We start from the raw sequence: 57671 nt of genomic DNA, 5'->3' as shown, positions 1-57671 counted from the left end.
ACAGTCGGTACGGTTCTTTCCTTACAACATCCCCTTCATTTTCTCAATAATCAGGAATGATGGGATGCGTTTATTAAAGATGTGATAAATGATCGTTTCATAGCCGCAAGAGTGGATTCACCAAATCTTTGAAGCAATTATTCCTAGCAATTTTCATCCGTGTCCCATCCTTCCAAAAAAGATGGTATGCCGTTTTCTAATAATCGTGCTGGAATAGCCATATCATGAAAAACGATCCAAATGGTTAAAAAATGAAGTATTTGGTCAATAAGAAATAAAAATGCTTGGCTTCCTGTTCCTTTCAACCTATCGTTCCATTTGATTTTGCCGTAGTCAATGAGATAATGACAAATAGAAATAAGCAAAATGACTTGTCCAAGCAATAGAAAAATAGAGAGATGAAATGAATAGTTGATATTCGTTCAAGATACTTAGTAAACGGCCCTTTTCCATCTGTCTGGACTTTTTGACATCCGCAGCAAAACAGATAGCTGGTGTTGGTTTCATAACATCCCTCTTTTTGTTGATGTATATGTATCAATATTACCATTGTTGTTAAAAAAACATCAACATATCTTTCTGAAACGAGTTCTCTATAATTAGCGATACATAAACTTTTTCGTCTTTGAAACAAGGCAAGAACAAGGATGACTAACGCTATCACTTCTATCGTTATAACGATTTTCCATTATCACCTCTTTTGTCTCTGAAAAGTTCAGATCCTCTTTGAATAATACTATTACCGAATTTTTGTTGCAGCCGCTCAATCGTATTCCATAACGATTCTTTTTTGGCCTCTTCTTCAAAGTGAAACAAGTCTAATTGTTTCACCGCCTCTTTTTTATCAAATACGTCTACGGCGGTAATTCCTAACAGTCTTACCGGATTGCCATTCCAATGGCGTTTTAATAAGTAGACGGCGCGCTGAAAAATTTCTTCCGCCTCCTGGAACGGATTTTCCCATGTTTTACTGCGGGTGATCGTTTGAAAATTGCTGTAGCGGATCATAATTTGAACCGTGGAAGAGACGACGCCTTTTTGTTTCATGCGATTGCTGACGGATTGCGCCAAATCGCGCAGCACTTCAAGAAGAATCCGTTCTTCTGTCACATTGCGGGGAAGCGTTGTGGAGCTTCCGATGGATTTCCACTTTTCTCCCGATTCTGGATCAACAGGACGGGGATCAATCCCATTAGCCCACTCTTTTAATCGAACCCCGGTGATGCCAAGTAAATTTTGCAATGTCACTTTTTCCGCCTTCGCCAATTCGCCAATCGTAAAAATGCCGATACTATTTAATTTTTTTGCCGTTTTGTCACCGATGCCGTGCATCTCCTGAACAGGGAGAGGCCAAAGTACTTTCGGCACATCGCGTTTGCGTAACACCGTGATGCCTAATGGTTTTTTCATGTTGCTTGCCATTTTGGCTAAAAACTTATTCGGTGCAATGCCAATGCTTACAGGAATATGTAGCGTCTGTAACAACTCTTTTTGAATTTGCTCCGCGATATCCAACGGTGAACCAAGCGAATAACAATCGGTGATATCCAAGTATCCTTCGTCTATCGAAGCGCGCTCTAAAACGGGTGTAAACGTTGCTAAAAATTGAAATACTTTCTCACTTATCTCGCGGTATAAATGAAAATCGGGTTTTAGAACAACAAGTTGCGGGCACCTTTTCTTCGCTTCCCATAATGGCATTGTCGTATAAATACCAAAACGCTGTTTCGCGATATAGTTCGCCGCTAACACAACTCCTTTTCGTTCTTTCGGATCTCCCGCTACAACAACCGCTTTTCCTTTTAATGAGGGGTCTCGAGCGATTTCGCAGCTGGCGAAAAACGAATTACAGTCGACATGGAAAATTACGCGACTTCGCTTTTGGTACGTTGCCTCCATGTTATTTTTCCCCTTTTTTAAACTGCTCCCACTTTCACTTTGTTTAGATAATCCCTTCTAACGAAGAGAAGTTGACCAAGCTCTATGTACCGTTTCAGCACTGAATGCGAGTTCCTTGTACGTTGGACTCAAATGCTGGCATATGCGAAAGCTTAGCTTTTCGATCAGCGTGAATGTATGATGGTGGAAAGTTTTACGTAACAGCCCCTTTCCTCCACCTCTTTCATTTTCACAGAGCAATCTGTATAAGATAATCTAATCATAGCACATATGTTCGTTATTTTCTACGATATAGCAATTCCTCTTCCCACTTCTATTGGTTTACACCCCGCCCCAATTAGAAGTGGGAGTTATCTCGTATGAAAAATCATTTCTTCCATTCATTTACTTTGTTGATTATTTTCTTTTTTTGTTTGATTGATTATTTAGAACATAGTTTAAATAAATTAATTTTATCCTATAAAACAGCCTCTTACAGTTTAAACATGAATGATAAGAGGCTTCCTTTGCCGCTCTAAATTCTGTTAAACCGCTATAATATTAAAGACTGCTTAAATGCTCATGAATTAATTTCCATTCTCCTTTTTCGTTCTTAATGAACACATTAGTGGCTCTACCACTACCCGTAACAAATTTTCCGTTGTGATAACCTTCATAATGATATGTATAAGTACAAGTTGCAGAATTTTGGTCAACGGCTAACCAATGTACATTGTTTGCAGTATAAACTTCTTCTTTAATGATATCCCAAGCATTTTCAAAATAATTTTGGATTTCTTGTATTTTTTCTCTCCTCAGTTGTACTTTCTTTCTTGTCTATATGTATGTCCTACATATAAAGAACTTGTCTTTTTCGCAAAAAATAAACGGCAGCCATTTATTGCTGCCGTCTTTCGTTATTTTATTTTAGCTGCTATTCTATTGCCGCTTCTTGTACAATAAGAGAAGGAGCCTTCACGCGTTTTGTGATTTCAACTAATTGGACGTGATGCCCTTCCATTTTTAATACCTTAAATTCATAATCGCCATAGGAAATAATGCCGCCTTGTTGAATATCAAATTTTTCTGTTAAAATCCAACCACCAATCGTATCAACATCCGTATCATCGATATCCGTTCCAAGTAAGTCATTTACATCTTCAATCAATACTTTTCCATCAACAATGGTGGTGTGTTCGTTCACTTTGCGAATCATCGGAACTTCGTCAATATCAAACTCATCTTGAATCTCACCGACAATTTCCTCTAATATATCCTCAACCGTCACAAGCCCTGCTGTTCCGCCGTATTCATCAACTAAGATCGCCATATGAACTCGTTCACGTTGCATTTTTACGAGCAAGTCATGAATAGGGATGGATTCGATTACTTGTATGATTGGGCGGATATAATCACCTAACTTCTTTTCAGTGGCCTTTGGATTTTGAATACAATCCGTTAATATTTCTTTTATGTTTACCATCCCAACGATATGGTCTTTATCTCCGTCTATAACAGGATAGCGCGTATATTTTTCTTGCTTTATCGTTTCAAAATATTCCGCAATGGAACGGTTTTTATCCAGTGCGACAATTTCTGTACGCGGTACCATGACTTCTTTGGCAATCCGATCGTCAAACTCAAAAATATTGTTTACGTATTTATATTCCGACTGATTAATTTCTCCTCTCTTATAACTTTCAGATAAAATGAGTCGTAATTCTTCCTCTGAATGGGCCACTTCATGTTCGGATGCTGGTTTTAATCCAAATAATCCGGTAATGACACGAGCAGAGCCGTTTAATGCCCAAATAAACGGATACATCATTTTGTAGAAAAAGATTAAAGGTCTTGAAGATAACAACGTAATGGTTTCTGCTTTTTGAATCGCCAATGTTTTCGGAGCTAATTCACCAACAACCACATGCAAAAAGGTAATCGTTGCAAATGCAATCGCAAAAGAAAGGAAAGACGCTACGGACTCACTTAAATTCATTCGTTCAAATACAGGGTGAAGCAAATGCTCCACCGTTGGTTCACCAAGCCAACCAAGCCCCAATGCGGTAATAGTAATACCAAGCTGGCAAGCTGATAAATATTCATCCAAATTGGAGATGACTCTTTTGGCAGCCCTAGCGTTTCGATTTCCTTCAGCTATCAGTTGATCAATACGTGTACTGCGTACTTTAACAATGGCAAATTCGGATGCAACAAAGAATGCCGTTAAAGCAATTAAAACACCAACCATCAGTAAATTAACTATCTCCAATTAAGCTCTCTAGCTGTATGCAAACAGCTAGAGAATCCACCTCCTGTTAATTTGGCTATACATTTAATTTATTACATTACTCTTCTTCATTATTCCCTTGGAAGAAAATCATAACAAACTTGATTAGCTCTAACACAGAAATTAATGCCGCAGCTACATAGGTTAATGCAGCAGCATTTAAAACTTTATTCACTCCCCGTACTTCATCATTGAGAATAAATCCTTCAGCAAGAAGAAGCTTTTTGGCGCGAGAACTCGCATTAAATTCTACCGGTAACGTAATTACTTGGAATGCCACGGCTGCTGAAAAGAGAATAATGCCAAGCCCAATGAGTGAAGCTTGATGCAACAAAAACCCGCCTAACAATAGAAATGGAGCAATTCCAGAAGAGAAATTCACTACTGGAAACATACGATGCCGCAAAACTAAAGCACCGTAGGATTGTTGATGCTGAATTGCATGGCCAACCTCATGGGCAGCTACCGATACAGCAGCGATAGAACGTCCATAATAAACAGGCTCAGATAATCGAACGGTGCGTGACAATGGATCGTAATGGTCTGTTAATGTACCAGGCACCAGTTCAACGGGAACATGATATAAACCGTTGGAATCTAAAATTTTTCGTGCTACCTCAGCCCCAGTGAGAGACGAATTAGCATAGACTTCCGCCCATTTATTAAATGTACCTTTTACTTTAAATTGTGCCCAAAGTGACAGTCCAAATGCTAAAAAGATGAGAATATCCATTGGATGAAATAACATTACATTCCCCCCTTACACTACTATTGGTATTAAAATTCTTCATCTTCTCCACCAAAGAAATTGTCAAAAAATCCTTCTTCAGCTTCCCCATCAAAGCCTAGTGCTTCCTCGATGGCATCACCTACGAGTTCTTCTGCTAACATTCCTGCAAACATTCCTGCAGCAAAACCGCCAATCGCTCCCATCATGCCATGTCCGTGTCCATGCAAATGAGGAGTATGGGAATAATGAGTCATGTAAGATGATGCTGTATATTGATACGGCTGCTCGATCATTTCTTGAATTATTTCGCGAAGTTTGTCAGCTAGTATGCTTACATCGGTTAATTCTGTATATGAGAAAAAGATTTCCCGTTTTAACTCTTTCTCCTGTAAACCAAAGGCTCCTGCATGTACATCTACTTCAAGAAGCAGACGAACTCCCTCTTCTTCTAGAAATGCAAAAAACTCCACTTCTTGAACAATCTCTCTAAATTGTTCAGTTGGGAACAGTTCAAATTCTTGGCCGTACGGCTTTAGTGATCCTGAAGTTGCCTTTTCCCGGAAGCCTAATTTTTCAAAAGCAGCAAAGATTTTCTCTAATGGTAGTGGTGGAAGAATTTGCAACGCATCCTCATCTAAATGATCGATACCGCCAGCAATATCAAGGCGAGTAACAAAGGTATAGCGAATGCCATGTCTTGACATTGGAAGAGTTTTTGGTAGTTCATATGTAAATGGCAGCACTTTTCTCTCACCAGCTTGAATGACAAAAGCAGAAGCTACCGGGATCGTTGCCACTGTTTTTGTCTGCACTTGCCCGTTTTGGTTTAATGTTAACCGGAGTTCTACATCAATTTTGTTGATATCCTGTTCTACTGTCCCGCCCTCAATGAAAAATTCACCACTAATGGTCTCTCCTAACCGTACTTGAGAATGATGCAGCACAAGATTGATATTCGCAGAACCAATCCCCAGCTTCGATAAAAATTTTCTAAACATCCTTTTTATCTCTCTCCTTAAACATTTATTTTTTTAATTAATAAAAGGATCTCCTCCAAGCAATATCGCTAATGTGTGTAACAAAGCATAACCTTGTTGGGCCAATGGTTTTGTCATCAGCTTGATCTGTTGCTCATTTAATTGTTTGAGTAACGGTTTTAATTCCAACAGTTCTTCTTGAATATGTTTCATTTCTTCTTGAAGGTGCTCAATTTTATCTACAATTTCATCCGCAGCATCTGGTTGATTTTGGATAATCTGCAATCGCTCTTTGATTTCCTCCAGAGTTAAATGCTGTTTTTTTAATGCATCGATTAACCGTAAACGTTCGATACTTTCTTCGGGATAATAGCGATAATTTGTTTCGGAGCGGACAGGTTCTAGCAACCCTAATTGTGTATAATAATCAATGGTTCGTTTCGAAACGCCAGCTAATTCCGCAAGTTCACCAATTTTAAACAACTTCCCAATGAACTCACTCCCTAATATTTTTCATAATGCTAATTAGATTATATTCTTAAAAAACTGTACAGTCAAACGTTATACTGTTGATTTTTGTTTCAAATTCGTTTCAATTACTACATACGAATATATTCTGATTTTGGATTCATACAATGAAAAAAAACTAAAGAAAACCTTTAGGTCTAAAAACTAGCTCAACATTTTGATATGGAGATGAAGAGTCGATGTTTACAGTTCAGTAAAATTACCGTTCGACGATATTTTATTACTTCACTAATGGGGTTCGATTTACCTCCAAGAGACATAAGACGAATAGTTAATATTGTCTCATCTTTTACAACTCCATTTATTTTTTTTATATACCTCGTGACATCTGTCCGTTTCAAAAAGCTCCACTAGTGCATTTAATGTTTATAGATATTTATAGGAGGTGATTTTCCATGTTTTGTCCTAGACCAGTTATATGTCCACCTAGATGTGTGGTGCGCGACTGTTTCATTCCTCGTGTAGTTCCTTATATCCATCCAGTTGTACATGTTAATCGTTACAATATCGTCAATGTTCCTAGACATATTTATAGACCTATCACAAGAAACGTAGTTGTTGACCCTGGATACCCTACTCATTGCTGCTAATCAACACGAATGCCCCACTTTTATCAAGTGGGGCGTTTTGTGTAGTAACTAAGAAGAAAAAAATGATTTACACATTAATATGTGTCACACAATGCTTTTGGTGTTTGATGGAGAAGTTCTGTCAAATATGGTGGAGAAAGTAAACTTATCTCCAATAAATCCGCATGCACTTCGTCATACCCATGCGGTTATGCTGCTTGAAAGTGGAGTAGATGTCAAAACAGTTGGTGATCGGCTTGGGCATACAAAAATAAATATGACCGCCGATGTTTATTTACATGTTTCGGGGAAACAAGAGGAGGGAAATTGGAGAGATATTTAGATTAGGTGGGGAAAAGGATATATAAAGCCCCTTACAGTTCAAAAATGAACGGCAAGAGGCTGTATTGGGCGCTTTGTTAATAATAAATTTTGTTAAACCGCATTTGCCAGCCCATCTGGATTAACTATCGGCACAAACCAAATAGATGTGTTATCCAATGTTTTTCTAATACTAAAGATGCCGAGGAAGATTGAAATAATAAAATGGAGATGACAGCTCAACTCCCATCCCCATTTTTTATCTTTGGTGTTCTCTTATTTCAGTTTTATTGGTGCAATCTTGCCGTTTTCTATGGCCGCGACGCTTTGTTTCGATTCAAGCCCGCCGTCAGTTTGGTAGTCTGCTCCCCATACAAATTGGGCGAACGCTTCCAAAAATAAGAGGATGCCGATTGCTGCGATTTTATCATGAAGGGGTGGAGCGTCACGGAGTGGATAAAAGACAAGCCGTTCCATCAGTACGCCGAGCAATCCGATTGCAATCATTGAAATGATAATGGACAGCCAATACGGAAGCCCCGCCTGATTCATCACCGTTAACGTCACATAGCCGCCCATCATATAAAGCGCTCCATGGGCGAAATTCGGAATGTGCAAAATTCCGTAAACAAGCGTTAATCCTAAGGCGACCAAGCTGTAAACGCTCCCAACAGTCAGCCCATTTAACAATTGTTGGATCAATAATTCCATCCATTTCCCCCTTGGCTTAGCTTGTTTATTGAAATTTATTTGTAATTTCACGAGAACATCCGCTGGAAGCCCACTGCTTTAACTGTGGGAGGAAGGCGGGGTTTATATTTTCAGTATATATTGAATTTTTTGTTCAATATAAGTACACTGGATTTAGAAAGGTAGGTGAATCAAGAATGCTCTGCACTCTCAAGATTAAATTAATGCCAACTCTTGAACAGTTTCATGCGCTGCTGGAAACAATGAAACGGTTTAACCAAGCATGCAACTATATTAGCGAGATTGCTTTTCGCTCCAGAACCTTTTCCAAAACGAAAATCCAGCGGCTTTGCTACTATGACGTCAGGGAAAAATTTGGCCTCTCTGCCCAAATGACCGTTCGTGCCATCGGCAAAGTGTCGGAAAGCTATCGTTTGGATAAAAAAACCTTGCATAACTTTAAAGAAACCGGTGCCATCGTGTATGATGAAAGAATCCTGTCCTTTAAAGGGTTAGAGTATGCTTCCATCCTTACCTTGCAAGGAAGAATGGAAATCCCTATGGTCATTAGCCGCTACCATCAAGGTTTGCTGTGCGGCAACCGTGTTCGGGGTCAAGCCGATTTAGTCCTTCAAAACGGTATTTTTTATTTACTGCTCGTGGTGGACGTTCCCGAAGGCCAGCCCAATTCCGAAAACGGATTTATCGGTGTGGACCTTGGCATCATTAATATCGCCGTCGATAGCACCGGTGAGGTATTTTCCGGCTCGAAGGTCAACGGGCTGCGCCGCCGCCATGCGAAACTTCGCGCCAAACTCCAAAAGAAAGGCACCAAGTCAGCGAAACGCCTGCTTAAAAAGCGTTCCAAGAAGGAAAAACTATTTGCCCGTGATGTGAACCACTGCATTAGCAAGAAGATTGTTGAAAAGGCAAAGGCACTCGGATGCGGCATTGCCCTTGAAGATTTAAAGGGCATCCGCCAACGCACCGAGAAAACGGTTAAAAAGCAACAGCGTCGTCAACACTCTTCTTGGTCTTTTTATCAGTTGAGAAAGTTTATTGAGTATAAAGCGGCGATCGCTGGCGTGCCGGTGGTATTGGTTCATCCCAAAAATACTTCCCGCACCTGTCCGGTTTGCGGACATGTGGCCAAAGAAAACAGACCGTCAAGGGATCAGTTTTGTTGTCGAGCTTGTGGGTACGCTGCCCCTGCCGACAACGTGGCTGCGGAAAACATCCGCAGGGCTGCTGTCAACCAGCCGAACGCGGCAGCCAATTAGGCTAGTTGCAAGCCCACGGCTTTAGCCGTTGGGTAGTTGACATGTTTATACATGAACTGAACCATTTTTTTATCGATGCATCACTTTCAAGGAGATTGATAGACGGAAAGAGAATGGGCGGATTCTCTTTCCTCTATTTTTCCTTCAATGATTCGCGATTTTGATTCCGTTTAAAATCAAATCGACATAAATGTCTGTCAACGCTTCTTCCGATATTTCGCCATCCGGCTGAAACCAGTAATAGCTCCAGTTTGTAATGCCCAAAATGCCAAATGTAATCATATCCGGAGTCAGCATCGGCTTAAATTCCCCGCGGGCGATTCCCGCTTCGATCAACTGCTGGTAATGTTGTCGGAACGCCCGCCGCTTTGCTTTAATTTCTTGCAAATGATCTTCGTGCAAATGCCGCATTTCACGGAAGAAAATGCGTGCACTTTTCCGCCTTGCTTTAATATTGCGAATGAGCATATAGACGATTTCGTACAGTTTTTTCGTGCAGCTTTTCTCCGAATCTTGCAAAATGCGTTGTTGCTGCTCTAAAAGATCTTCTATATAGGAGATGCATATATCTTTTAGCAGCTCTTCTTTGCTTTTGAAGTAATAATAGAATGCACCTTTTGTCACTCCTATTGCTTCGACAATTTCTTGCACCGATGTTTCTTTAAACCCTTTGCGGTCGAATAGTTCAATGCTTGTTTCAATGATTTTTTCTTTCATATTGCCGATTCCTTTCATTATTTATTCTCGTTCGATAATGGTGGCGATTCCTTGCCCGCCGCCGCTTAGCACATTGCCCATAATGACATCATCAACCATTTCCGGACCGATGTTTGCCCGTCTCATCGCTTCTTTTATCACTTCCGCACCAAAAATATGCGCTGGCACGGTCGCTAATGCTCCGCCTTGTCTGGCGATCGCCGTGCGGACGGCGGAAACAATGACCGCATCTCGTTTCATGTATGCCACTCCCATTCGTTTTTATAAAAATCCCGGTAACAAAAGGGTTTTATTGTTACCGGGATGGATGTTGCAACCAATTAATAGATAGAAAACACGACTTCTCCCTTTACGACTTCTTTTCCGTCTTGATTGATAGCCGCCACATCAAAGCGCAAAGCGTGATCCTCTTTTTCTTTCACCATCGCTTTTAACGTGACGACATCATTTAAAAACACCATGGATTTAAAGCGAACGGAATAGTCTTGCACAAATCCTTCTTCATAATAAGGGGTAAACAGTTTGGCAAGATTGCCCATCGTCCACATTCCATGGGCGATAATGCCCGGCAGCCCCGCTTTTTTCGCCTCTTCGTCAATCGTATGAATCGGGTTGTAGTCGCCGGAAGCACCGGCATATTTAATGAGATCGAGGCGGGAAACAGGCGAAAGCTTCACCTCCGGCAACGACTCTCCTACTTTCAATTCACTGATTTTCGTCATACAACCATCGCCTTTCTTACTGCTTCTGTAATAATAATTGTCGATGTGGACGTGAAAATAACGTTTCCGGAAGGGTCTTCCCCGTAATTCGTGATGACTAAAAATCCAAGCTCACCCATGCTGCTTTTCTTTTCATAGTAATCTTCCACTTTTGAATAGCAATACAATTCCTCGCCAACATAAAGCGGCCTTTCATAATGAAACCGTTGCTCGCCGTGAATAAGCCCTTTGCTTGGAAGCTTCAATCCTTCAATCACGCCATAGTCAAACACTCTTGGAAATGTCGGTGGAGCGATATTTGTTTTATATCGCGATTTTTTTCCCGTTTCCTCGTCCCAGTAAATCGGATGCGGATCGCCGATCGCTTCGGCAAACTTTTTCACCGCTCCCCGCTCGACGACGTTTTTTACTTTATTGGAGCATTTTCCGATATGTTCGGCAAACATGCATCGTTTCCTCCTTATTCCGTTAACATTTTGGACCTCCGGCTACATATAGCACTTGGCCGTTAATAAAGGAAGATTTCTCATCGGCGAAGAACGCCACCGCCTGCGCGACATCTTCCGGCTTGCCGCTTCGTCCGACCGGAATGGCTGCAACGCTAGCCTGAATTAATTGTTCAAACGAAATGCCTAATCTTTCCGCCGTTGCTTTTGTCATATCGGTTTCAATAAATCCAGGAGCGACAGCGTTTGTTGTAATGCCGAATTTACCCAATTCAATCGCCAATGTTTTTGTAAATCCTTGAATTCCAGCTTTCGCCGCCGCATAGTTCGCCTGTCCGCGGTTGCCAAGCGCGGAAGTGGAAGAAACATTAATAATGCGGCCGTACTGTTTTTCAACCATGTATTTTTGGACGGCGCGCGCGCAGTAAAACGCCCCTTTTAAATGGACATCCATGACCGTGTCCCAGTCCTCATCCGTCATTTTAAACAACAAGTTATCGCGAATGACTCCGGCATTATTAACGAGAATATCAATCGAGCCAAATTGGCCAACGATTTCTTTTACCGTCGCCTCGACTTGTTCGCGATCGGTGACGCTTGCGACTTTTGCATATACTTCATAGCCTTTTTCGCGCAATTCGCTTGCAGTGGCCTGCAATGCTTCTTCATTTAAGTCAATGAACGCCACTTTCGCTCCTTCCTCGGCAAAACGCGTAACGATCGCCTTGCCGATTCCGCGGCTTCCTCCTGTAACGAATGCGACTCTTCCTGTAAATCTTTGACTCATGATTGCTTCCCCCTTTTATTCGATAACGCTTTCAACTTTTATAGAAATTGTCCCAATTTGACATGCCCTTTAAGCAGGTTTCTGGCAATAATCATGCGCTGAATTTCATCGGTGCCATCATAAATGCGCCAAAGTCTAGCCTCGCGGTACCAGAGCTCGATCGGCATTTCTTTCGTATAGCCCATGCCGCCGTGAATTTGCAGGACGCGGTCGACGACGCGGTTGCCCATGTTGGCGCCAAACAATTTGGCCATCGATGCTAAATGGCGGTTGTCTTCTCCTTGGTCGAGCGTAAACGCTGCGTTTAGCACAAGCCATTTCGCCGCTTCAATTTCGACGGCCGAATCGGCGATCATCCATTGAATCGCTTGTCTTTCCGCAATCGGCTTGCCAAACGTCACGCGTTCTTTCGCATAGTCAATCGCCATTTGCAATAGCCGTTCCGCTGCTCCAATCGCTCTCGCACCGACCATCCAGCGGGCATATCCGATCCACTCGAGCCCGAGTTTATAGCCCCCGTGCAGCTCCCCTAAAATGTTTTCTTCCGGAACGCGCACATTTTCAAAAATTAAACTGGCTGGTGTCGATGGTCCCATCGTATGTATTGGTTCAGAGCGCCAGCCCATTTCGCGGTCAACGATAAAGCAAGTAACTCCTTCTCGGCCGTTTGTCGCTTGATGGCGTTCTTTATCCGTAATGGCGATCACCATCACAAAATCCGCTTCGTTCCCGCCGGTGATAAATATTTTTTCTCCGTTTAGCAGCCATTCATTTCCGTCTTTTACCGCCGTCATTTTAATGTTTCTTGTATCCGATCCCGCACCCGGTTCCGTCATGGCAAAGCATGATTTTTTCTCGCCATTAATGGTTGGAATTAAATATTTTTTCTTTTGTTCTTCATTGGCATAATAGAGGATATTATCCGCTGCCCCCCCGAATCGGAATGGAACAAACGTTTTCGACACTTCCATCGTCACAATCGCCTGCATCACATGCCCAAGATTGGCGCCTCCGTATTCCTCTGGTGTATTGATCCCCCAAAAACCCGCTTCTTTTGCTTTTAACTGCAATTCTTTCAATTTCTCCTCAGAAAGCCCCGGCTTTCCTTCCCGTTCATTTCGCAACACTTCATTTTCTAACGGCATTAATTCTTTTTCGACAAATTTGCGAATGGCCTTTTGCACCATCCGTTGTTCATCACTAAGGCGCAAATGCATCTTGTCCCCTCCATTTTTATCTGAATTTCCATATTCATGCATATACGTATTGCCGGAAATTATACTAACCAGTTGGTATGTTAATGTTATTATATTCTAAAATTTTAAAAAATACAATATATTTTGGATTTAAAAAATAATTTCTTACCAAGAAGGTGATAAAATAAGCAGATGCAGTTGAACCAATGTTCAACGAGCATCCGCGATATATTGCTGCACTTTGGCAACTGTCTCTCCGATTCCTGCATGAATAACAATGTCAAATAAATAATCCATTCTCGTCGGTGTTTTGTTAATGATAACTTTATGAGCACGAGGAGATTCTGTGGATACATAAAACGGGATTTGGTTGACAGGTGTTACTTCAAGGCTTGTTCCCATCGCAATCAACAAATCACTATCATATGCAGCTTCGAGCGCCTCTTCGAACCGATGAACCATTCCTCCAAACAAAACAACATCCGGTTTTAAAATTTCATTGCATGTTTCCTGCTCACACCGCGGTACATCATGGCTATTAACGAACGCTAAATCATACTTTGTTTGGCATTTCGGGCATGTTGCTGTTTGCAGCGTGCCGTGTAATTCAATGACGCGCGAACTGCCTGCTTTTTTGTGCAGTCCGTCAATATTTTGCGTCAAAATCGTCACCTTTTTCCCCATGTCTTCTAATTGTTTCAAAAAGAGATGGCCTTGATTTGGCGCAAAATTTCCCATTAACTTTAATGAAAAAATGCGTTTAAATTTATGCCAGAAATCGACAGGATGTGTTTCAAAATAATATTCAGAAATATAATGCTCGACGTTTCCCTCTTGAGCATAAATACCGTTTTCGCTTCGAAAATCTGGAATTCCCGATTCGGTGCTCATTCCCGCTCCGGTTAAAACAGTAATCTTGTCAGCACTATTGATCATTTGTGCGAACTCTTTGATAGCGTCCATGCTCTCTCTCCTTTCCTGAATCAAACTCTCCCGCCACCATTTTATTTAGAGATGGGAGTTTCTTACCATCTCCATCGAAGAAGATTCTGCATAGAAAAGGCTGCCGCCTTCTACTTGATGCTGCATCGGAAGTCTTCTAAACATATTTTCGTTTTTATGAATCAAAAATTCCTGATTCATCTCCTGTCCCCTTCGTTTAGAGGTTAAAACGCAATGCCTCACAATAAGTATTGTACTCCCGATTTTTCTTTCCACAAGCAATATACTATTTTCTTCTGTCGGTGCCTCAATAAAAAAGCCCCCAAAAAGCGGGGACTTTTCTGAGTTCATTTTATGCTTTTTTTCATGAAAACAATAATAGAAACGATAAGAGAAATAATAGAGTCATGAAAAAAGCGAAAAATCTAATAAATCTCATTGGATAAATTGTCCTAAGAAAATAGGCATTATTCGCAATTTATCAACTTTTTTACTTTACCATATTATCACTTTACCAAATTAAAATAATAGTATATGATGAATAAGTAAACAAAATTAGGATGAATCATAGATTCACATCAGACCTTGCATATAAGGGGGATTATACGATGTCAACAAAAAAATGGGGACTATGGATTTTAACCGCCTTTGTCGTCGGAAATATGATTGGCGGTGGCATATTTATGATTCCGGCAAGTCTAGCGCAAGTCGCAAGCCCGATGGGATCCGCTCTTGCCTGGATGGCAACCGGATTGGGAGTTTTAACGATTGCACTCGTGTTCGGTAGCTTAGTGACAAGAAAGCCAGAACTGAAAGCAGGACCACAAAGCTACGCGCAAGCAATGTTTTCCTCTCCGAAAGCGGGAACGGTAGCAGGCTACAGCATGGCGTGGGGATATTGGGCCGCGAACTGGGCGGCAACCGCGTCTGTCATTATTTCGTTTGCCGGCTATTTAAGCACGTTTTTCCCGATTATGCAAAGCAAACACGTCTTACTTACGATCGGAACGTTTCAATTAGAGACAGGAAAAGCGCTCACTTTTGCGGTTTGCACGATCGTGTTATGGGGAATTCAATGGATTCTTACCCGCGATTTTCAACGCGCAGGAAGCATTAACATTTTGACGACGGGAGCGAAAGTCATCGGATTTCTTCTTTATATTATCGCGACCGTTTGGGTGTTTAACGCCGCTAATTTAGGTGGCGGGTTTGCATTCACGAATGAAAAAGGGCAAGCGGTGTCCGTTCCAGGCCAAATAAACGGAGCGGCGATTACGATGCTATGGGCATTTATCGGCATCGAATCGGCCGTTATGCTTTCCAACCGCGCGAAGTCGCAAAAAGATGTGAAAAAAGCGACATTGCTTGGATTACTTATTTCTGTGCTTATTTATATGGGAATCACACTGTTAACGATGGGGGCTCTTTCACAAGAACAGCTCCAGCAATCGCAAAAACCGCTCGTAGATGCGCTATACGCTGTCATCGGCAGCAACGGTGCCTACATCATGGCAATTTTGGCGCTCATTTCGTTGTTCGGCTCAACGATCGGCTGGATTGTCGTCAGCTCAGAAGTGCCTTATCAAGCGGCAAAAGAAGGATTGTTCCCTACTTTCTTTGCGAAAACGAACCGAAACAGCAGCCCTGTTCGTTCTTTGTTCATTACGAATTTCATGACGCAAATTTTTCTATTTTCGACCATATCGGGAACGGTGAACGAAGCGTACAATTTCGCGATTGTCGTCGCGACGCTCGCCTATTTAGTTCCGTATCTCGTTTCCGCTTTATATCAGCTGAAATTAATTATAACGGGAGAAACATATGAAAACGCGAAACACATTCGCATCCGAGACGGCATCATTACAACAGCGGCACTAGTGTACTCGATTTGGGTCATTAAAACCGGAACGGCTGACTGGTACACGTTTTTCTTAGGAATCGGCTTATTTGTCGCCGGGTTGGTATTATATCCATTCATCATGAAACCAAAATCGCTCGATCACAAACCGGCGGAATTAAAAGGCGCGTAAAGGGACCAACGAAAATCGCTGGTCCCTTTTGCTTCTATTTTCTTTCCACCCGCACTATTCTATCGTTGGATTATCCTCACTTTTTCCACTCAGGATCGGCTTCTTCAATATAATTCCAAAGAATCGGCTATACAAATTTCTCGAACAATAACGTTACTTTCTCCCAAACAAATTGTATTCGTTTCTTCTCTCCCTTTATTGTTGCTGAAGCGTTTCGATGATGTTCGGAATTTCCTTCAGCTCCTTTACCACAAAATCTGCATTGGCTGGTAAGAAAATGCTTCTCTCATCTTGCAAAAAGGTAAACTTTACCATAGTTCAAGCACAATTCCCTTTATTTTTTATTCGGTCAATATTACTATTCCTAGCCAATCCGTAAATGGTTAAGGAAACAAAAAATACAAATAAGACTGTAAAAGTAATGCTATAACCTATCTGATTTTCGCTGTATTTGTCATAAGCAAACATCCCCATCGCAATTGCATTAAACTGTTGAAACATCTCCAATGCGATTTCTTTATTCGGAGAACGATAAATGAGTTTCAGATCCTCCGCCATTTCGAATTGGTCTTTTTTCCGAACACAACGGAGATAGCAGCCGCTTCTCCTATTCGGCGTTCCAGCCTGTTCGATTTCGAGGAAATGTTTGATTTCTTCCCGCATAATCAGTTCTAATTTTTCTTTTACAAACTGACGAATGGCATTTTCCAGTTGATTTGCCCAGTCGACATTTGGTATACTTCTTTTAGACATAGGTAGGGTACTCCTTTCTCTAAGATTTTTGGTCCAATCAGAGAATACCCTACCTTTTTTCTTTTGGTCTAGCAAAATGCTTTACACAAACTTTTATACATCATCACAACGCGATTGCGCACAAGAAAACCATACAGCAAGCCACTTCAGCTACATATTGCTTCACATATGCCAACGCTGTAATCTGTCAAATCAGTGAAAATGCGATGGCAACTCTTGTGCATTTTGACAAGAAGATATTGTCATCCTTTCTCATGATGTTTTTGTAAGAAAATGATCACCAAAAAATGGATTCGAACTATTTGGCTCTACTCCTTTCGACAAGAAAACAATTTTTGGAAAAAAATCATGGCCTCCCCTTGAAAAAGGGAGGCCTTCGTTTATTCCACATCATAACCTTGTTCTTCAACAGCTTCTTTCAATTGGGCAATGCTGACTTTCGTTTCATCGAAATCGACATCGACCGTGCCTTTTTCCAAATGCACTTCGACGCGGTTGACTCCTTCTAACTCTTGAAGAGCGTTTGTGACCGCCATTTTGCAATGGTTGCATGTCATTCCTTGTACTTGTAATGTTGTTGTCATGATGTATTCCTCCTTATGTTTTTATAGTTTCACTCGCTTCAAGCGAAGTGCGTTCGTTACTACCGATACGGAGCTAAACGCCATCGCCGCTCCGGCGATCCAAGGTTCCAACAGTCCAGCGGCGGCAACCGGGATGCCGATCGTATTGTAAAACAGCGCCCAAAACAAGTTTTGCCGAATATTTGTCATCGTTTTACGGCTAAGCTCGATCGCTTTTGGAATATGCGATAAATCGCCGCCAACTAATGTGACATCGGCCGTTTCGATGGCGACATCCGTTCCCGTGCCGATTGCCATACCGATATCAGCTTTCGCCAACGCCGGAGCGTCGTTAATGCCATCGCCGACCATCGCCACCCGTTTGCCTTCACGCTGCAGTGTTTCGACAATGTTTGCTTTGTCCTCCGGAAGCACTTCGGCGTATACCTGGTCGATTCCCGCTTGTTTGGCAATCGCTTTTGCCGTCCGTTCATTGTCGCCTGTGACCATGTAGACGTCAAGCCCCATTTGTTTTAATGCTTGAATCGCCTCTTTGGCATTTTCTTTGATCGCATCAGCAACGGCGATGATGCCGGCAAGCTGTCCATCAATGGCCACGAACATCGCTGTTTTTCCTTTTATTTCTAATTGTATCATTTTTTCTTCATGTCGAGAAATGTCGATGTTGTTTTCTTTCATTAGTTTTCTCGTTCCAACGAGAACACGTTTGCCATCGATTTTCGCTTCAATACCGTGACCCACAAGCGCCGCGAAGTGCTCAAGCGGCTTCACAGCAATTTGTTGCTGTTTGCCGTATTCGAAAATCGCCTGCGCGAGCGGATGTTCCGAAGCGCTTTCCGCCGACACCGCAAAATTAAGCATTCCTTCTTGAAATTCAAGGACATCCGTCACTTGTGGCTTTCCTTTTGTCACCGTTCCTGTTTTATCTAATAGCACCGCGTTGATTTTATGCGTTTCTTCTAAGTACTCACCCCCTTTAAAGAGGATGCCGTGTTCCGCTCCTTTTCCGGTGCCGACCATGATCGATGTCGGCGTAGCAAGACCGAGAGCGCACGGACAAGCGATGACAAGCACGCTAATCGCCACTTCCAACGCTTTTGGCAAATCGCCCGGTGCAACAAAAAAGTACCAGACAATAAACGCCAACACAGCAATACCAACAACAATCGGCACAAAAATTCCCGAGATAACATCGGCCATCCGTTGAATCGGCGCTTTCGAACCTTGAGCTTCTTCGACGATTTTCACGATATTCGCTAAGGCTGTGTCCTTTCCAACCTTTTCCGCCCGAATCGTAAGAGTGCCTGTCGTGTTGATCGTTGCGCCAATGACGCGGTCGCCTTCTTTTTTATCAACCGGAATCGATTCCCCCGTAATCATCGACTCATCGACAGCGGACGCTCCCGCAATTACGATACCGTCTACCGGTATTTTTTCGCCTGGTTTGACGATAATCGTGTCACCGACTGCCACTTGTTCAAGCGGAACTTTCAATTCTTTGCCGTCGCGAAGCACGAGCGCTTCTTTTGCCTGCAAACTTAACAGCTTCGAAATCGCTTCGGTCGTCCGCCCTTTTGCCCGCGCTTCGAAGTATTTGCCGACAAGCACAAGCGTGATAAGCACCGCGCTTGTTTCAAAATATAAATTTGGCATATAGTGAGGGCTTCCAATCGTTTTGGCCGCTTCCACCAAGCTGTAAAAGTAAGCCGCAGACGTGCCAAGCGCGACAAGGACGTCCATGTTCGCGCTCTTGTTCCTTAGCGCGCGATACGCGCCGACATAGAAAGGACCGCCGATATAAAACTGGACAGGTGTCGCTAACAGAAGCTGCACCCACGGATTCATCAGCCAAGCGGGCATCGGCAGACCAAGATCAAACGGAAGATGCGCAATCATCGTATATAGAAGCGGAAGCGATAAAATAATCGAAATCATAAGCTGCCGCTGTTTTTGTTTCAACTGTTCTTCTTTGAAGCCCGCGCTCTCTTCTTCCTTCCGCACTTGTCCTTTATAGCCAAGTTTTTTTATTTTTTCTAATATCGCTTCGACCGATGTGATGCCTTCCTTATACTCCACCACCGCGCTGTTTGTTGCTAAGTTGACCGTAGCGCTTTCCACGCCTTCCATGCGCCGCAAACCTTTTTCAATTCGCGCCGCGCAAGCAGCGCACGTCATCCCTTCAATATCCAGCATCACCTTTTCGGTCGCCACGCCATACCCAAGTTTTTCGATTTTTTCTTGAATATCGTGAATGCTTTGTTTCGTTGGGTCATAATCGATCGTTGCTTTTTCCATTGCTAAATTGACGTTCGCCTCGACTCCGTCCATTTTATTTAGTGCTTTCTCGATGCGGCTCGAGCAGGCGGCGCACGTCATGCCGGTAATATGCAACGTCACATGCTTTTTCTCACCCATGGTGCTTCCTCCTCTATTTCGAAAACTGCTGGATAACGGTCATTAATTCTTGTATCGATTCGTCACCGTTGCCTTCGCGAATCGCCTTGGCGACGCAATGACGAACGTGCCGCTCTAGCAAATTCAATCCGACTTTATGAAGCGCCGCTTCAATTGCGGAAATTTGGATTAAAATATCGATGCAATAGCGATTGTCTTCAACCATTTTTTGCACGCCGCGCACTTGTCCTTCAATGCGTTTTAGACGTTTGATAATGTTTTCAATTTCCTCTTTCGTCCGCGGAACCATTTTTGGATTGGGCTGATTCTCTTCACGATGATTCATGAATTTCACCTCATTCCATTGTTCTATATACATTATACCGGTAAGGGGTATGAATCGCAATTAGAATGATTTAATTTTTTCTTAGCTGCTTCGCTGTAATGCAAAAATGAACCGCTTGTCATTGATAATCCGGGGTGCATTGCGAACAATTGCATGGTTTTTCCTTTTTACGAGTTTTCACATACATATACGTCCGTTAGCTAAAAATAATATAGCAAGCCATTACCATTCCGACCGCATTTTAGTGTCGATAAATGCAACATGGTCAAAATGTCGCCGTGTAGTCAAGCCAATGTCATCACCTTCAAACAAAAAACGGGAGCAATCCCGCTTCAGCTTGCCGACAAATCCGACAAGCTGATGAATCACTGTCAAGACTAAGGGACATGGATTTCCCCCCCGTTAGCCACCCATGAAGCGAGCTTCACCACAGATGATAGAAATTAATTCTTTTCTCCACGGAAGCACCATAATTGTTTCACTTGCTTTCAAGAATATTCGTTGATAAAATGCACCAAGAAAAATGATTCAGATAGAGAGGAGACAAATGATGAAAAAAAGAATAGCCACATCTGGGATAATTTCGCTAACAATATTACTTTTTTTATTCGGTACATATAAATTAATGAACTCAAGAACATACCAGTTATTTGGAGGATTAACGAGTCACATAGATACATAGATACAAACCAAAAAGTAGTAGCGTTTGGAGCCTTGAACCCGACACCTATTATTCTTCGGTTTCTGACAAAATAAACTATGTAAACAAAAATGTAAAACCAGGATCCATCATTTTGTTGCATCCAATGTATGACAATACTGGCAACGAACTAAAAACCATTGAAGGGATTTTAGATTCTTTATCAAAAAAAGGTTATAAATTTGTCACGGTTAATGAACTGCAGAAGTTACAGAATAAGTAATGAATAGGAATTTGCTTTAAAAGCTTAATTTAACAACAAAAATGGAGTGGCCAAACTGTTACCAGTTTGCACTCCATTTTTTATTTCATTTTTAATTTTCAACCATTTCAAAAAGCCCTCTCCAACGTGAAAGTGGTCAGCGAACGCCTAGGACATTCCCCTGCTTCGATGACGTTAGGCGTTTATTCTCCCGTCACGCCAGACATGCAAGAACAAGTAGCTCAAAAATTCGCCAAACCCCTACAGAAAAAAGCGTGGTCAAAATGTGGCGGATCAACGTAAAAAAATCCCGTTTCGTTTTGAAGCGAGATTAACGTAGATTAAACCCTTTTCCTTCTATGAATTCTTTCATATACATACGGACAGGGTTACTGAGCATGTTCGCCATTTGCCCGGTCCATGTATCGCGGCGTTTGCCCTTTGTCCGCCGTTCGTAATACGCGGAAACGATATCGTTATATTGTTTCAGCTGTGCTTCGAATTTGGTGCGGTCTTGTTCATACGTTTCTTCGTGATATACGTGTTCAAACGGCAAACGCGGTTTTTTATCAGGCTGCTGTGCCGGGTAGCCGACGGCAAGCCCGAAGAGCGGAATGACCCGTTTCGGCACTTTTAATAATTTGCATACTTCCGGCAAATTGTTGCGCAATCCGCCGATATAGCAAATGCCAAGCCCCATCGACTCCGCGGCAATCACCGCATTTTGCGCGGCAAGTGCTGCATCAATGAGCGCGACCATAAATTTTTCCGTGCTCTCAAGTGATGGCAGCACCTCTTTCTGTTCCATTTCGCCAATCACTTCATGACGGTGAAAATCGGCGCAAAACACGAAGAAATGGCCATTGTGCTCAACATAAGACTGATTTCCCGCGATTTGGGCAAGCTTCCGTTTCGTTTCTTTATCTTTCACCCCAATGATGGAATAAGCTTGTACGTAACTTGATGTCGATGCCGCTTGCGCGCACTCGACGATCGTGCGAATTTGCTCATCCGATAACGGACGGTCTTCAAATTTCCGAATCGAACGGTGCCGCAAAATTGTTTCGATGACTGAATTCACAGTAAATGCCTCCTATACAATAGATTGAATAGCTTTGTATTCTATCATATCAAAATCAAAAATGATTGACACTCGTCTCTATATCTGCGTTACTTTTTTATACGCGAAATAAGAATACACAATTGGCACAACCGCGATAAAGGCAATGGATGAAATGAGAAGAAAGCCGCGAATCGATGAAGGCATAAAAGCGGAAACGATGAGCATCCCTCCCCCGATGAAAAACACTTTGCCGCCAAACCGGTGCGTCCGCGCCCAAACGGTCTCGTTCGCCAGCGTCCACGGCGTGCGAATGCCGATGAAATAATTCGCTTTGATTTTTGGCATATAATTTCCGAGAACCACAAAAAGCAGACCTAATCCTATATTGGCAATCAAAACCATGTTGACATGGTAGCCAAGGCCGCTAAAGATGATAGAAATATGCATGACGGTTAAAAACGTTAGAAAAGTATACATGAAAACGCGGTACGCTCCCGCGAACTTTTCATAATTCTCTTTGCGCGGATCGATTTTCGACACCCCAAACAATATCCCATAAATCCCTGTCAACAAAATCGGTCCAAATAAAACGGCAAAAAGCTTTGATGAATAGCCGTCCACTTCCCCCGAGAAGTTCCAATGCGTTGGAACCTGGTCAGGCAATTGTGGGTACGCCCATGCTGAGATTCCAATATTGATGATGATCAGCAAGAAAAAATACCAATGCTTTTTCATTCCCTCTTCCCCTTTCCTTCTTGCAAAGATAAAAGCCAAGCAAGTACATCTTGCAACACCGTCGTGTTGATGGAGTAATAGATGTACTGCCCGTCTTTTTCAGCGTGCACTAAATCCGCCTGCTTTAACAAATTTAGATGATGGGAAATGCTCGGTTTGGAAATGCGGAAATGATCGGCGATTTCCCCTGCTGTTAAGTCCTTGTTCCTTAACAGGTTGAGAATGTCTCTTCTCGTCGGATCGGCTAGCGCTTTATAAACAAGGTTCATTTTCATATACGTTCACCGTGCTTATTTTGTTATTTAGAAAATTATCTAATTATTTAATTACATTATATAAAATATTCAGTTTTCTGTTAATAACCTGAGAAAACAAAAAGAGAACACCATGTGTCCTCTCCATCAACGAAAAACTATACTTCTACCATCATCGTATCATAGGCGATTTCGATGGACAGCCCTTGTTTTTGCAACTGTTTTTCTATTTCTTTGAGATCATCAAAGCCTAATCTGTTCATTTCTTCGACATGAGTCAATATAGTTTTCTTCGCCTTTAATTTGTGAATAATATTCAATGTTTCTGCAAATGTTGCTTCTATTTTCAATATAGGGTGATGTTCAGGCAGCAGCCGTTCCCCTGTCAGCGGATGAAGCTCAAAAATGCCGATCGGTAAAACCGCAACATCTACTTCCTGTACTTCCCGCGGGGGATCCCAATTATTCAGCTCATCCATCGCAATCAGCACCCGCTTCTCCCCTTCTGAAAATAAAAACGCATACACGTAGTCTTCGGCTAAGCGGAACGGGCGAATCTCCACTCCTTCCATCAATACGCTATCCCCATCTTGCAGCGTATGAAGGCGGATGTATTTCATCTTTTCGAGGAAAGAGAGATGTTCGCCGCTGCCGAGGCGGTGCTGAAAATCGATGGCGACCTGCTGCGGCAAGTAGACATCCGTCGTCGTGGAAGCAGGAGGATAATTCCGAAAATCGGCATTGATGGACTCCAGCACCCGCCTGCCCATCACGTGATCAGGATGCCAATGCGAGTAAAACACCGCGTTGATTTGTTTAATTTTAGAACGATTCATCTGCATATAAATATCTTCCGGCGTATCGATTAAGACGTCCGGACCGTGCACAAACAGGCTTGGACCGCTGCGGCTGTAAGGGATTCCTTTCACGCGCGCCTCAACGCATACGCGGCATTGGCAAAGCGGACGCGGAATCGTCACCGCTCCGCCTGTTCCTAAAAATTCAATTTTCATATCCTTCCCTCGCTTCTGTCATTATTCAGAAACAACACCGTATTTGTCTCCGTCTAACAAAATGTGATACGTTTGCTCACCGATGTTATGATGAACCGTTGCTCTTTTATTCGTCGCAAACCTCTTTTTCCAACCCATTTTTCTCCTAGCCCTTGAAATACATATCTAGGCAATTCAACTACTAGCGCATACAACAAACCGCTGGCGACAATTAAGGTGACCAGCCATTATTTCGCTTTCCCTTGTCGGCTGAACTAAGCCGGCACAAGCGATAACAAAAGACCAATGAGAATGCCCCATCGTATCGCTGCCATCGTTGTCGTAATAACGGAAAACAACGCAAGAAAAAAGAATACCTAAAGGGTCAATCATATCCCCCAGGCGAAATATAATGGAACGTTTTGCAACCAATTCCTTCTTAAATAGTATGAATAATATAAATTTTTAATATATTTTTACCATAGGCTCTGTTGAATTTCAATGTTGATTTTTAGCCTACAGCAAAAAAACAAAATAAATCGGTCTTTTTGTTCGACTATCAAACTCGTTTATTAATAAAAACCATTCCTTAATTGGAACTCAGTTACTAACCTCCACCATTTGTGTATTTATTATCTCCCATCATATAGTTTGAATCGTCCCCTGGCTTAGCGTTCGGATTGGTTATTACATGAGGGTTATTGTTGTTTTTCTTGCGTCTCCAGTCAATAAATAAAGCTAATGTGAAAACCCCAAGAATTAGAATCATCAACCATACCATTCCCCGTCACCACCTTTAGTATAATTTTAACACTAAATATGTAACTCGGCTTTCAGATTATATACAAAACTAAGTATTGCTTGTTCATCTAACCTACCTGTAGCTGTCCATGGATCGCTTTGCGGCACCATCAGAAAAATATTAATTTTTAGGATAGACCTTCGTGTCGTGCTTACAGCACTAACAAATGATGAAAATACTAATTTACGGGATAGTTGAATAAGAAAATCAACAATAAAAGCGCTCCATATCGGAACGCTTTTTTATAGTTATTCAACGAATTTTCCTTCTTGATAATCACGGATCGCCTGGCGGATTTCTTCCTGCGTATTCATCACAAACGGTCCGTAAGCGACAACCGGCTCGTTAATTGGCTCACCGGCATAAAGGAGGAGGCGCAGTTTTTCTTTGGCGGTGACAGTGATTTCGCTTTCTGTCTCGTTTTCAACGCGGCTTAAAAATAATACTTGCCCCGCTTTTCCTTCCGTGGCATCGGCGCCGAATGTTCCGCTACCTTCTAAAATGTACAGAAAGCCGTTGTAGCTTCCTGGCAAATCTTGCACGATACTCGCTCCTGGTTCGAGCACCATTTCCACCATCGTAACCGGAACATGGTTGAGTGTCGGGGCTTTTACTCCTTTCGATGACCCGGAAAATACGCGGATGATTGCTCCCTCTTCACGCCGGACAGGCATATCGCTTGCTTTTAAATTTTGATAACGCGGCTCTGTCATTTTTTTTGCGCTCGGCAAATTAATCCATAGCTGCAAACTGTGCACGGTCGAGCCTGGCGCCGGATCTTCTTTATGGATCACCCCTCGTCCTGCCGTCATCCACTGCACATCACCGGGACCAAGCGTTCCGTGGCCGGCTTTGCTATCAAAATGTTCCAACTGACCGTCAATCACGTACGTCACCGTTTCAATGCCGCGATGCGGATGAAAGTCAAACGTCCCGCGTTGGAAAATATCCTCCATTAGCATCAAAAACGGATCGTATTCTTCCCAATTTCCCGGCTCTAGCACCGGCCCGCTTCGATGAATCGGGCTATTTGTCTCTATTTGTACCGTTTTTACACGGCGGATGCGACGCTGTGCTGACATCTATGTGTTTCCTCCTTATGATCTTTATCTGCATCGTACTCTACACAACAATGAATGCAAACGATTTACTTTGTGACATCAGGTAACGGTATATCTTTCCTATACTCAAACGGATAGGAAATTGGCTTTTTTACGCTTATTGTTTCATTCGTTGCTGCCGCATCATCATGCTCTTTATATTTTGGCACATCATCAAGCGGAATTTCTTTTCGGTAATCGAACATCATGCTAGGAGTGTGAATCATGTCCGCAACGAAGACATTTCACTCCTTTCTCCCCCCTTTTTATTTTCCTTTTACATACATTTCGTCATAAGATGCTTATGTTCCTGCTGACGCATCATCTTTTTTCTTAAAAGTAAATTACTTTACAAAAGTAAGTTAGTTACATTATTATATTTACGTTAAAACACTATGCCATTGATATTACATGGATTTCCATAGTGTTTGTTGTTTTCATTCCACGCTATTTATACTAACGAAAGGAGAAAGAACATGGCTAAATTATTGTACATTACAGCAAATCCAAAACGGGAAGAGGAATCTTACGGCTTATCCGTTGGAAAAGCGTTTCTTAATGCTTATAAACAACAAAACCCGCAAGACGAGATTATCGAATTAGACCTTTATCGTACCGACATCCCTTACATTGATGCCGATGTATTAAACGGCTGGGGCAAATTGCAACAAGGGCATACATTTGAACAGTTAAGCGCGGAAGAAAAACAAAAAATCAGCCGCATCAATGAGTTAACCGATCAGTTTATCAACGCAGATAAATATGTGTTTGTCACACCGATGTGGAATTTTAGTTTTCCACCAAAAATGAAAGCTTATATCGATACAATCTGCATCGCAGGCAAAACGTTCCGTTACACGGAAAATGGTCCGATAGGGCTATTAACAGGAAGAAAAGCGGTGCACATTCAAGCACGCGGCGGAATTTATTCAGAAGGACCAATGAAAGAAATGGAATTTGGAGACCGTTATTTGCGGGCAGTGCTCAGCTTCATCGGAATTACTGATGTTCAGTCCATTTTTGTCGAAGGAATGGCACAATTCCCGAATGAAGCCGAAACAATTAAACAAAACGCGATCAAGCAAGCAGAACAAGCAGCGAAAAACTTTTAACAAAATGATGACCTGTTCCTTTGATAAGGGACAGGTCATTTTGATTTTTCTATTAAAATAAAAAAGCTTGCCGATGTAATCGACAAGCTGTATGATTCCAAATTAGTATAATATGTAGTTAAGATAATGATATGGCGGAGGAGGAGGGATTCGAACCCCCGCGGGCTGTGACACCCCTATCGGTTTTCGAAACCGACCCCTTCAGCCAGACTTGGGTACTCCTCCACTTGGTTGATGGAGCCTATCGGACTCCTGCGTGCGGGGCAGGCGCTCTCCTAGCTGAACGAAAGCCCCATCACGAAATGATCGGGAAGACAGGATTTGAACCTGCGACCTCACGGACCCGAACCGTGTGCTCTACCAAGCTGAGCTACTTCCCGTTCATATCCATTGTTCTCTCGTTAGCGCCAATTAGTATTCTATATTAAAAAAATAGGGTAGTCAATACTTTTTTAGTAAAAAACTTTTCGAATAAAGAATAACGCATCCTGACATGTTTTCGCCAGCATTTTTCTACGTATATGATGTACAATCTCTATCATGTTCGTGATCAATCGTCGACTAACCAAGCCACCCATCCCAATCATCTTTTTAAGAGAAAAAGGGACTCTCCTCTTATGTCAGAGGAAAGTCCCCCTCTATTTTCAATATACATCCCGCTTCGTAAAGACGATAAATGAAATCACGAGTGCCGCAAGTCCCCACACCGCCAGCACCGTCATGGAAAACCCGAGCGTCATGCCTTCAATCGGCGGCGCTGTCCCATTGACATAATCCGTAAGGCGAAGATTGACCATAAACAAATATTTTGCCGATTCCCACGAAGACACCATATTCGATAAAATCGCTCCAGAAATCAATGCCGCAAGCATAATGCCCATCACTGCGGCGGTGCTGCGCATCAATACAGAAAGCATGAACGTCAATGTTCCAACGACAATCGAAACAAACCAAGCAAGCCCTAGTTCGATTAACACGTACTTCCATTGTGGAAGCAAATGTACCCCTTCCGTATTAAGTTCTTCACCGTTAATGGTAAAACCAGTTAGTAACGGCAGCCGCCATCCTTGATACCCAAATACAATCCCCGAAATCAAATAAGAAAGCAGAGCGACCATCAATAAAATAAACGAAATCGATAGAAGAAGCGCTATGTATTTGCTAAGCAAAATCGTTCCGCGTTTGACCGGTCTTGTAAGCAGCAGTTTAATCGTTCCTATGCTTGCTTCTGAGGATACTAAATCCGCCGCGACGACCATCATTAAAAGCGGAAGAAACAAATCGATCGCGTTTTCAATAAACATGCGCATAAACGTTGGCGCACCGGGAGCGGATGGATTAATGTCATGTTCCAAATAATATTGTTGCTGCTGAAGGCGAATGTGCAAATATTTGCGCCATTCTTCCGAAATGCTGCTTGAATTCAGACGGTTTTGCGCGTCGATAATTTGCTGCTGCAGCTGCGTCCGCCAATCTGTTGTTCCGAGCCGTTCCTGTATTTCCTGCACCTGCTTATATTGCGCGTATGTAAAAAGGACAACGAGTACGGCGACAATCGCCGCAATTACCGATAACCGCTTTTTGCGGACAATTTTCAGCATTTCGTTGTACACGAGGTTACTCAATCGCATCCCCTCCCGTTAATTCAATAAACAAATCCTCCAGTGTCGGCAGTTTCGGCTGAATTTCATGGACGTGTACTCCCGCTTCTACTAGTTTTTTGTTCCATATGGACAAATTCTTTCTTTCATATGGAGTCACCAGCCTATCTCCTTGAATGGCGACAGACGACGTTTCTTTCTCTAGTATTTCTTTCGCTGTTTCGATGGGGGCGGCTTTCCAGACAACTCGCGCTTGTTCTTTAAGCAGCCGTTCCACCGTATCCACCCGAAGCAGCAGCCCTTTTGCCATAATCGCCACGCGGTCGCACATTAATTGAATTTCGCTTAACAGATGTGAGGAGACAAGCACGCTCAATCTTTCTGATTCCGCCAAAAAGCGGATAAATTGGCGCATTTCGCGAATGCCGGCAGGATCAAGCCCATTGGTCGGCTCGTCCAAAATCAGCACTTTCGGCTTTCCTAGCAGCGCCTGCGCAATGCCGAGACGCTGTCGCATCCCAAGCGAATACGTGTTCACCCGATCGTGAATGCGGTTTTGCAAACCGACTAACTCCACCACTTCCATGATTCGTTCTTTTGGAATATCGGGAACCATGCGCGCAAAGTGCTCCAAATTTTCCCATCCGCTTAAATACGGATATAATTCTGGATTTTCGACAATGCAGCCGATATGGCGAATCGCTTTGGTAAACTGACGCTCTAGGTCATAGCCGCAAATAGAAATATGTCCCGATGTTGGCTTGATAAGCCCGACAAGCATGCGGATGGTGGTCGTTTTTCCCGCGCCATTCGGTCCTAAAAACCCAAATACTTCACCTTCCTTCAGTTCAAATGAAATTCCTTTGATAATTTCTTTGCGGCGAATTGTTTTGCGTAAATCGGTTACGACAAGCGGTGCGTGTGTTGTCGTCATTGTTTGTCCTCCTCCGTCCACGTAATTAAAGAAGCGACACGTTCGCCAATGCGTTTATAGCCTTCCTTATTCGGATGGAAATGGTCGCTGTACAAATAATCATTCACATGAAGCTCAAACAAATCGAATATCGGCACAGCAATGATATTTGGATAGCGAGCTGCCGTTTCTGCCGAAGCAAAATTCCACTGCCTTACGATCGCGGATGTCTTCTTTGCGTCACCGAGGTCGCTAAACGGATTGTATAGCCCGATGTAAAAAACAACTGCATCTTTATTGACGCTGCGAATCGTTTGAAAAATACGGTCTAAGTTGTGTAAATACGCGTTTTTTGCCTGCTCGATTTGCTTTGGCGCAAGCTTTAGCGCTTCTCCGCCTTGAAACAAATCATTCCCGCCGATCGTCATCACGATGATGTCAGCCATTTTTAGCTGCCTCTTTATCTCAGCTTGTCCTAATTGCTTAAGGAGTCCGTCAGATCGCTGTCCTTTAATAGCCAAGTTTGTTACACGAATCGGTTTCGTTGTTTTTTTACGGAGAGAATCGACCATATAGCCAATATACCCTTTTCCGCTTTCGTCTCCCGTTCCCCTTGTCAGCGAGTCGCCAAGAGCGACAATATAAATTTCACGGTTGTCCGCTTTTTTCTCTTTTGTATATTTCGTCGTGCCTGCTGGCGGCATCGCGGCGGAAAAAAATTGATCTTGAATGCCCATGGCAAAACCGCCAAGCCATAATATTCCCGCCAGCACGGATACAATCGTGATGGTGCTTACAATACCGCGTCTCATGCAATCATCCTTTCTTATCTTTGTTACTTATCATACAATATTTTCATCCAGGCTACACCTTTAGACTCTCCGCATTTGATAGTAAAAAGCACGCCGTTATAAAACAGCCGCCACAATGAAAAAGCTTGGTGATTTCACCAAGCCGTTCTTACTGGATTATGTTCAAACAAATTTCTAGTGCCTTACCGTTTTTGCAAATAATCTACAATTCCCATCGAACATACTTGTAAATCGAGACGGATGATGTCATACGCTTCTGATGTCGGTGAAATATTTCTTTCTTGCAAGAAAGCGCTGACTTCTTCATACAGCTTGCGAAAAACCGATTCAGCTTTTTCCTGCATCGATGCGCCAGGCATGTTGGCAATCGCTTTTTCTCCTGCTTCGACAAACTTTGGAAGCCAAAAACGAAGCTGTTCAAACGCTGCGCGAGGGTTTTCTAGCATGCCAAAATGACCGAAATAAATGCGTTCAGGTTGAAGCTGCTCCAATCGCTCTGCCGATTGCAGCATCGCCTCTGGCCGGAATTGGTTCGGAGAAGTGGACGGCAAACAATATTCAAGCCCATCTTTTAGCAATTGCGGATAAAACACTCCGATCGTATCGCCAGTAAAAACGCCGCGGCTGCGCGAATCGTAAATCGAAAAATGATGGTTGGAATGGCCAGGCGTATCCAAAAACGTCAACGTACGCTCACTGCCGAGCGTAAGCGTATCACCATCTTCTTTCACGATGAGACGATCCTCTGGAATCGGTACAACCGGGGAAAACAATTGGTCAAATTTTTCCCCATACACCGCCTTTGCTCCTTGGATTAACCGTGATGGATCTGCTAGATGCCGCTTCCCTTTCGGATGAACAACAACAAGGGCGTTCGGACATTTTTCAAGCAGCACGCCAGCGCCGCCAGCGTGGTCCAAATGAATATGTGTCACAATAATATAGCGGATATCCGCAGGATCAATTTGAAGCGCTTCTAGTCCTTTTAATAAATACGGAACAGAAGGGCTTGGACCTGTCTCAATAATAGCAAGCTCTTCTTCGTGAAGCACATATGTACCGGTGCGCTCTGCAACTCCTAAATCAAACAGATCAATCATCGAAATGTTGTGCCCTAAATCACGAGGTTTTTTCATCATATCATCTCCTACTTTTTATCTTTACTGAATATTCTACCAAATTACATATAAATAGAGAAACTATATTATTTTAAAAAATGGAAAAGGACATGAACCGATTTCAAGCAAAGACAACTTTGAAATCCATCGTTCATGCCCAATGAAAATTGTTCCATTGTAAAGAAGCGTCTATAATATTCGCAGCTAACAGGAGAATTTAGCGATCAGTACAATGCGGAACTAAATATCCTTTGTGAAAAAAATTATTCGACTGTCATTATGACGCAAGATGATTAGATAGAGACGCTTTCCGATGTGTGCGGATTGCCCACCATATCGAAACAGCCCAGCCAAATATGATGATTGCGTAAATCGTTGCATGCCAATTTCCAGGAGTTTCCCATGCATGAAGCAAGGTGCGAATGTTTGTGAAAATGATGATGCCTCCAACTAGAACCCCAAGCAAATGGGATGGCATCTTACGAACAAGCCACGCGGCGATTGGCGCAGCGACGATTCCCCCTAACATTAGCGTTCCTACCCAAAACCAATTGACTTGTTCCCAGCCTAACGAAATGACGAATCCAATGGTAGCGGATAAAGCAACGGCAAATTCCGACGTATCAACTGTTCCCACCACTTTTCTCGCTTCCATTCCTTTATTCGCAAGAAGAACAGGGGTGGAAATCGGGCCCCATCCTCCTCCGCCAGTGGCATCGAGAAAGCCGGCCACTAAACCAAGAGGAACAAGCTGCTTATTCGAAAATTTCCGCGGTGGTTGTTGATCTTGTCTAGGTGAAAGAAATAAAAACCGATACATAATATAAAACCCAAGCGCCAACAAAAATAGTGAAATATATGGTTTAATGACATCCCCTGGAAGATTGCTTAAAAAGCAGGCACCGAAAAACGCGCCAAGCGAGCCGGGAATAATTAATTTGATCACCATGTCACGGTCGACATTTCCAAATTTAATATGAGACGCGCCTGAAGCTGCAGTTGTGACCACTTCCGCTAGATGCACCGAGGCGGAAGCGACCGCCGGAGCAATCCCGAACGCAAGCAACAGTGTTGTTGATGTAACCCCATACGCCATTCCGAGCGAACCGTCGATGAGCTGAGCGATGAATCCAACAATCACAAACACGATTAACTTTTTCATTTTTTTCCCTCCACCTAAAATAATCGAAATATTTTTATTAATTTATACATTAATACCAAGTAATCACAGTTGTCAACTATGAATTATAAAAAAACAAAACAGGGTTCAGACCCATCGTCTGAACCCTGTTTTGTCCAAGTGTAAACCAACGGAATTTTATCATGTGATCATCTCCCCCTTTACTTTCGTTTCGAGGGGGATTGGGGAAAAATATTAAAATTTGGCTTGATATTGTTCAATTTCCCAAGCATGCACAGCGGTGCGATAGCTGTCCCACTCCGCTTTTTTCATGGCGACATATTCACCGAATACGTGATCACCTAGGGTTTTGCGACCGATTGTGCCGTTTTCGAATTCTTGAATTGCCGCTCCTAAACTAGCTGGAAGATTTTCGATGCCAAGTTCGGCGCGGCGCTCTTCTGTCATATGGAAAATATCTTCATCAATTGGCGCCGGAACCTGCAAACCTTTTTCGATTCCGTCCAACCCAGCGGCAGCAATGATGGCAAACGCAAGGTAAGGATTGGCTGACGGGTCCGGACAACGGAGCTCGACGCGGGTCGCCATACCACGTTTTGCTGGGATGCGGATTAATGCTGAACGGTTCGACGCCGACCATGCGATGTAGCAAGGCGCCTCATATCCCGGGACAAGCCGTTTGTACGAGTTGACTAGCGGGTTCGTAACAGCGGCAAAGCTTTTGACATGCGCGAGCAAACCAGCGATAAACTGATAGGCTGCTTCCGATAACTGATTTTCATCACTTGGATCAAAAAACGCATTTTCGCCGTCTTTAAATAGCGACATGTTCACATGCATGCCAGAACCATTGATGCCGAACACCGGCTTTGGCATGAACGTGGCGTGCAGTCCATATTTATTGGCAATCGTTTTTACCACCCACTTATATGTAGTTGCATTGTCTGCCGCCCCCAACGCATCGGCATATTTAAAGTTAATTTCATGCTGCCCCTCTGCCACTTCATGGTGAGATGCTTCAATGGTAAAGCCCATTGCCTTTAACGCACGGTAAATTTCTAAACGAACGCGCTCGCCAAGATCTCTTGGAGATGGCTCGAAATATCCGCCGTTATCATGGAGTTCTGTCGTCGGGTTTCCATTTTCGTCCGCTTTGAATAAAAAGAATTCCAATTCCGGACCGACAGAGATAGTAAACCCTTTTTCTGCCGCACGCTCTATCGTTTTCTTTAATACGTTACGAGGGTCTCCTTCAAATAACGTTCCATCGGGATTGATGACAGAGCAAAGGAAACGTGCTTCAGCGTATCCTTCTTCTACTGTCCAAGGCAATACAGCAAACGTGTTTAAGTCAGGAAGAAGATAGAGATCGGATTGGTTGATGGGAGAAAATCCTTTAATTGAGGAGCCGTCAAACATCATTTTTCCTTCCACAACATCATCAAGTTGCTCCGCCGTCACCGTAACGTGTTTTAAAATTCCTTCGATATCGACAAATTGCAGATGCAAAAGCTCAACGTGTCTTTGTTTTATCGTTTCTTTGATTTGCTCAAGCATTACCGTTTGATCGTTTGCTGGAGAAATCACTATATTTGACATGTTATATTACCTCACATTCGAATGTTTGTTTTTATAACATGTTTTTATTATAGGGAAGGAGAGTAGGTTTGGCAATACTTTTTTATTAATTTTTCTGTATTTTTATAACGCTAATAGGAAAGCGTTTTCAAAAAAACTACAAAACCTGAATAATAAATAGTTATGCATTTGCATATTTATGCAATTACTTTAATAAAAAAGACAGCCGCCTATAAAGGAGAATTCATCAACAACCTTTTAGACAGCCGCCATGATAAACGTATGTAGCCATATCAAGAGAAATTGTTATCATCACCGTTTTGCTTTTCGGATACACATACACGAGCCTTTGATTGGCTGTTCAATGTCTTTCACCCAAACCCGCTCGTATTCGTTATATTGGCTGCCTTCTTCATATTCTTCAAGCTCATCCATCGCTTGCAGCCCTTCTTTTGTTACGGTAAACCATTCGCCGATTACTTCACCTTCTTCTTCGATAACGAGCGCGGGGTATGCACCGACGTCATATATCATATAAGCGCCCTTTCACTTTTCCTGGCTGAATATGGCGAATGTACGGCGCTGCAATATGATGATTTTCCTCCCCGACTAGCAGCGTTCCGTACACAAATACACAATGCAGCATCGGTCTCATTTCTTTTCTCCCCTCTAAGTTTACATAATAATATTATGGTTATATATAAGGTAGAAAATAATATTCTACTAATAACCATAACGAAAAAAACAAAAACAATGGAAGCCCTGCCTCTCATCCATCCTTGCAGCTCCGAAGCTGCGCCAGTGTGAATTTGTCTTTTCGAAAGGAGATGACCGCCACAACAAAAGTGATACCGCCAAAAGCAGTATCACTTTTGTTTCATCACTTATGCTTTTTGAACGTTTGCCGCTTGTGGGCCACGGCCGCCGTCTACGATATCAAACGTAACCGTTTCGCCTTCTTCCAACGTTTTAAATCCTTCGCCTTGGATCGCCGTGAAATGAACGAACACATCATTGCCGCCATCCATCTCAATAAATCCATACCCTTTTTCCGCATTAAACCATTTTACTTTTCCTTTATTCATTGGGATTCCTCCAAAATAAAAAGTTGACCATCGTTCCGTTACCGATAGAAAAAAGCCGTGCGCTCATGCAAGAAAGGGAGCATACATAAGAAGGCCCTTTCTTTGAATGAGGCACGACTTATTACGATCCTTCCATATAACGAACGAAATGGCGCTTCGTTAATAGTACTTTATAAACAAAAGAAAGTCAAGATTTTTTGCTATTCTTGAGTCAGTCAAGATTTTGTGGGAACTTTTTTGGTTCGCTGAAAACAGGTGTAAGTCATAGATTGGCGAACCATTTTTTTGAATTTTATCCGTAAGCGCTTTCGAACTCTCATCCCTTGCCATGACAGATCGATATGTATACCTTTTTTACCATCCTTTGAGTTCAGACAGGGCATGATAGATCGGTGTCCCGGACGATTGCTGTAAATATGGCACGTTATTCCGCGTTACCTCCGGAAGAAGACGGCGGACGCGTTGTTTCGCCTTGTTCACGACCGTCTGTTTAGTGGATGCCGTTTCCTCCGCCGGATGCGACGATTCTTCTCCGAAACGACGTCCGAAAAGACGAATCCCATCCATCCGGGCAATCATTGCCTTGAAAAACGCCCTGAGTCCCTTGTCTGTCCAACTGCGGCGGTATTTCACCCGATACGCCAACTGGCTCATCACGCTTTCAGCCCTCCCCATCGGATACATGCCCGTTGTGTCCACTCCTTGCTCCTTCAGCCATTCCCGGTAATCACGGATGCATCCCGGCATCGATTCGATCCGGTGGATCAAGGCAGCCAGCTGTTGTTCTTTCGCTTCGTCCCCCAGCGTACCGAGGGCGCTGTTCAGTTCCACAAGCAACCCCTCTTCATCCTGCTTCACCAGCTTTTGCCGAATCGCCTGCCACCGTGGATGGCCCGAGAGGCATTGGCGCAATTCACGCGCCACGTGGAATCGATCCAATTGAAAGCAGACCCGTCCCTTGAAATACTCCCCGGCACGCGGTAATCCATGGAGCGCCGTCCCCGTTGATGACAAGAAGATCCCGGCAAGGATCATAGGCATATTCATTTATCAAAAATTCCTCGAAGCCTTCCCACACCTCCCCCTTGCCCTCATGGACGTAATGGCGCTGATTCACGAATTCGATCCGGGAGCCGTTGCGCTTCCATCCTTCGTGAACGGTCAGGATTTTGTCTTCCTTGGCCCGTTTTCCCTTCCCTTGGCGGGAAACAAACAGTCCATCGGCCTCCACCAACAGCACCCGTCCATATCGCTGGTCCACCGGGCAGTGCAGCGGAACTTCGGCCTCGAGCACCAACTGGCGGATCGCCTCATGGCTCATCACCGGATACCCGACCATCTGGGCAAGCGTACGAGCCGCTTTGCGATAGGAAGAGCACTCCACCGCCAATCCCACCGCTGTTTCTTCTAGACAAGGGCTGATTGACTGCGATCCATCAAACGCGAGAAAGGAATCCAGCAAAAATGTGTAACGGTTTTGTTCTCGGTCTAAATAGTAGTTTCGCTCAAAGGTGACTTCGCCAAACAGGGTTTGAATCGTGGTGCGTCGTTTGTCTTTCAAGTGGTATCGGCGCTTATCTCGATTCTCTGCCAATTGCCGGTCGATGTCCTCCAACAGAGCCGTAAACAGCTCGGCGAAGGCGTTTTGCAAGGCTCGAAACAAAGCAAGTTCGATCTCTTTCCATGTCAACGAATTTGTGGTAAGATGTTGTTGAATATTCATAGGACTCTCTCCTCCTGTTTGTAGTGTGGTCAATGAACATCTTACCAGGGAGAGAGTCCTTTTTTCATGTTTCCTGCTTGGGATCCTACCGCGCTTCGCTTGGTGGCCCCGATGAGGGGGGATTGCGAACCTACGTTCCCAACCCCCTCATCGGGGAACTTCTAAGAATTTTTCCCACAAACATTTTACTCACACGCTATTCTTTCCATTTAATGCTGCAGCCGATGCTTGGCTTTTGTTTTTCCGGCACTGGTTCGCCATTCAATAATGCGTCTAATGCCGCGCGAATCGATTCTCCTGTAACCGGAATGCCGTTATTTGGCCGTGAATCATCCAACTGTCCGCGGTAAACACATTTTAAGTCGCGGTCAAAGATATAGAAATCCGGCGTGCACGCTGCTTGGTACGCTTTCGCTACCTCTTGGGTTTCATCAAATAAATATGGGAACGGATACCCTAATTCTTCTGCCACTTTTTTCATATTTTCCGGCGAATCTTCTGGATATTTTTCGACATCGTTGGAATTAATGGCGACAAACGTAACTCCTTTTGGCTGATAATCATTAGCAAGACGGACAAGTTCATGCTGTACATGTTTTACATACGGGCAATGGTTGCAAATGAACATAATAACTGTCGCGACATCCGATTTGATATCTTCTAAACGGACTGTTTTTCCATCCACCGCATTCACTAGTTCAAACGATGGTGCTTCTTTTCCTAACGGAAACATATTGGATTCAACTGCTGGCATACGTCCACATCCTTTCCCAATTTTCTGCTTATTTCATTATACCAAAGCAAGAGAGAGAATCACAAACTTGGCGCCTAAACGAAAACAGAATAGCTGCATATAATATCACATAGGTATTATTCATGTCCTTTATGACGCCACATCCTACAGGCAAATCAATAGACAATTTTTCCACAGCGGCGCATAATAAAAAATAATTAATCCCTTTTGGAACAGGAAGAACATGAAAGGATGTTTACCATGAGCCTTAAATTAAGCGTGCTAGACCAATCCCCAGTTGCAGAGGGAATGACAGCGGAAGAAGCGCTTGCTAATACCGTCCGGCTCGCGCAATTTGTGGAAGAGCTTGGCTATGAACGTTTTTGGGTATCAGAGCATCACGATACAAATCACCTTGCCGGTTCATCCCCAGAAGTGCTGCTCGGTCATATTGGAGCAAAAACGTCCCGCATTCGCATTGGTTCCGGCGGGGTGATGCTACCGCATTATAGCGCCTACAAAGTAGCAGAAAACTTTAAAGTGCTTGAAGGGCTTCATCCCGGTCGGGTTGATTTAGGTGTTGGAAGGGCTCCAGGAGGCATGCCAATCGCGACCCTTGCCCTCCAAGAAGGAAAACGAAGAGACATTGACCGCTATCCGGAACAAATTGATGATTTATTAGCATACTTGCATAACGATTTGCCGAAAGAACATCCGTTACACGGCTTAAAAGCCACACCGAACGTACAAACGGCACCAGATGTATGGCTTCTCGGTTCCAGTTCCTCCAGCGCCATATTAGCAGCACAAAAAGGGCTTCCATATGTGTTTGCGCAATTTATTAACGGCGAAGGCGGGGAACATTATACAAAATTGTACCGCCAACAGTTTGTTCCATCGAAATATTTGGACAAGCCGCGCAATATGGTCGCTATATTTGCCATTTGCTCCGAAACAGAAGAAAAGGCGGAATGGGTGGCATCGAGCCTTGATTTATCGCTGCTAATGATTGAGCAAGGCATGGTGTCCAATGGCACGCCAAGCCCGGAAAAAGCGATGTCCTACTCCTATAGTCCATATGAAAAAATGCGTATTCTCGAAAACCGAAAACGGATGATTATCGGCTCACCGAAACAAATAAAAGAACAGCTTTTCCGATTAAGCATATGAAACGGATGAAATTATGTTAGTAACGATTACATATGATTTTCAAGATAAGTTAACATCATTCCGGTTAATCGCGGAAGAATTATGGGGGTAAAGGAGCAAATGAAAGTTATTTCCGTCAATGCAGGCGAGCCGAAAACAGTGATGATCGACGGAAAACCGCTCACAACAGGAATTTATAAAGAACCTGTGTCAGAGCCGCTTTTCGTAACAAAACTCAACTTCAATGGAGATGGACAGGCGGATTTAGTACATCACGGCGGTTATGACAAAGCGATTAAAAACGAAATGACTTGTACGACACACGCGTACAAGCCGCTTTTTTATAATGCCTCTTCTTTTTGCAAATGACGATAATACAAATCATAGTAAAACCCTTTTGCCTTTAGCAGTGATTCATGTGTGCCTTGTTCAATGATTTTTCCTTCATTCAAGACAAGAATGCGATCCGCATTTTGGACCGTGTTAAGCCGATGGGCAATGACAAAACATGTCCGCCCTTTCATAAGCCGCTCGAGCGCTTCTTGAATTTTCATTTCAGTCATTGTATCAATGTTGCTCGTCGCTTCATCCAAAATTAAAATAGATGGATTAGCGACCATCGCGCGCGCAATTGCTAACAGTTGTTTTTGTCCTTGGCTAATGCCGCTGCCATCTTGCTTCAGCACCGTATCGTAACCGTTTGGCAGTTTGGTGATAAACGAGTGCGCATTCGCCCATTTTGCCGCTTGTTCCACTGCTTCATCACTTGCATCTAATCTTCCGTATCGAATGTTATCGCGAATCGTTCCTTCAAATAAAAACGTATCTTGCAAAACAAACGCCATATGGGCGCGCAAGCTTGCGCGTTTAATAGTACGGCTATCGTGCCCATCGATAAAAATATGACCGCGATCCGGATCGTAAAAGCGGGCTAGCAGCTGTAAAATCGTCGTTTTTCCTGCACCGGTCGGACCAACGAGCGCCACCGTTTCTCCTGGAGAAACCGAAAAGCTGACATCGCGAATGACATCTCGCTTTTTATCATAGGAAAATACGACATGGTCAAATTCCACTTTTCCTTGTATATGGTTGAGCGAAATCGCTCCCGTTTCGTCCCGTTCTTCTTTTTCCATATCTAAAATTTCAAATACTCGTTCCGCGCCAGCCAGCGCCGAAAGCAGCGTATTCCATTGGTTCGCCAAATCATTTAACGGGCGTGTAAATTGGCGTGCATATTCGACAAACACAACAATGACGCCGATTGAAATCATCCCTTTAAGCGCTAAAACACCACCCACGCCAGCAATAAGACCAAAGCTGGCGTTGTTTAGAAAGTTCATTAGTTTCGGGATAAATCCCGAATACGTTTGCGCCCAAAATCCAGCTTGCTTCAACTGCTCATTTTTTTGTAAAAAGCCATCAATCATTCTCCGCTCTTGCGAAAACATTTTTACGACTTTTTGCCCAGAAATGACTTCTTCAATAAATCCGTTCATCTCTCCTAAACAACGTTGTTGCTCACGAAACCGTTTCTGCGTGCGATTCGTAATCCATCGCATCCCAATGTACATCATCGGGACAACTAGCAAAGTGACAAACGTTAGAAGCGGGCTTAGCCAGAGCATGACGCAGATCGCTCCGACAAGCGTAAGCGTGCTTGATATCACTTGGATGACGGTACTATTAAATGTTTGGCTCATATTATCGATATCGTTTGTAATCCGGCTCATTAATTCCCCTTGCCGGCGCTTGTCAAAAAATGAAATCGGCAGTTCATGAAAATGGCGAAACAGCTGTTTCCGGATCGCATAAATCGTTTTTTGGGCAATTCGGATCATCCAATAGTTTTGCAAAAAAGTTGAGGCGGAAAGTGCCACATAAATAAAAAGAAGAAGCGCTAAAACAAGAAAAAAACCGTCTGTCTGCTTCGTGACAATATATGTATCAATCGCTCTTCCTACTATATATGGACCAAGCAGACTTAAACAGGAACTTACGATCACCATTACAACAACCGCAATAAGCCATCCTTTTTGAGGCGAAAGAAATGACCAAAGCCGCTTTAATGTTCCTATGTTGTCTTTTGCTTGCTGCTTTTGTCCCGCAGCTGCCATGGTTCTATGTCGCGGTCGTAACATTCGTGCCCCTTCTTTCCTAATTGCGATGCTACAATTTTCCGGTACAGCTCGCTTTTCTCTAACAGCTCATCATGGCTGCCTTTTGCTAAAAGCTTGCCATCGTCTAACAAGAAAATCGTGTCTGCTTCCATCGCCGTTTGAATTTTTTGTGTAACAATGAATGTGGTACACGTATACCACTTTAATTCCTTCAGCAATTTTGCCTCTGTTTTTAAATCTAGCGCGCTTGTGCTATCATCAAGCAATAAAATTTTCGGCATTCCAACAAGTGCCCTGGCAATCGAAAGGCGCTGTTTTTGCCCGCCAGACAAGTTTACCCCTTTCTGCCCAATCATTGTCTCATATCCATTCGGAAACTTCATAATCGTATCATGAATTTGCGCATGTTTCGCCGCTTGGATCATCTCTTCCATCGAAGCATGTTCGTTTCCGAAACGAATGTTTTCGGCAATCGTTCCGGAAAATAGCAACACTTCTTGTGGAACGAAACGGATGGAAGCACGCAACTGTTCTTGTTTCATTTGTCGAATATCGATGCCATCGATCATCACTCGCCCATCCACCGGGTCGTATAAACGAGGGATCAACTGAAGCAAAGTTGACTTTCCTGAACCGGTCGCTCCTAAAATCGCCACTGTTTCATGAGGGCGAACGACAAACGAGACATCTTTTAAAACGAGAACACGGCTATTCGGATAGCGGAATGACACATTCTCAAAGCGGACTTCTCCTTGTTCGACCGCTTTATTGCATGCCTGTTTATCATCTTCGATATCCACTTTCACACTTAACACATCCGCAATGCGCCCAGATGATGCTTTAGCACGCGAAAATGCCATCGTAATGAATGCAAACATCGATAACGCCGAAGTAATACGAGTCGTATAATTGACAATTGCCACTACTTGACCTGCCGTTATGCTTCCTGCTTGAATATCGATACGACCGATGAAAAGAATGACAATAATCGCCATATTCATGACAAATAACAATACAGGGGTAATCGTTTCTACTAAACGTAATACACTGATTGTCCGTTTCATTAGCGTTTCGTTCGCCTTTATAAACCGCTCCTGCTCGTACGTTCCTCTCATCCACGCTTTAATGAGGCGCATCCCCGCTAAATTTTCGCGCATCACGCTGTTGACACGATCAAGCGCTTGTTGCACGATCGAAAAAGATATAACCGCTTTTTTCATCATCCATAAAAGGAACATCACTAACATCGGAACGGCAACAGCAAGCACAAGCGCCAGCTGAACGTGAACGGCAAAAGACATGACTACCCCAAATACGACAAGAAGCGGCGCCCTTAAGGCAATTCGCAAACTCATAAACACCATATTTTGTATTTGCGTTACATCGTTCGTCATTCTCGTGATCAGCGAAGCAGTTGGAAAGCGTTCCAAATTCGCAAACGAAAACGATTGAATTTTTTCAAATAAATGTTTTCGAATCGCAAATCCGTACTCTTGGCCCACGTAGCTAGCGGCAAAAGAATTGGCAATCCCAGCAGCAAATGACAAAAGCGAGGCGCCGAGCATGACCGCTCCCCACGTCCAGACGACAGAAAGGTTTTTTGCCATTACTCCGTCGTCAATAATTTTCTCCATCAACAACGGCTGCCATAATTCTACTAACAGCTCAATCAGCATGAGCGCCCACGCGACGATCATCCATTTTCGATACGGTTTTAAGTAAGATAGTACTTGCTGCATCCTTTCACTCCCCCGTACCTGTGATCTCAACCCTCTGCATGAGGAAAGTCAGCACTAAAAAGTTTTTCCTGCGCCTGCGTGCAAACATTCACTCTTGTTCGGCCAAACTTTTATGGACAAACACCTCATTGGTGTTTGGCGCCCTGTCGGTTCGGTTCAAAACCGTTTTTCTCCCAATGGCTTAAGTCACGGGATTTCATGTGTAAAATTTAGTTACCATAGCGAATGACCGAGGGAGTGTCACTTTTGACATCGATGTTACAGAACATTTTGTTTACCGATATCCATTAAAGTTGTCAGTTCCGTTTCCGGTAGTTAGCCCAAATTTGCATAAACATTTCTTGATCAGCAATCGCTCTGTTTTGCGAAGCAAAAAACTGGATAATATCTTGTTCGTTTTCCACGATTGGAAACAACTTATGAAATTTCGCAATCATCAATAGCTTTTCGACTGTTTTATTCGATGAAACGACAAAGACCACTTTCTTTTTCTTCGCAACTTCCTTTTTTAAAAAATGGATTAATAGTGCCAAACCGGTACTGTCGATAAACAGAAGCTCATGGACATCAATAATGACGATATCTCCCTTTATTTCCGCCAATGCCATTTGAATCTTTTGTCTAGCAAGCTGCTGCGTGCTGTAAACCAACTTCCCTTTCAGCAATATTTTTTCATATTGTTCTAACGATGTAATTTTCAGTTCAAGAGTGGATATCCGACTATCCATTGCGCCCTCTCCTCATTTTCATCGCAATTGCGCATTTTCCATTTTCTCGCCGTTCAAACCATATATCATCCATGGTTTCTTTAATCAGCAAAAGCCCGCGGCCAGATTCAGCAAGCAACATATCTTCAAGGCTTTTCTCCCGCATTCGCTCAATTTGTTTGATAGGAATTCCGCTGCCTTCATCCGTAACAGTGACAGTTACATCCTCTTCCGTAATTCGCAAAGATAATACAAATGTATTCTTTTCTGTTTCTTCTCCCGATTGTCTTATTGCTGCCACTGAATTAATAACCGCTTCATGAACAGATAACACAAACATATCGCGATCGTGAACCGAAAAAAAACGAGCAATTTGTTCCGCTAGCAAATCGCAAAAATCAATCGCCTCGTCCGTCGCTTCACATTGAATCTTCATTTCGTACATTGCTTTACACCCACTGATCATTAATTTCAAGAAACGATCGTTATTGAATCGTAATAGATAATAAGCATATATCATCGGAAGGATTCATTGGCGATCGACTATGATCAATCAGCATATGCAAAAATTGTTTATCTGGTAAATGGCTATACATTTTTGTATAGTTGCGAATTTTATTCATGCTTTGTAAAATGGATGAATCCATTTCATCTAAAATCCCATCCGTGTATAAAAATAATCTTGTTCGCTTTTGATAATGAATAACTTCTTTTTCAAACGGGACGGAAAACGGACTGCCAATCGCTAGTCCTCCTTTATCCAATTCAATGATTTCTCCATCTTCCGTAACCAACAATCCAGCAGGATGCCCTGCATTCGTATATTCAATCTGCTTTTTTTTCGTATCAATCACTAAATAAATCATGGAAAATAAATATCTTATCCCATTTGCGTCGTTAGGGAATAAGTTTTGTACATGCTTTTCGAGTTCTATAGCGACATACACTGGATCGATGACACGCACAATTAATCCCCTTAATAGTGAACGGAGCAACATGCTGACAAGCGAAGAGGAAATGCCATGTCCCATCACATCAATAATAATGACTCCATAGCGGTCATAATCAATTTGGTAACATGCATACAAGTCCCCAGACAAGTCATCCGATGAAATATAAATGGCATCCATCGTCACTGCATCGTTTTGTATCGGAGGGGTTAACACGCTTTGTTGAATTTTTTTCGCAAGTTCCAATTGCTTCTTATACTCTGCTTCTTTTTGTTTTTGTTTTGTGATATCCGTAACCATCATCATATATCCCGTAACATTTCCAGCCGAATCAGTAACAGGAATGGCAGAATAAGCAACGTCCACGAACGTTCCATCTTTTCGTCTAACTGTGCGTTCGCCTGTTGAATTTTTTAACTGATGAGAAAACATTGCTATGCATTGAGGATGATCATGAAACAACGAGAAAAATTGCCGGCCGATCACTTCTTCCCGTTTCCATCCAAACAATGTTTCTGCGGCATTTCCCCAATCCATTACCTTCATATTTTTACATAACGGAATAACGGCAATGGGAGCTGTTTCATAAATAGCTTGAAGCATTTGTTCTGATTTTGGTGAACGAATAATTGTTTCCACATCAGAAAAACGCCAGACGTAAAATTCGTTCGCTGTACCTGTGAGTGAATAAACCGTTAACATTCGGACTAATTTCCGGTCACTGTCAATAAGATGATCAATTTCTCCTTCCCAATAGCCGTTTTCCAACACTGATTTCCAGATTAATTCGTACTTCTCAACATAATGTTCATCGGAAAGGAGAATTTGAAAGGATTGACCGATTAACTGTTCTTTGGAATAACCGGTTAATGTTACCGCTCCATCGTTTACTGCCACGATAATTTTATTCCGATCTGTGATGACAATTCCTTCGCTTGTATGATGACCGCATGTTTTTCCTTTCACCTGTGAATCTAGTTTCACCATTGTTCAACCCTTTTTCATAGTAATCTTTCAAAAATACATAAAATTCCTTCTTATGACAAAAGGCCACCTTCAAAAAGGAGACCAGTTTTCCCGAAAATAAAAAGTTTTCTTTTTATCTATTTCGATTATCATACTTTTTTTCCTGCTTTTTTCATCATAAAAGAAGTAAGTATTTTTTCTTCTTTTTTATTGTTTAAAATAGCGATGACGGATGGCTGCAATAATGAGCAAACATAACGGGATGATAATTTGTAGTGGTACATGCATATAAATTGTCACCACTTTCAGTCCTTCTGTAATATGTTCTGGATAATTGCTCGCAATGGCGATCGATAACAGCAAAACCATTAGCCCAAGCGGATATACGAGACGCTGATGATTTTGAATGCGAAATACATTCGCTGTTCCGATCACCGCAGCATAAAAAAATACGGATACTTTAAAAAATCCGCCAATAATAAGGGCAATCATAAAAAATACATCCAGACGCTCCAAAAAATTCGCAACTCGAATTCTCCGTATCGTGTCCAAAAGTGGAAATGCAGATCGGGCGACAACATCCGCTCCAAGTACGGCAACGTTGATCGCCATAATGATTGCCAAATTAAGACCGCTTAACACCATGCCTGCTATCGCGGCTTGTTTCATTTTTTCCGGGTTGTTCATATATGGAAATAGCATCGTAAAAACAATCATTTCCCCAAATGGAAAGTAAAGCGTCTCCGTAAACACGACTTTTAATACCCGTTTCCATCCTACTTCGAGCACCGGCTGCAGCCGATGGAGATCCACCAGTCCTGCAGAAATGACTAAAATCAATCCAGATACTGCGAGGAGATAAAGCAAGGTAAGAAACAATTCCCCCGTCCGCGCAATGACCTCAATCCCTTTATAAACGCCATACATCACCGTTAATATCATAATCGCATTTAAAATAAAGAGCGGTGTTTCTGGATATGCGAACGTTAACAATAGCTCGCCAAAGTCGCGGAGCACCCGGGAAGCGATATAAAGAAAATAAACAATATATATAAGCGCCAAAACTTTACCGATCCAAGGACCAGTAATGTCTTGTACATACGCAGTCAATGGAGCATCTGGATAGTAACGATAGAGGCGGTAATAAATAAAAAACAATAGTAAACCAAATGCTAAACCTAATAATATCGCAAGCCAAACATCCTGTTTTGCGCCTATACCAAGCGGAATAACGATTGCGCTTCCATGCTCGAACAGTACGATTAGTACAAATAATTGCCGTGCGTCTATCTTCGCTCGTTCCATCATTTCACCGCCCTCACTGTCCAAATAGGTACGATTTCGTTCGCAATCCTGTCCGGCGAATAAACGCTTCTACCGTTACATTCACCTCTAGTTGCGGAAAATAGCGATCATTCCAATCTGATTTCATTGTTTTCCATTGCTGCGGATAGGAACGATAGACAATATCTCCAAACCCAAAGATATCTGTTTTTGCTTTTTTTGCTTCTTCTATCGCTTTGACAACTTCCTTCTTTATACTTTTTTCCGCTTTTTTTTCTAATGCAAAAATTTGCTTAGGATTGGTAAAATCAATGGAGACAAACTCTTCGCCGATATCTCCCTCTGCCTGAATATGAATGGAAATGGATGGTTTTCCTTTTTTCATATGCGCCGCTACGCTCGTTTTGGCACGAACGACTTTATAGACAGCTGCTTCTTTTTTCTCTTTCCATTCGATCGTAACGCCTGTTTGTTCCATTTTATCAAGAATCCATACCACTCCACGCGCTGCTTCGCCATTAATCCATCTGACAAGTTTATCATCTTTAAACATAGCTAGGCCATTGACATTCAATCGTGCATCAGGTTCAGAAGCTTGCACGTTTGTTTGCCGCTTCCCTTTTGGTACACTTCCTACAATCTCAACACCGCTAATGATAGGCGCTTTTCCTGGAGAAGCAAGATCGTTAATTATTGTTCCTATATCAACATTAATCGATTGCCCCCATATTTTTTCAGAAAATTGCAATGTTTTTATAATTTGATTTGCTGGAATTTTATCAATGGGCGTTAATATTTTGAGAACCTCTTCCGCTGAATGATGCCGGGCGATCACGACCATTGCTGTCGAGCGACATTCACTATTTCTTTCGAGTGCATCAAACAACCCGTCGACTCCTTCTTTTGCCACTTCTTCACTAATAACAAATAAATTTGTATGCGCATAGTAAATAAGCCGCGATAGTTTTTTGGACGCTTTCCGGCTTGCCTCGACGAGGTTGTCTCCTGTTGCTTTGTAGATGGAAACCGGCACCCCGCCACTACCTCCACCGATCTGTCTCGCACCAACAACGTTTCCTGGGTTGACAACTTGAAATATCATCACATATTTTCCATCCTTCGTTTTATCAATTCCGACAGCGACGACAAAGGCCAATTCGTTCAGCTCTTTTGTGCTCCAACATCCGGAAAGAACCGTGGCACATAACAGAAGTGAAATGATGATTACGATTTTTCGTTTCATGATTGCTCTCCCTCATTTTTCTCCTGACGATTGGAAGCAGACGGCTGAGGTCGTTGATGATTTCCCTGGCGAATAATATTTTTCTGATTGATTAAACGCGGACGCTCTTTAAACGCCCATGTTGGCACGCGGAAAAGCGTATCGCCCATGTTGGACGGAATAAACGGGGCAAGCGGTGACATATATGGAATGCCAAAGGAACGAAGACTGCATAAATGAATCGTCATCACTAAAATTCCTATAATAATGCCGTAAAACCCAAACATCGCCGCAAGAAACATGAGCGCAAAACGAATGAGGCGCGCGGAAATCGCAATCGCAAACGAAGGGGTTGCAAAGCTGGCGATTGCCGTAATGGAAACGACAATCACCATCGCCGATGAAACAAACCCTGCCTCCACCGCCGCCTGTCCGATGACAAGCGCTCCGACAATCGAAACAGTTTGACCAACAGCACGCGGCAAGCGCACCCCTGCTTCCCGCAAAATTTCAAAAATTACTTCCATCACCAACGCTTCGACAAACGCTGGAAATGGAATTGCTTCACGTTGAGCAGCAATCGCAATGACAAGTGGAGTTGGGATCATTTCTTGATGAAACGTCGTTGCTGCAATATAAATCGCCGGGGCAACAAGTGAAATAAAGAAAACAAGAACACGCAAAAATCGAAGTGCTGTTGCAATATCAAAGCGAGCGTAATAATCTTCAACAGCTTGAAAAAATTGGATAAATAAAGCGGGCGCAACGAGCACAAATGGAGTTCCTTCAACGAATATGGCCACTCTACCTTCGAGAAGATTGGCTGCCACCACATCCGGCCGCTCTGTATGATACGTTGTCGGAAAAGTAGTAAATGTTTGATCTTCAATTAATTGTTCGATATATCCCGATTCAAGGACACTATCAATATGTATGCGGCGAAGCCGTTTTTTAACTTCTTCAACGATTTCGTCGTTGGCAACTCCTTTCACATACATAATAGCAACATCCGTTTTTGTCACTTCGCCAATTCTCATCGTTTCGAGCCATAGATTCGGATTTTTAATGCGACGGCGAATAAGAGTAGTGTTCACCCGCAGCGATTCGGTAAATCCATCTCGCGGACCGCGAATAGCTAGCTGTGTTTGCGGCTCTTCAATCGCTCGATATTCTCCCCCACTCGTACTTGCACTTAAAGCAAACGTCACTCCATCAAGAAGAATAATCGTCTCCCCTGACATAAGTGCCAAAAATAAATCAACCCACTGGGAGATGCGCTCGATTTTGCCGACAGCAGCTAGTTTTTTTTCCATAAAGCAAAACGTATCTTTCGGGGATAAGGTAGTCGGAAACGTTGCTGTCATAAGCGGTTCAAGCAAAAATTGATACACATTTTTTTCATCGGCAAGCCCATCGATAAAAATGAGAGCAGCACGAATCGAACGTTCTTGTCCAATCATAAAACGACGGATGACAATATCGGAACTGTTTCCAGTCGTATGGCGAATGATATCGATATTCACATCCAGCAGCGAATGAATCGGCTCATGCGGAATATCTTGGACTTGACCGCTTTGATCGCGTTCTTGGCGTGTTGTCGCTCCTTGCTTATCTTGTTGTTTTTTTCGCAATCCCCACTGAAACAGCATCGTACTCCCCTCGCTCCAACTCATTTACTTGCCATTATAGACAGCGAAGGGTTCTAATATACAAACAAAGAATGTTTTAATGGTAGAAAACAAAAACTAAAGAAAACCCCGACAGTAGGTGGGATGAGATGAAACTATTAGGCATTTCATTGTTCATTGGCAGCATTTTAATCGGTCTCGCCATTGAAATGGATATGTTAATGGGTTTTACATTACGTCAATCGATGCGCAACGTCCTGAACCCATTTCGTGTCATGGAAACACCGGAAATGTTTATTTTATTTTTCATTTTATTGTTATGGGTGCTCGATGTGTTAGCGGCGCTATTTCTTCAAAAACAAAAGAAAATGTAAAAAAGGTTTCTTGCCAAGGCAAGAAACCTTTTTTATCATTTGCTGACCGCGCCTAGACGAAGCAGCCGCATCGAATTGAGCAATACGAGCAGCGTCGCTCCCATATCCGCAAAAATGGCCATCCATAACGTAAGCCAACCTGGAATAATAAGAACAAGTGCCAGCACTTTTAACAAAAAAGCAATCGCAATGTTCTGTTGAATAATGCGCATCGTTTTCCGTCCTAACCGAATGGCATATGGGAGTTTCCCAAGATCATCGCCCATCAAGACAACGTCCGCTGTTTCTAACGCTACATCTGTTCCAATATCCCCCATGGCAATGCCAATGTTTGCCGCAGCGAGCGCGGGAGCATCGTTGACACCGTCGCCGACCATCGCGATACGTCCTGATTGTTGCTGTAGCGTTTGAATCGCCGTCAATTTTTCTTCTGGAAGCAATTCAGCTCGAATATCGGTAAGTGGAAGGGAAGAGGCAATGGCCCGCGCTGTCGTTTCGTGATCGCCGGTTAACATGATTGTTTGAGTGATTCCTAGATTACGTAATGTTTCTAGCACAAAAGCAGCATTTTCACGCAGTTGATCAGAAACGGCAATCATTCCAAGCACCTTTGTTTCATCACCAAGCAGCATGACCGTATTTCCTTGCTTTTGTGCACGTGTGATTTGCGCGCGCACGTCTTCGCATATAGACGCATCGGAAAACAAGGACGGTTTTCCAATATAATACATGGTTCCGTTCACACGTGCTGCCGCTCCTTTGCCGGTCATCGCGCGAAACTCGCTTACTTGCAAACTGTCGAATGATATTTGTAATTCCTCTGCTTTGCGTAAAATGGCAGAAGCAAGCGGATGCTCTGACTGTTTTTCGATGGCTGCGGCGATTTTTAACACTTCTTTTTCATCCAGGCCGCCAAATGGATAAATATCGGTCACTTCTGGGGTTCCAGTCGTTAATGTTCCTGTTTTATCAAACGCAATAGCCGAAAGTTTTCCGATTTCTTCTAAATACGCTCCACCTTTAATAAGCACTCCTTGCCGTGTCGCTTGCCCAATGGCGGTTACAATTGCGACCGGCGTGCTAATGACAAGCGCGCACGGACATCCGACGACAAGCACCGTCAAGCCGCGGTAAATCCACGTCAGCCATTCTCCGCCAAGCCATAGCGGCGGCACTATTGCAAGAAGGAAAGCAATGAGCATAATCGCTGGCGTATAATAGCGCGCAAAGCGATCGATAAATTGCTGGGCTGGCGCCCGCTGTGCCTGCGCCTCTTCGACAAGATGAATGATTTTCGCAATCGTTGTGTCTTTCACCTGCTTTGTCACTCGTACTTCGAGCGCTCCTTCTGCATTCAACGTTCCGGCATATACTTCATCGCCAATGGTTTTGGCTACCGGCATCGATTCACCTGTAATCGCCGCTTCGTTTACGGATGATTCACCGCGAAGCACGATGCCATCCATTGCGATTTTTTGCCCTGGTTTCACAATTATCGTATCGCCGACAACGATATCTTCCACATCCACTTCATACTCTTTGCCATCTCGAAGCACGATCGCTTTTTTCGGAGCGATATCCATCAGCCGTTGAATCGAACGGCGCGCCGTATCCATGGAATACCGCTCAAGCGCTTCGCTAACCGCAAATAGGAAGACAACAACCGCTCCTTCTTTCCACTCTCCGATGCACGCTGCCCCAATGACAGCAATCGTCATGAGCGTATTCATATCAAATTGCAGACGAACAAGATTGTTGATTCCGGTTTTTAATAAATGGTAGCCGCCAATGATGATACTTGCTGTAAATAATAAAATGGTCGCAATATGCCGTTCCCCGATCGTATAAGCAGCTGCATAGCCGGCAAGGAGAAACAAAGCCGATATCATCGCAATCACATTTGTTTTCTTTTTCCAAAACGGTTCTGCTTTCTGTTCTTTCCGCTCTGTTTCCGGAATGACGGTAATTCCGTCAAAAGCACCCGCTTTTTCCAGCTCCGCAATCGACGCTTCGCCGATAATTGTTAGCTTCGCCGCGCCAAAATTGACTTCGGCATCTTTGACCGTCGCAATGCTTTTCACATTTTTCTCAAACTTTGCCGCACAGTTGGCGCAGGAAAGGCCTTGAAGGCGGTACACATGTTTATTTTCCATCGTGTTCTTCCCCCTCTTTGGCGTGGACAAGCGCCAGAGCCACAAGCTGTTCGACATGGTCGTCTTTCAGCGAATAAAACACGAGTTTCCCTTCTTTGCGGTGCTTGGCGATTCCCATATCGCGAAGCAAACGCAAATGGTGGGAAGCGGTTGCGACCGTGCAGCCGATAATCGTTGCGACATCACAGACGCACAGCTCTTTTTCGAGCATTAACGCATACGTGATTTTTAAGCGCGTCGCATCGGCAAGCGCTTTAAACAGCTGTTCCACCCCGCTGATTTCATTGATGCGCTGCCGGACGGCATCCACTTTTTCCGCGTTAATGGAAAATACTTCACATACATCGCTTGCCATCTTGTCACCTTCATTCAAATATTTGTTTGAATATAGTATATTCCTTTATCAACCAAAAACGTCAATTCATTCAAACGATAATTTGAATGTTTTTAAATCAAAAAAAGGGAATCACAATGATTCCCTTTTATCATTCCGCATTCCCCCGGGTTTTTTCGAGCAGATGGTGGTCTTTGAGCCACTTTTCGACATGAGTATATGTTTTTTTCCACATGAGATGAATGGTATCGCCGTCGCTTTGCAAAAGCTCGATATCCCCTTGCCATACTTTGTGGCTATCCAGCATTGCGCTTGCCGATTCTTCCATTAAGTCGGCTTTTAACGCTTCGATAAATGAATCAATTTGCTGCGGCTCGATGATCGTCAACGTTTTCCCGCCCGTCTCTGGGTGGTAAAAGGCGACTTGGCGAATCGGCGAATATCCTTGATCGCGGAGCAATAAATAATAATTTTTCTTATACTCTTTCGACTCTAAAATCGGTTTATAATAGGAAAAGTACGGTTCGCTAGGCACATGGTACTGGCGGATCATCCGCTTGCCGTTCTTTAGCACATAGCCGATCGCCACTTGTCTCTGGTCTGTAAACCGGGACGGTCTTGGCTGATCTTTGACTAACTGTTGGTGAAACGCGTAGACGGCGCGGATATTTTCTTTTTCCTTTAAAAACTGGTTTTCTTGCTCAAACGGTACATACGAACGTTTTCCATTCTCGACAAAATCATAGACGGAACCACCGAAATAGACTTGGCGGATATCCTCTAGCGCCGGCAGCCGTTTTTCATATCCGGTTATATCCAGATGAACCAAAATGCCAATGACCACCATCGCCGCGGCAAAATAAGCGTACCCTTTCCACTTATGGAAAACGCGCCACGTTTTTTCGATAATCATTTCGGCAACGAAAAAGCCGATGAATGAGAAGGTGACATATCCGAATACAATCCAGGAAAACTGATTTTGCGTAGCGCCGAAATAAAAACCACCGACGAGCATCGTACAAAACGCGACACCATACTTAAAGATCGGACGGAGCGCCGGAAACGCCAGCGCCTGCGTCGCCGCCTCGCTATGCCGTTTTTGGTACAGCCAAATCGCTAAAATAAGGACCACCATAATCAAAAGCAGATAAGCAAGCGATTCGCCCGCTGTCAACGGTTCTGCTTCGAGCTTTAAATAGCGGAAAAATGGAACAATTGCTTCCAGGTTTTGCGATAAATAATAATCGGCCGGGAAGCCAACCAATAAAAACGAGGTATTGGTTAACAACAACATCGTGATGCCTGCTGGAAATAAAAACAAAATATAAGTAAATACCACTTGCAGCGTCGACATGCCTGTCATTATGCCGACAAACACACTAGCGGCAAAAACAAACAGCTCCATGATAGCCGTTTCCCACGTCCAGCGAATGATGTCACCGATAGCAAGCGGCATGGAAAGGCTTAATCCATAGCGACAAACGATGGCAAGCAATGAAATAAGCATGATTGGAATGACAATAAGCATCACGCCAAACACAGCTTGCTGGCAAAACAGCTCCGCTCGCTGCACAGGCAAGCTATGCATAAAATCAGAGGATTGTTTTCCTTGCATGTAACGAAATAATAGTGCAGCTAATAGCACCGGCAGCGTAAAAACGATCATCGTTTGAAACTCTGCGGAAATGCTATATAAGTTTTTCCATTCAATGAAAACACCGCCATCTTCCTGCTGAGAGTAAGCCATCAATAATTGCAGTGGAATGGCGGCGAACCAAAGCAAGAAATGCACGATGCCAATCCAGCCGACGCTGCGAAGATTTTGCACCAAAAGCCCGCGATTAAACGATAATATTTTCGATGGCATAGCCGGCATCCCCCATTTCGTAAATGAAAATTTCTTCGAGCGTAAGCGGCAGGACATCAAAAATTAACGGCTGAAACGGCTTAATATAGGAAACGATTTCCTGCTTTCCGCCGCGCACAATGAGAAGAAGAACGCTGCCGCGCTGTTCTTCGTAAACGATATCAAGCTGCTCGGCAAATTGCTTTGGAATTCCATTCCGAAAAGCGACTTGAATTTTATGGATATCGGTTTTCATCGCATCCAGCTCTTTTTCAAACAGCATTTCTCCCCTCATGCAAAATGCCGATGCAGTCGCAAAGATCTTCCATCTCCCGCAAGTTATGCGAAGAAATAACCACTGTCATTTCGCGCTCAGCGACTTCTTGGACGATAATGTTTTTCACTTTTTGCCTAACGACCGCATCGAGCCCATCAAGCGGCTCATCCATGATGAGCACGTCCGGCATCGTTGAAAAGGCGAGCCAAAACGCGGCTTGACGCTGCATTCCTTTTGAAAACTGGTGAATTTTTTTGCGCGGGTCGAGCAAAAATAATTCTTGTAATCTTGTAAACCGCTCCCGATGAAAAGATGGATAGACGCTTTCGTAAAACGCAGCCATTTGTTCGATTGTTGTCTGTGGGAAAAAATATACATGATCCGGCAAAAACATGATTCGCCGCTTCACTTCTGGATTTTCCCATACTTCTTCTCCATCAATGAGCACCGTGCCATGATCAGGACGGATAATCCCAGCCATCATCTTTAGCAATGTCGTTTTTCCGGCGCCATTGGAGCCGAGCAGGCCGTAAATTCTTCCTTTTTGAACTGCCATGTTCACTCCGCGAACCGCTTGAAAGCGGTCAAACGTTTTTGTTACGTTCGTCAAATGAATCATCGGTTTCTCCCCCTCTCTCCCCTTGTTCAGCTTGTTCGATCCATTGCAGCACTTCCTCTTTGGTCACCCCTAAAAAAAGCGCCTCGGCAGCCAGGCGGATAATATCGTGCCGAATGGCTTCGATTTTTTCTTGACTTGCTGCTTTTGGCTGCGGAGAAACAAAGTTGCCTTTTCCTGGAATTGAATAAATAAACCCTTGGTGCTCTAATTCCCGATACGCTTTTTGAATCGTGTTTGGATTAATCGTCAATTGTTTCGCCAACATCCGTACGGATGGCAGCTGCTCATGCGGCTTCCATATTTCGCGGATGATCATTTCTTTCATTTTTTCGACCAGCTGCTCATAAATCGGCTGGCGGCTGCGGACATCTAACTCAAACATCCCCCTCCTCCTTTCACTTTCTGTACCAACTGTACTATTAATAATAGTACACTTATAACAGACAAATGACAAGTACTTTTCATAAATGTAAAAAACGCAACGCAAGGCATAGTATTCCTTACGTTACTGATACTTTTGCACAAAAAAGCAATAGCAGCTCCCTTTTTCATAAAAAAGCTATTTTTCCAATCCCTTCTTTCCGTATAATAATAGTATGGAATTTTCATAGATAGGAGATATTATATGGGTTCTTACATAAATCAGCATGTATTGAACAATTTGTTTTATATTTTAGTGAGCGTATTTGTTTTTTACTTTATTTATGATCATGGGAGATATTTAAAAAGCGAACATTATACAGAAATGCTCTTCTTGCTGTTTGCATGGGGTTTTCGATCATTTTATGCATGAAATTTCCTATTTACATTGATGAACAGTGTATTCATGATTTCCGGCAAATTCCTTTTCTTGTAGGCACACTGTATGGTGGTGGAATCGTTGGATTTATTTTGCTTTTAACTTTGCTAGCTGCTCGCTCTCTGATTTACGGGTTTGAATATATTACCGCGGTTGTGTACACAACCATGTTTATTATTGCGGCTCTCGTTTCACCAACCTTTAAGGCATTAAAACGTTCAAGCAAACTTTCTATGTCGGTCTGGTTAACCTTGTTTCTGGCGGTTCTCACCACATTTCTCGCCATTATCATCGCCCAATTTCCAGTAACGGACTCTTATATTGTTTATTTCATTTTACTTCCTCCCATTGGAATGCTATTTGTCGTGTATATAATGGAAACATTAAAAGAAGCGATTATCATGCGCTCCAAACTAGTAAAAGTCGAGAAAATGGAAGTGGTGAGTCAACTCGCGGCGAGCATTTCACACGAAATTCGCAATCCATTAACTGTTGTCAAAGGATTTATTCAATTATTAAAAACTCCTTCTCTTTCACAAGACGCAAAAGATCGCTACATTCAAATTGCTTTAGACGAAATTAATCGAGCGGAAGCGATTATTAACGAATATTTAACCTTCGCCAAACCATCCTCGAACAAAGTGGAACGCCTGATGGTAGATGACCAGCTGCGAAAGGTCATTCAGATGTTGGCGCCAATGGCTCATATGAACTCGATTGAAATTGTTGAAGAGCTACAACCCGGCGCGATTATTGGAAACATTCAGTATTTTCAGCAGTGCTTTTTGAATTTGATAAAAAACAGCATCGAAGCCATGCCGAACGGAGGGACATTGACGATTTCATCCTTCTTGCATGGAAATCATGTCATCATTACGATTAAAGACACAGGAGTGGGAATGACAACGGAACAAATGAATCGATTTGGTGAGCCATACTTTAGTACAAAAGAAAAGGGAACCGGTCTTGGAACCATGGTCGCGGTAAAGATGATTCAAACGATGCAGGGAACGTTGCATATTCAAAGCGAGGTTAATAAAGGAACCACGTTGACGATTACGTTTCCTAAAGCTGCGAACTGATTCTGTCAGTAAAAGAGGGAGGTGGAGCTAATCCACATCCCTTTCTTATGTTATAGATGTCGAGTTGGAAGATTGTCTCTCTTTTTTTGGAGACAATAAAAGAACGGTCACCATAATGCAAGCGGCTCCAATAGCTTGAAACAGGCCGAACGGAACATGTAAAAAAACAATCGAGGCGATTACGGCTGACAGCGGCTCTACACTAGACAGCAAGCTCGATTCCGTTGGCGATAAGTAGCGGATGCTTTCGACAAATAATAAAAATGCAAATAAAGTGCCAAATACAATGACAAACAAGATAAGCAGCCACGTCTCCACATCCCAGCGAATCGCCGGCAAAGGAAACGGAGGAAAAACAAAACACATGCCTCCCCCACCGATGACCATTCCCCAGCCGACAACGATGATGGAGTGCCACTTTTTCAGCATCTGTGCCGAAGCTAACGTATAAAATGCCAAGGCAACACCAGAAAGAATTCCCCAAACGACAGATATCAACGGCACTTTTAATTCTCCGGTTGAACCGTTTGTAATTAATAGAAAAGTTCCTAAAAGAGCCAATACAATTGCAAGCATCACCTCTT

The 57671-nt window shown here is 43.1% G+C and carries 49 protein-coding genes, 2 tRNA genes and 11 pseudogenes (1 of these 62 only partly in view); 9 read left to right on the top strand and 53 right to left on the bottom strand.

What is annotated here, in order from left to right:
- Positions 1-143: 143 nt before the first annotated feature.
- The 7 genes and pseudogenes from NXM86_RS08305 to NXM86_RS08275 all read right to left on the bottom strand — a co-directional run bounded on the left by NXM86_RS08305 (position 144) and on the right by NXM86_RS08275 (position 6355).
- On the bottom strand, positions 144-365 hold the full coding sequence (locus NXM86_RS08305; protein WP_062754638.1) for a DUF3307 domain-containing protein: 222 nt from the start codon (positions 363-365) through the stop codon (positions 144-146).
- 307 nt (positions 366-672) lie between these two features.
- Positions 673-1899, bottom strand: a complete 1227-nt coding sequence (locus NXM86_RS08300) for a DNA polymerase IV (RefSeq protein ID WP_498958893.1) — start codon at positions 1897-1899, stop codon at positions 673-675.
- A 540-nt stretch (positions 1900-2439) separates the two neighbouring features.
- Positions 2440-2682 (bottom strand): annotated as a pseudogene (locus NXM86_RS08295) (YybH family protein); the annotation flags it as partial.
- Between the two features lie 130 nt (positions 2683-2812).
- On the bottom strand, positions 2813-4147 hold the full coding sequence (locus NXM86_RS08290) for a hemolysin family protein (RefSeq protein WP_328269292.1): 1335 nt from the start codon (positions 4145-4147) through the stop codon (positions 2813-2815).
- A 76-nt stretch (positions 4148-4223) separates the two neighbouring features.
- Positions 4224-4913, bottom strand: a complete 690-nt coding sequence (locus NXM86_RS08285; RefSeq protein ID WP_328269293.1) for a zinc metallopeptidase — start codon at positions 4911-4913, stop codon at positions 4224-4226.
- Between the two features lie 29 nt (positions 4914-4942).
- On the bottom strand, positions 4943-5893 hold the full coding sequence (locus tag NXM86_RS08280) for a sporulation protein (RefSeq protein WP_498958892.1): 951 nt from the start codon (positions 5891-5893) through the stop codon (positions 4943-4945).
- 33 nt (positions 5894-5926) lie between these two features.
- The gene (locus NXM86_RS08275) at positions 5927-6355 is read right to left on the bottom strand and encodes a MerR family transcriptional regulator (protein WP_498958891.1); all 429 of its coding nucleotides are present in this window, start codon (positions 6353-6355) and stop codon (positions 5927-5929) included.
- Between the two features lie 762 nt (positions 6356-7117).
- Between NXM86_RS08275 and NXM86_RS08270 the strand changes: the two genes are divergently transcribed.
- Positions 7118-7312, top strand: coding sequence for a tyrosine-type recombinase/integrase (locus NXM86_RS08270; RefSeq protein ID WP_233131699.1), 195 nt, complete (start codon positions 7118-7120; stop codon positions 7310-7312).
- A 329-nt stretch (positions 7313-7641) separates the two neighbouring features.
- Here NXM86_RS08270 and NXM86_RS08265 read toward each other — a convergent pair.
- Positions 7642-8001, bottom strand: a pseudogene (locus NXM86_RS08265) (branched-chain amino acid ABC transporter permease); the annotation flags it as partial.
- A gap of 176 nt (positions 8002-8177) precedes the next feature.
- Here NXM86_RS08265 and NXM86_RS08260 point away from each other — a divergent pair.
- Complete coding sequence (locus tag NXM86_RS08260; protein ID WP_015863580.1) at positions 8178-9260, top strand: RNA-guided endonuclease InsQ/TnpB family protein; 1083 nt, start codon at positions 8178-8180, stop codon at positions 9258-9260.
- A 144-nt stretch (positions 9261-9404) separates the two neighbouring features.
- Here NXM86_RS08260 and NXM86_RS08255 read toward each other — a convergent pair whose 3' ends face one another.
- From NXM86_RS08255 to NXM86_RS08220, 8 genes and pseudogenes are all read right to left on the bottom strand, one after another.
- Positions 9405-9977 carry a TetR/AcrR family transcriptional regulator gene (locus tag NXM86_RS08255; RefSeq protein ID WP_498958890.1) on the bottom strand — a complete coding sequence of 191 codons (573 nt, stop codon included), beginning with the start codon at positions 9975-9977 and terminating at the stop codon, positions 9405-9407.
- Positions 9978-10031: 54 nt separating this feature from the next.
- Positions 10032-10217 (bottom strand): annotated as a pseudogene (locus NXM86_RS08250) (thiolase family protein); the annotation flags it as partial.
- A gap of 80 nt (positions 10218-10297) precedes the next feature.
- Positions 10298-10699 (bottom strand): MaoC family dehydratase, encoded by a 402-nt coding sequence (locus tag NXM86_RS08245; protein ID WP_015863965.1) that lies wholly within the window; start codon positions 10697-10699, stop codon positions 10298-10300.
- Positions 10696-11145, bottom strand: coding sequence for a MaoC family dehydratase N-terminal domain-containing protein (locus tag NXM86_RS08240; protein ID WP_309218151.1), 450 nt, complete (start codon positions 11143-11145; stop codon positions 10696-10698). Before NXM86_RS08240 ends, NXM86_RS08245 begins: the two co-directional genes overlap by 4 nt.
- 22 nt (positions 11146-11167) lie before the next feature.
- Positions 11168-11932, bottom strand: a complete 765-nt coding sequence (locus tag NXM86_RS08235; protein WP_498958888.1) for a beta-ketoacyl-ACP reductase — start codon at positions 11930-11932, stop codon at positions 11168-11170.
- A gap of 38 nt (positions 11933-11970) precedes the next feature.
- Entirely contained in the window at positions 11971-13149 is a 1179-nt protein-coding gene (locus NXM86_RS08230; RefSeq protein WP_498958887.1) for an acyl-CoA dehydrogenase family protein, read from the bottom strand.
- A 189-nt stretch (positions 13150-13338) separates the two neighbouring features.
- A complete protein-coding gene (locus tag NXM86_RS08225) occupies positions 13339-14091 on the bottom strand; it encodes an NAD-dependent protein deacylase (RefSeq protein WP_081189784.1) in 753 nt (250 codons plus the stop codon).
- Between the two features lie 45 nt (positions 14092-14136).
- Positions 14137-14271, bottom strand: coding sequence for a hypothetical protein (locus NXM86_RS08220; RefSeq protein ID WP_281255489.1), 135 nt, complete (start codon positions 14269-14271; stop codon positions 14137-14139).
- A 407-nt stretch (positions 14272-14678) separates the two neighbouring features.
- Between NXM86_RS08220 and NXM86_RS08215 the strand changes: the two genes are divergently transcribed.
- Positions 14679-16100, top strand: a complete 1422-nt coding sequence (locus tag NXM86_RS08215) for an amino acid permease (RefSeq protein ID WP_171699168.1) — start codon at positions 14679-14681, stop codon at positions 16098-16100.
- Positions 16101-16685: 585 nt separating this feature from the next.
- Here the strand turns inward: NXM86_RS08215 and NXM86_RS08210 are convergent.
- From NXM86_RS08210 to NXM86_RS08195, 4 genes and pseudogenes are all read right to left on the bottom strand, one after another.
- Positions 16686-16853, bottom strand: a pseudogene (locus tag NXM86_RS08210) (IS256 family transposase); the annotation flags it as partial.
- A 380-nt stretch (positions 16854-17233) separates the two neighbouring features.
- Entirely contained in the window at positions 17234-17437 is a 204-nt protein-coding gene (gene copZ, locus NXM86_RS08205; RefSeq protein WP_015863983.1) for a copper chaperone CopZ, read from the bottom strand.
- Between the two features lie 21 nt (positions 17438-17458).
- Positions 17459-19852: a heavy metal translocating P-type ATPase gene (locus tag NXM86_RS08200; protein ID WP_498958886.1), complete on the bottom strand. Its 2394-nt coding sequence runs from the start codon at positions 19850-19852 to the stop codon at positions 17459-17461.
- Positions 19853-19865: 13 nt separating this feature from the next.
- On the bottom strand, positions 19866-20177 hold the full coding sequence (locus tag NXM86_RS08195; protein WP_498958885.1) for a metal-sensing transcriptional repressor: 312 nt from the start codon (positions 20175-20177) through the stop codon (positions 19866-19868).
- 707 nt (positions 20178-20884) lie between these two features.
- Between NXM86_RS08195 and NXM86_RS08190 the strand changes: the two are divergent.
- Positions 20885-21100 (top strand): annotated as a pseudogene (locus NXM86_RS08190) (polysaccharide deacetylase family protein); the annotation flags it as partial.
- A gap of 310 nt (positions 21101-21410) precedes the next feature.
- On the opposite strand, the gene nfsA reads toward NXM86_RS08190, so the two are convergent.
- From nfsA to NXM86_RS08155, 7 genes are all read right to left on the bottom strand, one after another.
- Entirely contained in the window at positions 21411-22160 is a 750-nt protein-coding gene (gene nfsA / locus NXM86_RS08185; protein ID WP_062678602.1) for an oxygen-insensitive NADPH nitroreductase, read from the bottom strand.
- Positions 22161-22238: 78 nt separating this feature from the next.
- Positions 22239-22877, bottom strand: coding sequence for an SdpI family protein (locus NXM86_RS08180; RefSeq protein ID WP_062678603.1), 639 nt, complete (start codon positions 22875-22877; stop codon positions 22239-22241).
- Positions 22874-23146, bottom strand: coding sequence for an autorepressor SdpR family transcription factor (locus tag NXM86_RS08175; RefSeq protein WP_211278827.1), 273 nt, complete (start codon positions 23144-23146; stop codon positions 22874-22876). The genes NXM86_RS08180 and NXM86_RS08175 overlap by 4 nt, the downstream gene beginning before the upstream one ends.
- 143 nt (positions 23147-23289) lie before the next feature.
- Positions 23290-24144, bottom strand: a complete 855-nt coding sequence (locus NXM86_RS08170) for an MBL fold metallo-hydrolase (RefSeq protein ID WP_062754686.1) — start codon at positions 24142-24144, stop codon at positions 23290-23292.
- A 586-nt stretch (positions 24145-24730) separates the two neighbouring features.
- Positions 24731-24904: a hypothetical protein gene (locus NXM86_RS08165; RefSeq protein ID WP_171699170.1), complete on the bottom strand. Its 174-nt coding sequence runs from the start codon at positions 24902-24904 to the stop codon at positions 24731-24733.
- 269 nt (positions 24905-25173) lie between these two features.
- Positions 25174-26007 carry a pirin family protein gene (locus NXM86_RS08160; RefSeq protein ID WP_081189310.1) on the bottom strand — a complete coding sequence of 278 codons (834 nt, stop codon included), beginning with the start codon at positions 26005-26007 and terminating at the stop codon, positions 25174-25176.
- A 65-nt stretch (positions 26008-26072) separates the two neighbouring features.
- Complete coding sequence (locus NXM86_RS08155) at positions 26073-26252, bottom strand: hypothetical protein (protein ID WP_081189311.1); 180 nt, start codon at positions 26250-26252, stop codon at positions 26073-26075.
- A gap of 249 nt (positions 26253-26501) precedes the next feature.
- On the opposite strand from NXM86_RS08155, the gene NXM86_RS08150 reads away from it, so the two are divergent.
- Positions 26502-27137, top strand: a complete 636-nt coding sequence (locus tag NXM86_RS08150) for an FMN-dependent NADH-azoreductase (RefSeq protein ID WP_498958884.1) — start codon at positions 26502-26504, stop codon at positions 27135-27137.
- 132 nt (positions 27138-27269) lie between these two features.
- Here NXM86_RS08150 and NXM86_RS08145 read toward each other — a convergent pair.
- From NXM86_RS08145 to NXM86_RS08090, 12 genes and pseudogenes are all read right to left on the bottom strand, one after another.
- Positions 27270-27362, bottom strand: a tRNA-Ser gene (locus tag NXM86_RS08145).
- Between the two features lie 81 nt (positions 27363-27443).
- Positions 27444-27517, bottom strand: a tRNA-Pro gene (locus NXM86_RS08140).
- A 264-nt stretch (positions 27518-27781) separates the two neighbouring features.
- Positions 27782-28762, bottom strand: a complete 981-nt coding sequence (locus tag NXM86_RS08135) for an ABC transporter permease (RefSeq protein ID WP_062754692.1) — start codon at positions 28760-28762, stop codon at positions 27782-27784.
- Positions 28755-29672, bottom strand: a complete 918-nt coding sequence (locus NXM86_RS08130; protein WP_498958883.1) for an ABC transporter ATP-binding protein — start codon at positions 29670-29672, stop codon at positions 28755-28757. The genes NXM86_RS08135 and NXM86_RS08130 overlap by 8 nt, the downstream gene beginning before the upstream one ends.
- The gene (locus NXM86_RS08125; protein ID WP_015863994.1) at positions 29669-30463 is read right to left on the bottom strand and encodes an SGNH/GDSL hydrolase family protein; all 795 of its coding nucleotides are present in this window, start codon (positions 30461-30463) and stop codon (positions 29669-29671) included. The genes NXM86_RS08130 and NXM86_RS08125 overlap by 4 nt, the downstream gene beginning before the upstream one ends.
- 182 nt (positions 30464-30645) lie before the next feature.
- Positions 30646-31599 carry an MBL fold metallo-hydrolase gene (locus tag NXM86_RS08120; RefSeq protein ID WP_062754696.1) on the bottom strand — a complete coding sequence of 318 codons (954 nt, stop codon included), beginning with the start codon at positions 31597-31599 and terminating at the stop codon, positions 30646-30648.
- A gap of 259 nt (positions 31600-31858) precedes the next feature.
- A complete protein-coding gene (locus NXM86_RS08115) occupies positions 31859-32743 on the bottom strand; it encodes a sulfite exporter TauE/SafE family protein (protein WP_171699173.1) in 885 nt (294 codons plus the stop codon).
- Between the two features lie 213 nt (positions 32744-32956).
- Positions 32957-34321 carry a glutamine synthetase family protein gene (locus tag NXM86_RS08110; protein WP_089097704.1) on the bottom strand — a complete coding sequence of 455 codons (1365 nt, stop codon included), beginning with the start codon at positions 34319-34321 and terminating at the stop codon, positions 32957-32959.
- A gap of 226 nt (positions 34322-34547) precedes the next feature.
- A pseudogene (locus NXM86_RS08105) lies at positions 34548-34955 on the bottom strand (gamma-glutamylcyclotransferase family protein).
- A gap of 229 nt (positions 34956-35184) precedes the next feature.
- Positions 35185-35385 carry a cold-shock protein gene (locus NXM86_RS08100; protein WP_062754700.1) on the bottom strand — a complete coding sequence of 67 codons (201 nt, stop codon included), beginning with the start codon at positions 35383-35385 and terminating at the stop codon, positions 35185-35187.
- A 354-nt stretch (positions 35386-35739) separates the two neighbouring features.
- Positions 35740-37108, bottom strand: a pseudogene (locus tag NXM86_RS08095) (ISLre2 family transposase).
- Positions 37109-37304: 196 nt separating this feature from the next.
- Positions 37305-37862, bottom strand: coding sequence for a thioredoxin family protein (locus tag NXM86_RS08090; RefSeq protein ID WP_062677452.1), 558 nt, complete (start codon positions 37860-37862; stop codon positions 37305-37307).
- A gap of 240 nt (positions 37863-38102) precedes the next feature.
- Between NXM86_RS08090 and NXM86_RS08085 the strand changes: the two are divergent.
- Together NXM86_RS08085 and NXM86_RS08080 are read left to right on the top strand one after the other, a co-directional pair.
- Positions 38103-39102, top strand: a pseudogene (locus NXM86_RS08085) (LLM class flavin-dependent oxidoreductase).
- 8 nt (positions 39103-39110) lie between these two features.
- A pseudogene (locus NXM86_RS08080) lies at positions 39111-39287 on the top strand (MOSC domain-containing protein); the annotation flags it as partial.
- A gap of 44 nt (positions 39288-39331) precedes the next feature.
- Here the strand turns inward: NXM86_RS08080 and NXM86_RS08075 are convergent.
- The 8 genes from NXM86_RS08075 to NXM86_RS08040 form a co-directional block, all read right to left on the bottom strand.
- Positions 39332-41128, bottom strand: a complete 1797-nt coding sequence (locus NXM86_RS08075; RefSeq protein WP_089097705.1) for an ABC transporter ATP-binding protein — start codon at positions 41126-41128, stop codon at positions 39332-39334.
- Positions 41062-42846 (bottom strand): ABC transporter ATP-binding protein, encoded by a 1785-nt coding sequence (locus NXM86_RS08070; RefSeq protein WP_328268782.1) that lies wholly within the window; start codon positions 42844-42846, stop codon positions 41062-41064. The genes NXM86_RS08075 and NXM86_RS08070 overlap by 67 nt, the downstream gene beginning before the upstream one ends.
- 296 nt (positions 42847-43142) lie before the next feature.
- Positions 43143-43574: an STAS domain-containing protein gene (locus tag NXM86_RS08065; protein ID WP_062754706.1), complete on the bottom strand. Its 432-nt coding sequence runs from the start codon at positions 43572-43574 to the stop codon at positions 43143-43145.
- Positions 43567-43998, bottom strand: coding sequence for an ATP-binding protein (locus tag NXM86_RS08060; RefSeq protein ID WP_062754708.1), 432 nt, complete (start codon positions 43996-43998; stop codon positions 43567-43569). The genes NXM86_RS08065 and NXM86_RS08060 overlap by 8 nt, the downstream gene beginning before the upstream one ends.
- Before the next feature lie 40 nt (positions 43999-44038).
- Positions 44039-45490 (bottom strand): SpoIIE family protein phosphatase, encoded by a 1452-nt coding sequence (locus NXM86_RS08055; RefSeq protein WP_498958882.1) that lies wholly within the window; start codon positions 45488-45490, stop codon positions 44039-44041.
- Positions 45491-45676: 186 nt separating this feature from the next.
- Positions 45677-46774, bottom strand: coding sequence for a GerAB/ArcD/ProY family transporter (locus tag NXM86_RS08050; RefSeq protein WP_498959011.1), 1098 nt, complete (start codon positions 46772-46774; stop codon positions 45677-45679).
- Between the two features lie 13 nt (positions 46775-46787).
- Positions 46788-47996: a Ger(x)C family spore germination protein gene (locus tag NXM86_RS08045; protein ID WP_498958881.1), complete on the bottom strand. Its 1209-nt coding sequence runs from the start codon at positions 47994-47996 to the stop codon at positions 46788-46790.
- The gene (locus NXM86_RS08040) at positions 47993-49624 is read right to left on the bottom strand and encodes a spore germination protein (RefSeq protein WP_498958880.1); all 1632 of its coding nucleotides are present in this window, start codon (positions 49622-49624) and stop codon (positions 47993-47995) included. Before NXM86_RS08040 ends, NXM86_RS08045 begins: the two co-directional genes overlap by 4 nt.
- Positions 49625-49752: 128 nt before the next feature.
- Between NXM86_RS08040 and NXM86_RS08035 the strand changes: the two genes are divergently transcribed.
- Positions 49753-49977 carry a YczF family membrane protein gene (locus NXM86_RS08035; RefSeq protein WP_498958879.1) on the top strand — a complete coding sequence of 75 codons (225 nt, stop codon included), beginning with the start codon at positions 49753-49755 and terminating at the stop codon, positions 49975-49977.
- A 35-nt stretch (positions 49978-50012) separates the two neighbouring features.
- Here the strand turns inward: NXM86_RS08035 and NXM86_RS08030 are convergent, their stop codons facing one another.
- The 5 genes and pseudogenes from NXM86_RS08030 to NXM86_RS08010 all read right to left on the bottom strand — a co-directional run bounded on the left by NXM86_RS08030 (position 50013) and on the right by NXM86_RS08010 (position 55588).
- Complete coding sequence (locus NXM86_RS08030) at positions 50013-52130, bottom strand: heavy metal translocating P-type ATPase (protein ID WP_498958878.1); 2118 nt, start codon at positions 52128-52130, stop codon at positions 50013-50015.
- A complete protein-coding gene (locus tag NXM86_RS08025) occupies positions 52120-52485 on the bottom strand; it encodes an ArsR/SmtB family transcription factor (protein WP_498958877.1) in 366 nt (121 codons plus the stop codon). The genes NXM86_RS08030 and NXM86_RS08025 overlap by 11 nt, the downstream gene beginning before the upstream one ends.
- 130 nt (positions 52486-52615) lie before the next feature.
- Positions 52616-54331 carry an ABC-2 transporter permease family protein gene (locus tag NXM86_RS08020; RefSeq protein WP_498958876.1) on the bottom strand — a complete coding sequence of 572 codons (1716 nt, stop codon included), beginning with the start codon at positions 54329-54331 and terminating at the stop codon, positions 52616-52618.
- Positions 54306-55206: pseudogene (locus NXM86_RS08015) on the bottom strand (ABC transporter ATP-binding protein). Before NXM86_RS08015 ends, NXM86_RS08020 begins: the two are co-directional and overlap by 26 nt.
- Positions 55172-55588: a GntR family transcriptional regulator gene (locus tag NXM86_RS08010; protein WP_089097712.1), complete on the bottom strand. Its 417-nt coding sequence runs from the start codon at positions 55586-55588 to the stop codon at positions 55172-55174. Before NXM86_RS08010 ends, NXM86_RS08015 begins: the two are co-directional and overlap by 35 nt.
- Positions 55589-55831: 243 nt before the next feature.
- Here NXM86_RS08010 and NXM86_RS08005 point away from each other — a divergent pair.
- Positions 55832-57087: pseudogene (locus NXM86_RS08005) on the top strand (sensor histidine kinase).
- A gap of 45 nt (positions 57088-57132) precedes the next feature.
- Here the strand turns inward: NXM86_RS08005 and NXM86_RS08000 are convergent.
- Positions 57133-57671: the 3' portion of a DMT family transporter gene (locus tag NXM86_RS08000; RefSeq protein ID WP_285753081.1), read on the bottom strand. Its footprint extends 391 nt past the window's final position; the window shows 539 of its 930 coding nt (coding positions 392-930); its start codon lies off the right edge, out of view; its stop codon occupies positions 57133-57135.

Origin of the sequence: Geobacillus sp. CX412 (assembly GCF_027942335.1) — a bacterium.
GTDB lineage: Bacteria > Bacillota > Bacilli > Bacillales > Anoxybacillaceae > Parageobacillus_B > Parageobacillus_B toebii.
The sequence above is the reverse complement of the archived record's forward strand: the minus strand, read 5'-3'. Positions and strand labels throughout refer to the sequence as shown.

Coding starts and splice junctions, on each gene's coding strand:
- NXM86_RS08045 (WP_498958881.1), bottom strand. CDS start 47,996: ATGAAACGAAAAATCGTAATCATCATTTCACTTCTGTTATGTGCCACG.
- NXM86_RS08180 (WP_062678603.1), bottom strand. CDS start 22,877: ATGAAAAAGCATTGGTATTTTTTCTTGCTGATCATCATCAATATTGGA.
- copZ (WP_015863983.1), bottom strand. CDS start 17,437: ATGACAACAACATTACAAGTACAAGGAATGACATGCAACCATTGCAAA.
- NXM86_RS08280 (WP_498958892.1), bottom strand. CDS start 5,893: ATGTTTAGAAAATTTTTATCGAAGCTGGGGATTGGTTCTGCGAATATC.
- NXM86_RS08050 (WP_498959011.1), bottom strand. CDS start 46,774: ATGGAACGAGCGAAGATAGACGCACGGCAATTATTTGTACTAATCGTA.
- NXM86_RS08235 (WP_498958888.1), bottom strand. CDS start 11,932: ATGAGTCAAAGATTTACAGGAAGAGTCGCATTCGTTACAGGAGGAAGC.
- NXM86_RS08220 (WP_281255489.1), bottom strand. CDS start 14,271: ATGAATCAGGAATTTTTGATTCATAAAAACGAAAATATGTTTAGAAGA.
- NXM86_RS08165 (WP_171699170.1), bottom strand. CDS start 24,904: ATGGTATGGTTGATGATTCTAATTCTTGGGGTTTTCACATTAGCTTTA.
- NXM86_RS08030 (WP_498958878.1), bottom strand. CDS start 52,130: ATGGAAAATAAACATGTGTACCGCCTTCAAGGCCTTTCCTGCGCCAAC.
- NXM86_RS08150 (WP_498958884.1), top strand. CDS start 26,502: ATGGCTAAATTATTGTACATTACAGCAAATCCAAAACGGGAAGAGGAA.
- NXM86_RS08115 (WP_171699173.1), bottom strand. CDS start 32,743: ATGAAAAAGTTAATCGTGTTTGTGATTGTTGGATTCATCGCTCAGCTC.
- NXM86_RS08300 (WP_498958893.1), bottom strand. CDS start 1,899: ATGGAGGCAACGTACCAAAAGCGAAGTCGCGTAATTTTCCATGTCGAC.
- NXM86_RS08200 (WP_498958886.1), bottom strand. CDS start 19,852: ATGGGTGAGAAAAAGCATGTGACGTTGCATATTACCGGCATGACGTGC.
- NXM86_RS08055 (WP_498958882.1), bottom strand. CDS start 45,490: ATGGTGAAACTAGATTCACAGGTGAAAGGAAAAACATGCGGTCATCAT.
- NXM86_RS08215 (WP_171699168.1), top strand. CDS start 14,679: ATGTCAACAAAAAAATGGGGACTATGGATTTTAACCGCCTTTGTCGTC.
- NXM86_RS08155 (WP_081189311.1), bottom strand. CDS start 26,252: ATGATTCACACTCCTAGCATGATGTTCGATTACCGAAAAGAAATTCCG.
- NXM86_RS08070 (WP_328268782.1), bottom strand. CDS start 42,846: ATGCAGCAAGTACTATCTTACTTAAAACCGTATCGAAAATGGATGATC.
- NXM86_RS08090 (WP_062677452.1), bottom strand. CDS start 37,862: ATGCCAGCAGTTGAATCCAATATGTTTCCGTTAGGAAAAGAAGCACCA.
- NXM86_RS08255 (WP_498958890.1), bottom strand. CDS start 9,977: ATGAAAGAAAAAATCATTGAAACAAGCATTGAACTATTCGACCGCAAA.
- NXM86_RS08260 (WP_015863580.1), top strand. CDS start 8,178: ATGCTCTGCACTCTCAAGATTAAATTAATGCCAACTCTTGAACAGTTT.
- NXM86_RS08130 (WP_498958883.1), bottom strand. CDS start 29,672: ATGACGACAACACACGCACCGCTTGTCGTAACCGATTTACGCAAAACA.
- NXM86_RS08020 (WP_498958876.1), bottom strand. CDS start 54,331: ATGCCATCGAAAATATTATCGTTTAATCGCGGGCTTTTGGTGCAAAAT.
- NXM86_RS08270 (WP_233131699.1), top strand. CDS start 7,118: ATGGTGGAGAAAGTAAACTTATCTCCAATAAATCCGCATGCACTTCGT.
- NXM86_RS08230 (WP_498958887.1), bottom strand. CDS start 13,149: ATGCATTTGCGCCTTAGTGATGAACAACGGATGGTGCAAAAGGCCATT.
- NXM86_RS08160 (WP_081189310.1), bottom strand. CDS start 26,007: ATGTCAGCACAGCGTCGCATCCGCCGTGTAAAAACGGTACAAATAGAG.
- NXM86_RS08035 (WP_498958879.1), top strand. CDS start 49,753: ATGAAACTATTAGGCATTTCATTGTTCATTGGCAGCATTTTAATCGGT.
- NXM86_RS08175 (WP_211278827.1), bottom strand. CDS start 23,146: ATGAACCTTGTTTATAAAGCGCTAGCCGATCCGACGAGAAGAGACATT.
- NXM86_RS08100 (WP_062754700.1), bottom strand. CDS start 35,385: ATGAATAAAGGAAAAGTAAAATGGTTTAATGCGGAAAAAGGGTATGGA.
- NXM86_RS08285 (WP_328269293.1), bottom strand. CDS start 4,913: ATGTTATTTCATCCAATGGATATTCTCATCTTTTTAGCATTTGGACTG.
- NXM86_RS08060 (WP_062754708.1), bottom strand. CDS start 43,998: ATGTACGAAATGAAGATTCAATGTGAAGCGACGGACGAGGCGATTGAT.
- NXM86_RS08040 (WP_498958880.1), bottom strand. CDS start 49,624: ATGCTGTTTCAGTGGGGATTGCGAAAAAAACAACAAGATAAGCAAGGA.
- NXM86_RS08240 (WP_309218151.1), bottom strand. CDS start 11,145: ATGTTTGCCGAACATATCGGAAAATGCTCCAATAAAGTAAAAAACGTC.
- NXM86_RS08245 (WP_015863965.1), bottom strand. CDS start 10,699: ATGACGAAAATCAGTGAATTGAAAGTAGGAGAGTCGTTGCCGGAGGTG.
- NXM86_RS08170 (WP_062754686.1), bottom strand. CDS start 24,144: ATGAAAATTGAATTTTTAGGAACAGGCGGAGCGGTGACGATTCCGCGT.
- NXM86_RS08075 (WP_089097705.1), bottom strand. CDS start 41,128: ATGTTACGACCGCGACATAGAACCATGGCAGCTGCGGGACAAAAGCAG.
- NXM86_RS08225 (WP_081189784.1), bottom strand. CDS start 14,091: ATGGACGCTATCAAAGAGTTCGCACAAATGATCAATAGTGCTGACAAG.
- NXM86_RS08125 (WP_015863994.1), bottom strand. CDS start 30,463: ATGAGACGCGGTATTGTAAGCACCATCACGATTGTATCCGTGCTGGCG.
- NXM86_RS08010 (WP_089097712.1), bottom strand. CDS start 55,588: ATGTTTGAGTTAGATGTCCGCAGCCGCCAGCCGATTTATGAGCAGCTG.
- NXM86_RS08065 (WP_062754706.1), bottom strand. CDS start 43,574: ATGGATAGTCGGATATCCACTCTTGAACTGAAAATTACATCGTTAGAA.
- NXM86_RS08110 (WP_089097704.1), bottom strand. CDS start 34,321: ATGTCAAATATAGTGATTTCTCCAGCAAACGATCAAACGGTAATGCTT.
- NXM86_RS08025 (WP_498958877.1), bottom strand. CDS start 52,485: ATGGCAAGCGATGTATGTGAAGTATTTTCCATTAACGCGGAAAAAGTG.
- NXM86_RS08195 (WP_498958885.1), bottom strand. CDS start 20,177: ATGAATCATCGTGAAGAGAATCAGCCCAATCCAAAAATGGTTCCGCGG.
- NXM86_RS08120 (WP_062754696.1), bottom strand. CDS start 31,599: ATGAAAAAACCTCGTGATTTAGGGCACAACATTTCGATGATTGATCTG.